General features: G+C 72.8%; 50 protein-coding genes. 15 read left to right on the top strand and 35 right to left on the bottom strand.

The features are described from left to right. Positions 1-161: 161 nt before the first annotated feature. The 10 genes from tatC to ACIPAE_RS15820 form a co-directional block, all read right to left on the bottom strand. The gene (gene tatC / locus ACIPAE_RS15865) at positions 162-1,106 is read right to left on the bottom strand and encodes a twin-arginine translocase subunit TatC (protein ID WP_329371283.1); all 945 of its coding nucleotides are present in this window, start codon (positions 1,104-1,106) and stop codon (positions 162-164) included. Positions 1,107-1,218: 112 nt separating this feature from the next. Next, entirely contained in the window at positions 1,219-1,497 is a 279-nt protein-coding gene (tatA, locus tag ACIPAE_RS15860; protein WP_328461935.1) for a Sec-independent protein translocase subunit TatA, read from the bottom strand. 212 nt (positions 1,498-1,709) lie between these two features. Next, a complete protein-coding gene (locus ACIPAE_RS15855; RefSeq protein WP_328461937.1) occupies positions 1,710-1,913 on the bottom strand; it encodes a hypothetical protein in 204 nt (67 codons plus the stop codon). A 57-nt stretch (positions 1,914-1,970) separates the two neighbouring features. Then, positions 1,971-2,201, bottom strand: coding sequence for a hypothetical protein (locus ACIPAE_RS15850; protein WP_402445912.1), 231 nt, complete (start codon positions 2,199-2,201; stop codon positions 1,971-1,973). Positions 2,202-2,286: 85 nt separating this feature from the next. Then, positions 2,287-3,243 carry a WYL domain-containing protein gene (locus ACIPAE_RS15845; protein ID WP_328461941.1) on the bottom strand — a complete coding sequence of 319 codons (957 nt, stop codon included), beginning with the start codon at positions 3,241-3,243 and terminating at the stop codon, positions 2,287-2,289. Between the two features lie 77 nt (positions 3,244-3,320). Further along, positions 3,321-4,262 carry a WYL domain-containing protein gene (locus tag ACIPAE_RS15840; protein WP_329371279.1) on the bottom strand — a complete coding sequence of 314 codons (942 nt, stop codon included), beginning with the start codon at positions 4,260-4,262 and terminating at the stop codon, positions 3,321-3,323. Positions 4,263-4,508: 246 nt separating this feature from the next. After that, positions 4,509-4,880 (bottom strand): FKBP-type peptidyl-prolyl cis-trans isomerase, encoded by a 372-nt coding sequence (locus ACIPAE_RS15835; protein ID WP_328461945.1) that lies wholly within the window; start codon positions 4,878-4,880, stop codon positions 4,509-4,511. A gap of 49 nt (positions 4,881-4,929) precedes the next feature. Next, positions 4,930-5,955 (bottom strand): FKBP-type peptidyl-prolyl cis-trans isomerase, encoded by a 1,026-nt coding sequence (locus ACIPAE_RS15830; RefSeq protein WP_329371277.1) that lies wholly within the window; start codon positions 5,953-5,955, stop codon positions 4,930-4,932. A 188-nt stretch (positions 5,956-6,143) separates the two neighbouring features. Continuing rightward, entirely contained in the window at positions 6,144-7,505 is a 1,362-nt protein-coding gene (pafA, locus tag ACIPAE_RS15825) for a Pup--protein ligase (RefSeq protein WP_328461949.1), read from the bottom strand. A gap of 9 nt (positions 7,506-7,514) precedes the next feature. Beyond that, positions 7,515-8,771, bottom strand: coding sequence for an MFS transporter (locus ACIPAE_RS15820; protein WP_402445548.1), 1,257 nt, complete (start codon positions 8,769-8,771; stop codon positions 7,515-7,517). 50 nt (positions 8,772-8,821) lie between these two features. Between ACIPAE_RS15820 and ACIPAE_RS15815 the strand changes: the two genes are divergently transcribed. Next, the gene (locus tag ACIPAE_RS15815; RefSeq protein WP_402445546.1) at positions 8,822-9,892 is read left to right on the top strand and encodes a LacI family DNA-binding transcriptional regulator; all 1,071 of its coding nucleotides are present in this window, start codon (positions 8,822-8,824) and stop codon (positions 9,890-9,892) included. Positions 9,893-10,011: 119 nt separating this feature from the next. Here the strand turns inward: ACIPAE_RS15815 and prcA are convergent, their stop codons facing one another. The 5 genes from prcA to arc all read right to left on the bottom strand — a co-directional run bounded on the left by prcA (position 10,012) and on the right by arc (position 15,518). Continuing rightward, complete coding sequence (gene prcA, locus ACIPAE_RS15810) at positions 10,012-10,761, bottom strand: proteasome subunit alpha (RefSeq protein ID WP_329371272.1); 750 nt, start codon at positions 10,759-10,761, stop codon at positions 10,012-10,014. Positions 10,762-10,842: 81 nt separating this feature from the next. Then, positions 10,843-11,688 carry a proteasome subunit beta gene (gene prcB, locus ACIPAE_RS15805; RefSeq protein ID WP_329371270.1) on the bottom strand — a complete coding sequence of 282 codons (846 nt, stop codon included), beginning with the start codon at positions 11,686-11,688 and terminating at the stop codon, positions 10,843-10,845. 107 nt (positions 11,689-11,795) lie between these two features. Next, positions 11,796-12,014, bottom strand: coding sequence for a ubiquitin-like protein Pup (locus ACIPAE_RS15800; protein WP_328461957.1), 219 nt, complete (start codon positions 12,012-12,014; stop codon positions 11,796-11,798). A 132-nt stretch (positions 12,015-12,146) separates the two neighbouring features. Next, on the bottom strand, positions 12,147-13,658 hold the full coding sequence (gene dop / locus ACIPAE_RS15795) for a depupylase/deamidase Dop (RefSeq protein ID WP_328461958.1): 1,512 nt from the start codon (positions 13,656-13,658) through the stop codon (positions 12,147-12,149). A gap of 93 nt (positions 13,659-13,751) precedes the next feature. Further along, complete coding sequence (gene arc / locus ACIPAE_RS15790; RefSeq protein WP_328461959.1) at positions 13,752-15,518, bottom strand: proteasome ATPase; 1,767 nt, start codon at positions 15,516-15,518, stop codon at positions 13,752-13,754. A gap of 251 nt (positions 15,519-15,769) precedes the next feature. Here arc and ACIPAE_RS15785 point away from each other — a divergent pair, with 251 nt between their 5' ends. Continuing rightward, the gene (locus ACIPAE_RS15785) at positions 15,770-16,072 is read left to right on the top strand and encodes a ferredoxin (protein ID WP_328461960.1); all 303 of its coding nucleotides are present in this window, start codon (positions 15,770-15,772) and stop codon (positions 16,070-16,072) included. A gap of 48 nt (positions 16,073-16,120) precedes the next feature. Here ACIPAE_RS15785 and ACIPAE_RS15780 read toward each other — a convergent pair whose 3' ends face one another. The 3 genes from ACIPAE_RS15780 to ACIPAE_RS15770 form a co-directional block, all read right to left on the bottom strand. After that, positions 16,121-16,702 (bottom strand): hypothetical protein, encoded by a 582-nt coding sequence (locus ACIPAE_RS15780; RefSeq protein WP_329371266.1) that lies wholly within the window; start codon positions 16,700-16,702, stop codon positions 16,121-16,123. A 218-nt stretch (positions 16,703-16,920) separates the two neighbouring features. Further along, positions 16,921-17,844, bottom strand: a complete 924-nt coding sequence (locus ACIPAE_RS15775; RefSeq protein ID WP_329371264.1) for a tRNA (adenine-N1)-methyltransferase — start codon at positions 17,842-17,844, stop codon at positions 16,921-16,923. Between the two features lie 127 nt (positions 17,845-17,971). Continuing rightward, positions 17,972-19,192: a site-2 protease family protein gene (locus ACIPAE_RS15770; RefSeq protein WP_329371263.1), complete on the bottom strand. Its 1,221-nt coding sequence runs from the start codon at positions 19,190-19,192 to the stop codon at positions 17,972-17,974. Between the two features lie 133 nt (positions 19,193-19,325). On the opposite strand from ACIPAE_RS15770, the gene ACIPAE_RS15765 reads away from it, so the two are divergent. Beyond that, positions 19,326-20,393 (top strand): RecB family exonuclease, encoded by a 1,068-nt coding sequence (locus ACIPAE_RS15765; protein ID WP_402445540.1) that lies wholly within the window; start codon positions 19,326-19,328, stop codon positions 20,391-20,393. 13 nt (positions 20,394-20,406) lie between these two features. Beyond that, the gene (locus ACIPAE_RS15760; RefSeq protein ID WP_328461965.1) at positions 20,407-21,078 is read left to right on the top strand and encodes a response regulator transcription factor; all 672 of its coding nucleotides are present in this window, start codon (positions 20,407-20,409) and stop codon (positions 21,076-21,078) included. A gap of 121 nt (positions 21,079-21,199) precedes the next feature. Here the strand turns inward: ACIPAE_RS15760 and ACIPAE_RS15755 are convergent, their stop codons facing one another. From ACIPAE_RS15755 to metH, 3 genes are all read right to left on the bottom strand, one after another. Beyond that, positions 21,200-22,795 carry an ABC transporter substrate-binding protein gene (locus ACIPAE_RS15755; protein WP_402445538.1) on the bottom strand — a complete coding sequence of 532 codons (1,596 nt, stop codon included), beginning with the start codon at positions 22,793-22,795 and terminating at the stop codon, positions 21,200-21,202. Positions 22,796-23,005: 210 nt separating this feature from the next. Beyond that, complete coding sequence (locus ACIPAE_RS15750; RefSeq protein ID WP_366414396.1) at positions 23,006-23,710, bottom strand: HAD family phosphatase; 705 nt, start codon at positions 23,708-23,710, stop codon at positions 23,006-23,008. A 142-nt stretch (positions 23,711-23,852) separates the two neighbouring features. Continuing rightward, entirely contained in the window at positions 23,853-27,383 is a 3,531-nt protein-coding gene (metH, locus tag ACIPAE_RS15745; protein WP_329371256.1) for a methionine synthase, read from the bottom strand. 308 nt (positions 27,384-27,691) lie between these two features. On the opposite strand from metH, the gene ACIPAE_RS15740 reads away from it, so the two are divergent. The 4 genes from ACIPAE_RS15740 (at position 27,692) to ACIPAE_RS15725 (ending at position 32,922) form a co-directional block, all read left to right on the top strand. Next, the gene (locus ACIPAE_RS15740) at positions 27,692-28,456 is read left to right on the top strand and encodes an IclR family transcriptional regulator (protein WP_329371254.1); all 765 of its coding nucleotides are present in this window, start codon (positions 27,692-27,694) and stop codon (positions 28,454-28,456) included. Between the two features lie 196 nt (positions 28,457-28,652). After that, complete coding sequence (locus tag ACIPAE_RS15735) at positions 28,653-29,519, top strand: MIP/aquaporin family protein (protein ID WP_402445535.1); 867 nt, start codon at positions 28,653-28,655, stop codon at positions 29,517-29,519. A gap of 266 nt (positions 29,520-29,785) precedes the next feature. Further along, positions 29,786-31,300, top strand: coding sequence for a glycerol kinase GlpK (glpK, locus tag ACIPAE_RS15730; RefSeq protein ID WP_329374418.1), 1,515 nt, complete (start codon positions 29,786-29,788; stop codon positions 31,298-31,300). Between the two features lie 8 nt (positions 31,301-31,308). After that, positions 31,309-32,922, top strand: a complete 1,614-nt coding sequence (locus ACIPAE_RS15725; protein WP_328461971.1) for a glycerol-3-phosphate dehydrogenase/oxidase — start codon at positions 31,309-31,311, stop codon at positions 32,920-32,922. Positions 32,923-32,937: 15 nt separating this feature from the next. Here the strand turns inward: ACIPAE_RS15725 and ACIPAE_RS15720 are convergent, their stop codons facing one another. Both ACIPAE_RS15720 and ACIPAE_RS15715 read right to left on the bottom strand, forming a co-directional pair. Continuing rightward, entirely contained in the window at positions 32,938-33,726 is a 789-nt protein-coding gene (locus tag ACIPAE_RS15720; protein WP_402445532.1) for a hypothetical protein, read from the bottom strand. Continuing rightward, entirely contained in the window at positions 33,723-34,319 is a 597-nt protein-coding gene (locus ACIPAE_RS15715; RefSeq protein WP_366414400.1) for a TIGR03086 family metal-binding protein, read from the bottom strand. Before ACIPAE_RS15715 ends, ACIPAE_RS15720 begins: the two co-directional genes overlap by 4 nt. Positions 34,320-34,398: 79 nt before the next feature. Between ACIPAE_RS15715 and ACIPAE_RS15710 the strand changes: the two genes are divergently transcribed. Next, positions 34,399-35,193, top strand: coding sequence for a helix-turn-helix domain-containing protein (locus tag ACIPAE_RS15710; protein WP_366414401.1), 795 nt, complete (start codon positions 34,399-34,401; stop codon positions 35,191-35,193). Between the two features lie 118 nt (positions 35,194-35,311). Further along, complete coding sequence (locus ACIPAE_RS15705) at positions 35,312-35,983, top strand: FadR/GntR family transcriptional regulator (protein ID WP_329371244.1); 672 nt, start codon at positions 35,312-35,314, stop codon at positions 35,981-35,983. A gap of 361 nt (positions 35,984-36,344) precedes the next feature. Here ACIPAE_RS15705 and ACIPAE_RS15700 read toward each other — a convergent pair whose 3' ends face one another. The 7 genes from ACIPAE_RS15700 to ACIPAE_RS15670 all read right to left on the bottom strand — a co-directional run bounded on the left by ACIPAE_RS15700 (position 36,345) and on the right by ACIPAE_RS15670 (position 44,214). Then, positions 36,345-37,184 carry an amidohydrolase family protein gene (locus tag ACIPAE_RS15700; protein WP_402445529.1) on the bottom strand — a complete coding sequence of 280 codons (840 nt, stop codon included), beginning with the start codon at positions 37,182-37,184 and terminating at the stop codon, positions 36,345-36,347. A gap of 8 nt (positions 37,185-37,192) precedes the next feature. Next, positions 37,193-38,170 carry an aldo/keto reductase gene (locus ACIPAE_RS15695; RefSeq protein ID WP_402445527.1) on the bottom strand — a complete coding sequence of 326 codons (978 nt, stop codon included), beginning with the start codon at positions 38,168-38,170 and terminating at the stop codon, positions 37,193-37,195. 120 nt (positions 38,171-38,290) lie between these two features. After that, the gene (locus ACIPAE_RS15690) at positions 38,291-39,328 is read right to left on the bottom strand and encodes an ABC transporter permease (RefSeq protein WP_328461978.1); all 1,038 of its coding nucleotides are present in this window, start codon (positions 39,326-39,328) and stop codon (positions 38,291-38,293) included. After that, entirely contained in the window at positions 39,325-40,899 is a 1,575-nt protein-coding gene (locus ACIPAE_RS15685) for a sugar ABC transporter ATP-binding protein (protein WP_402445525.1), read from the bottom strand. Before ACIPAE_RS15685 ends, ACIPAE_RS15690 begins: the two co-directional genes overlap by 4 nt. 3 nt (positions 40,900-40,902) lie before the next feature. Then, on the bottom strand, positions 40,903-41,943 hold the full coding sequence (locus ACIPAE_RS15680) for a sugar ABC transporter substrate-binding protein (protein WP_328461980.1): 1,041 nt from the start codon (positions 41,941-41,943) through the stop codon (positions 40,903-40,905). A gap of 145 nt (positions 41,944-42,088) precedes the next feature. Further along, complete coding sequence (locus tag ACIPAE_RS15675) at positions 42,089-42,901, bottom strand: SDR family oxidoreductase (RefSeq protein WP_329371235.1); 813 nt, start codon at positions 42,899-42,901, stop codon at positions 42,089-42,091. Next, complete coding sequence (locus ACIPAE_RS15670) at positions 42,898-44,214, bottom strand: L-fuconate dehydratase (RefSeq protein WP_329371233.1); 1,317 nt, start codon at positions 44,212-44,214, stop codon at positions 42,898-42,900. The genes ACIPAE_RS15675 and ACIPAE_RS15670 overlap by 4 nt, the downstream gene beginning before the upstream one ends. 154 nt (positions 44,215-44,368) lie before the next feature. On the opposite strand from ACIPAE_RS15670, the gene ACIPAE_RS15665 reads away from it, so the two are divergent. Further along, positions 44,369-45,391 carry a hypothetical protein gene (locus ACIPAE_RS15665; protein ID WP_329371231.1) on the top strand — a complete coding sequence of 341 codons (1,023 nt, stop codon included), beginning with the start codon at positions 44,369-44,371 and terminating at the stop codon, positions 45,389-45,391. Between the two features lie 92 nt (positions 45,392-45,483). Beyond that, positions 45,484-46,464 carry a PAC2 family protein gene (locus tag ACIPAE_RS15660; RefSeq protein ID WP_402445521.1) on the top strand — a complete coding sequence of 327 codons (981 nt, stop codon included), beginning with the start codon at positions 45,484-45,486 and terminating at the stop codon, positions 46,462-46,464. An 82-nt stretch (positions 46,465-46,546) separates the two neighbouring features. On the opposite strand, the gene mshC is transcribed toward ACIPAE_RS15660, so the two are convergent. The 4 genes from mshC to ACIPAE_RS15640 all read right to left on the bottom strand — a co-directional run bounded on the left by mshC (position 46,547) and on the right by ACIPAE_RS15640 (position 50,311). Next, complete coding sequence (gene mshC, locus ACIPAE_RS15655) at positions 46,547-47,776, bottom strand: cysteine--1-D-myo-inosityl 2-amino-2-deoxy-alpha-D-glucopyranoside ligase (RefSeq protein ID WP_402445519.1); 1,230 nt, start codon at positions 47,774-47,776, stop codon at positions 46,547-46,549. Between the two features lie 103 nt (positions 47,777-47,879). After that, positions 47,880-48,860 carry an SCO1664 family protein gene (locus ACIPAE_RS15650; protein WP_402445516.1) on the bottom strand — a complete coding sequence of 327 codons (981 nt, stop codon included), beginning with the start codon at positions 48,858-48,860 and terminating at the stop codon, positions 47,880-47,882. Continuing rightward, positions 48,824-49,414, bottom strand: coding sequence for a DUF3090 domain-containing protein (locus ACIPAE_RS15645; RefSeq protein ID WP_329371223.1), 591 nt, complete (start codon positions 49,412-49,414; stop codon positions 48,824-48,826). The genes ACIPAE_RS15650 and ACIPAE_RS15645 overlap by 37 nt, the downstream gene beginning before the upstream one ends. Positions 49,415-49,552: 138 nt before the next feature. Then, on the bottom strand, positions 49,553-50,311 hold the full coding sequence (locus ACIPAE_RS15640) for a histidine phosphatase family protein (protein ID WP_402445514.1): 759 nt from the start codon (positions 50,309-50,311) through the stop codon (positions 49,553-49,555). A gap of 457 nt (positions 50,312-50,768) precedes the next feature. Here ACIPAE_RS15640 and ACIPAE_RS15635 point away from each other — a divergent pair, with 457 nt between their 5' ends. Further along, positions 50,769-51,356 carry a hypothetical protein gene (locus tag ACIPAE_RS15635; RefSeq protein ID WP_329371219.1) on the top strand — a complete coding sequence of 196 codons (588 nt, stop codon included), beginning with the start codon at positions 50,769-50,771 and terminating at the stop codon, positions 51,354-51,356. Positions 51,357-51,494: 138 nt separating this feature from the next. On the opposite strand, the gene ACIPAE_RS15630 is transcribed toward ACIPAE_RS15635, so the two are convergent. Continuing rightward, a complete protein-coding gene (locus ACIPAE_RS15630; protein WP_329371217.1) occupies positions 51,495-52,550 on the bottom strand; it encodes an LLM class F420-dependent oxidoreductase in 1,056 nt (351 codons plus the stop codon). A 133-nt stretch (positions 52,551-52,683) separates the two neighbouring features. Here ACIPAE_RS15630 and ACIPAE_RS15625 point away from each other — a divergent pair, with 133 nt between their 5' ends. After that, positions 52,684-53,664 (top strand): aldo/keto reductase, encoded by a 981-nt coding sequence (locus tag ACIPAE_RS15625; RefSeq protein WP_329371215.1) that lies wholly within the window; start codon positions 52,684-52,686, stop codon positions 53,662-53,664. A gap of 337 nt (positions 53,665-54,001) precedes the next feature. Further along, a complete protein-coding gene (locus ACIPAE_RS15620) occupies positions 54,002-56,149 on the top strand; it encodes a helix-hairpin-helix domain-containing protein (RefSeq protein ID WP_402445908.1) in 2,148 nt (715 codons plus the stop codon). The last annotated feature ends 151 nt before the right edge of the window (positions 56,150-56,300 follow it).

Genomic DNA, 56,300 nt, shown 5'->3' with positions numbered 1-56,300 from the left:
CACGGTGCCCTACGGCCCCCGGTTCCGCGGCGGTGCGCTGCGAAGCAGCCGCACCTGCTCAGGGGCGCGGGGAACCGCGCGACCGGCCCGCCACCGGGCGCACCCGGCAGCGGACCGGAACCGTCACGGCGGGGAACCGCACCCGCGGCAGAGGAATCCGCTCAGGTCGCGTCGTCGTAGTCGTCGTCTGCGGTCCGCCGCTCGGCATCCGCGTCGAACGCCTGCGCATCGACCTGCTCGGGCACGTAGTCGAGGCCGGAAGCCTCATCGGGGTCGAGCCCGAAGTCGGGGTCGGCCGCGCGGCGTCGGTCACGGCGCCGGTCGTTGAAGAAGCAGACACCCATCGCCAGGAAGTACAGCAGCACGATCGGCGCGGCCAGCAGCGACATGGTCAGCGGGTCGCCCGTCGGCGTGGCGACCGCGGCGAAGACGGTGATGCCGATGACCATCCCGCGCCACCAGCCCAGCATCCGGCGCCCGGTCACTATCCCGGTGAAGTTCAGCAGCACCAGCACGAGTGGTAGCTCGAAGGCGAGGCCGAACACGACGATCATCCGGGCCACCAGGTCCAGGAAGTCGTCGAGCGGCAGCAGGTTGGTGGTGTCGCTCGGCACGAAGCCGATCATGATCCGCGCGGTCTGCGGCAGGATCGCGTAGGCGAGCACCGCACCCGCCAGGAACAGCGGCACACCGGCGGCGACGAAGCCCAGCGTGTAGCGCTTCTCGCTCTTGTGCAGGCCGGGCGCGAGGAACGCCCACAGCTGGTAGAGCCACACCGGGGAGGAGACGACCACGCCGGCCATCAGCGAGACCTTCAGCGCGATCGAGAAACCGCCCAGCAGACCGCTGACGGTCATCTGCGCGCACGCCTCGGTGTGCTCCTTCTGCTGCGACGCGGGCATCGCGCCGTTCACGCAGCGCACACCGGCCGGAATGCGGTGCTGGAGCAGCTCGATGATGTGCTTGTAGAACACCGCTGCCACGATCGTGACAACGAGGATCGCCAAGACCGACTTGAACAGCCTGTTGCGCAGCTCACGCAGATGGTCCGCGAGGGGCATCCGGCCCTCGGGGTCCTTGGTCTGCTTGCGGGCAGTCTTGAGCACCCACGTCCTCGTCTCGTGCGGCAGCCGTCACCGGCGCGACCGGTCCCGGCTTGGTCCTTCACCTGTCGCCGGCCGCCGCAGGGGACGGCCGGACGCGGTAATCGGTCTCGGATCAGCTCTGGCTGGTGGTGCGCTCCGGCTCGCTCACCGGGCGGGCGCTGGCGGTGTCGCCCGGGGCGGACTGGATGGTACGAGCGGCGGTCTGCGGCGCGGCGGGCTCCTCGGCCGAGGACGACGCGTGGTCGTTCTTCATCGCCTTGGCCTCGCTCTTGAGGATGCGGGCGGACTTGCCGACCGAACGCGCCAGGTCCGGAAGCTTCTTCGCACCGAACAGGACGACGATGACGGCGACGATGAGGAGGATTTCCAGGGGCTTGAGGTTGCCGAGCATAAGAGGTCTACCTTCTCACCTTGGCGGCGTGGTCCGTGCGTCCGCGGTGCGGAGCCGGGCGGGTGCCCGGAGCCGTGCCGCGCAGTGATCGTAGCGCGCGGCGGTGAACGGCGGAGAGAGCACCGTCGTCCATCCGGCTGCGGCCCGAGCCGCGCGTCGTTCGCGGGCCGCCCGGGCCAGAGTACCCTCACCTGCCGGAATCGCGGCAGGGCTCAGGGCCGCGAGATCTCTCCGGTCCGTTCGGCCAACGGCCGGGCCGCCCGCCGCAACCGCTCGCTCGCCGCGGTCAGCGCCTCGGTGCTGGCGGCGACCTGGTGGGCGAGCGCCTGGACGGCCGCGAAGACGCGTACCGCCAGCACCCCCAGTACCAGGAGCCCCGCGGTCGACAGGCCGACGTAGAGAAAAAGCCACCACATGGGCCGCGAGCCTATCGGTGGACGGCCCGGCCGGGTGCGATCGCCCCGCGCGGGGCCTCAGCGGCCGGTCAGCCGCATCGTGGGGACCCCGCCGCCGGTGAGCAGCTCGATGATCCGCTCCCCCGCCGGCTTGCGGACCGCCTCGCCACACTCGGGGCAGATGAAGGAGTAGAAGGTGGTGCGGGACGAGGCGCCGATGGCCAGCCGCAGGGCCGCGGCGTCCAGCTCGAAGCTGCTGCGGCAGTGCGTGCAGTTCGCGCGGAACAGGACGGCGGGCACGGCGGGCACCGCGGACGCCGACGGCGGTTGCGACGGCGACTGCGGGCCGTTCTGCGGCGGGCACTCCACCGGGGCCGTACCGCCGCTCGTCCCCTCACTCACCGTAGGCGGCCAGGGCCCGCACCGCCGCTTCGCGGGCGCCGTCGGCGAGGTCGGGCGGGGAGACGATCCGGCCGTCGCGGCCCAGCCGCAGCGCGAGCCGCCGCAGCGAACCGGGGTCGGGCGTGCGCAGGGTGATCCGCAGACCGCCGTCGGGCAGCTCCTCGGCACTGTCGTGCGGGTAGTACTCCGCGACCCAGCGGCCGCCGGGCCCCACCTCGACCACCACCTCGGGGTCGTCGCCGGCCGGCTGCACCAGCCCCTGCGACAGGTCGCGCGGCTCCATCCGCGGCGGGTCGGACGGCTCGTCGAGCAGCCGGATCTCGGCGACCCGGTCCAGCCGGAAGGTGCGGCGGTCCTCCGACAGCCGGCACCAGCCCTCCACGTAGGTGTGGCCGACCGCGAAGAGCCGGATCGGGTCCACCTCGCGGTCGGTGAGGGTGTCGCGGGCCGGCGAGTAGTAGCGCATCCACAGCCGGCGGCGCTCGGTCAGCGCGCGGTCCACGGTGGCGAACACGCTGCCCTCCGACTCGAACGTCACCGACAGACGCCCGCTCGCCCCGGCCGCCTCACCGGCCGCCGTCTCCAGCTTCGCGGCGGCCCGCTGCAACGCCTGCCGGTCGCCCTCGCGCAGCCCCGGCAGGTTCGCCACCGCCCGGGCGGCGACCAGCAGCGCGGTCGCCTCGTCGGCTGCCAGCCGCAGCGGCTGCGCCACGTCGTCGGCGGTGCCCGGGTTGTGCCACCAGATCCGCTCGCCGTCGGTGTCGATGTCCAGCAGGTCGCCGCCCCTGAAGCTGGTGCCGCACAGCGGCAGCACGTTCAGGTCGCCGATCAGCTCGGCCTCGCTGACCCCGAAGGCCCGCGCCACCTCGCTCACCCGCGCCCCGGGCCGCTCGCGCAGATACGTCACCAGGGACAGCATCCTGCGGGTCTGGTCGATCGCGTTGCTCATCGGTCACTCCCCCACTGGCTCACAGGTCGCTCGGGCCGGGTCCGCACAGGGCCCCGAAGGGATGTCTCGGCCATCGCCTAGCCCTTCGCCACCGCGCGCAGCCGGTCCACCAGGTCCGCGCGCAGTTCGTCGGGGGCCACCACGACCACGTCGGGGCCGAACTCCGCGAGCCAGGCGTCCAGGCCATGCCCGTACGGGACTTCCAGCTCGTCCCAGTCCGCGTCGACCGGGGTGGTGGCGACCGCGCGGGCGCGCAGCGGGTAGCCGCTGTCCCGGCGCAGCCTGATCCGCGCGGTGGCGGCGGTGGCGCCCTCACCGGCCCAACGGGCCACGGTCTCACGGACGTCGATGTGGTCGGGCACCTCGGCGGTGAACGCCCCGCGCACCTTGACCCGGCCGGAGATCCGCGACAGCCGGAAGACCCGGACGTCGCCGCGGTCGCGGTCGTGGCCGGCCAGGTACCAGTGGCCGCGCCAGCACTCCAGCGCCCACGGCTCGACCAGCCGCGGCTCGGGCCGTACCGCGTTCGCCTTGCGGTAGTCGAAGGCGACCGCCTTGCGCTCACGGGTGGCGACCATCAGTGCCTCGAAGGCCGGCTCCGGGGCCGGAATCCGCGGCTCCAGCGCGCTGGTGGCGTCCTCGTACGGCACACCGGCCGCGCGCAGCTTCTGCAGCGCCCCGCTGGCGGCCTCGGCGAGCCGTGCCTGCTGCCAGACCTTCGCGGCCAGCGCGAGCGCGGCGGCCTCCTCCGGGTCCAGGGCGATGTCCGGCAGCCGGTTGCGGTCGCTGCGGGCGAGGTACCCGAAGTCGCCGTCGATGCTCTCCACGGTGTCGATGACCAGGCCGAGTTCGCGCAGGTCGTCCTTGTCGCGCTCGAACATCCGGTTGAACGACTCGTCCGAGGTGACCTCGTGGTACGCCTCGATCGACGCGCGCAGCTCACGCTTGCTGACCGGGCGCCGGGTGTTCATCAGGCACAGCGCAAGGTTCATCAACCGCTCAGCCTTGGCAATCGCCATCTGCAAGCCCTCCGTTTGCGCCCTCGCCGCTGACCGTACCGCTCCTGGGCGTCGACCCAAAACCGCGGCCCCCGCCGGGTGGGCGGGGGCCGCGGTCACGGGCAGCGCCCTGGGTTCACACGTGAACGTGTCCAGGTCGCCCCGGTGCGCGAGCCGAAGGGCGCGCCGGTGTCGGAAGGAAGAACACGCGCGGGCCCCGACGAAGGCGGGGCCGAGCATGATCGACCGTCGACACCGAGAGGGGGGTCAGACGGCGACCAGGTCGCAGACGAAGATCAGGGTCTCACCCGGGCGGATCGCGGCGCCGGCGCCGCGGTCGCCGTAGGCGAGGTGCGAGGGGATGGTCAGCTGGCGGCGGCCGCCGACCTTCATGCCCTGCACGCCCTGGTCCCAGCCGGCGATGACCTGGCCGACACCGAGCTGGAACTGAAGCGGCGTACCGCGGTTCCAGCTCGCGTCGAACTCCTCGCCGGTGGAGAACGCCACGCCGACGTAGTGGACGGAGACGGTGTCGCCGGCCTTCGCGACCGGGCCGTCGCCCTCCCAGATGTCCTTGACCTCCAGGTCGGCCGGCGGCTCGCCGCCCGGGAAGTCGATCTCGGGCTTGTCGATGCTCACTGCGGTGCTCCTTGTGCTGTTGCGGGCAACCTGGACAGTCTTGCAGACCTCACAGGATGGCCAGCACGTCGAGCGTGAACACCAGCGTCGCGTTCTTCGGGATGCCGCTGCCCGAGGGCGGGTTGGCACCGTAGGCGAGCGAGCCCGGCGTCACCAGCAGCACCCGGCTGCCGGCCTTCTTCCCGACCAGGCCCTGCTGCCAGCCCTGGATGAGCTGGCTCAGCTCGAAGGCCGCCAGCTCGCCGCGGCTGTAGCTGGAGTCGAACTCCTTGCCGGTGCTCCACACCTTGCCCTGGTACTGCGCCAGCACCGCGTCGGTGGACTTGATCACCGGGCCGTCGCCTTCGAGGATGTACTCGGAGACGAGCTTGGTGGGGGCCTTGACGCCCTTCGGGATGGTCAGCGACGGGATCTTGCCGTCGGTGTTGGTGCCGGACTTCGGCAGGTCCGCATTGGTCTGCGGCACCACCTTCCCGGTCGACGAGCTCTTCCCGTTGAAGCGGTTGAGCACGTCGATGACGAACACCAGCGTGTCGGTGCCCTTGATGCCGGCCTGCGAGTTGCCGCTGCTGCCGTAGCCCAGCGACGGCGGGATCGCCATCTCCACCCGGCTCTTCACCTGCTGGCCGACCAGGCCCTGGTCCCAGCCCGGGATGAGCTTTCCCTGGCCGATCACGTTGGTGTACGGGCTCTTGCCGAAGGAGGTGTCGAAGACCTTCGCGGTGTTCCAGATCTGGCCCAGGTAGTTGACCTGGACGTAGTCGCCGCTGACGATCTTCGGCCCGTCGCCCTTGATCACCGTCTTGACGGCGAGCTTGGTGGAGGGGGTGCCGGTGCCCTTGGCGATGGTCGGCTTCTGGTCGAAGGCCGTGCCCGCGGTGATCGCCGGCACCGGGCCGGAGACGATCTCCGCCTTCGGGGTCGCGGAGGTGGTCGGCGACGTGGGCGGCGTCGTCGAGGACGTCGTCGAGGGCGTCGAACTGGACTTCGCCGACCCGCTCTTGCTGTCTTTGCCGCAGCCGGCGGCGGTGAGCATGAGCGCGGGGACTGCGAGCAGTGCTGAGCGTCGGCGCACGGAGTTCCTCGTTACTGTCGTCGGGGTGGGGGGCGTGCTGGGGACTGACGGGTGGATCATGGGGGGAACACAAGTACAGCCCCATACCCTACGGCGTGCGACAGGCCCCGTACGAGATACGCACGGGGCCTGTGTGGATGCTGTGGTGGATACGCCCGGTCACCTCACACCGGTCGCATCCTTCCGGGTCACATCCCGGCGATCAGCTTCTCCACCCGGTCGTCCACCGACCGGAACGGGTCCTTGCACAGCACGGTGCGCTGCGCCTGGTCGTTCAGCTTCAGGTGCACCCAGTCGACGGTGAAGTCGCGGCGCTGCTCCTGGGCGCGCCGGATGAAGTCACCGCGCAGCCGGGCCCGGGTGGTCTGCGGCGGCACCGACTTGGCCTCGAAGATCTTCAGGTCGCTGCAGATCCGCTTGGCCTGGCCCTTCCGCTCCAGCAGGTAGTACAACCCGCGGCGGCGGTGGATGTCGTGGTAGGCGAGGTCTATCTGCGCGACCCGCGGGTGGGACATGGTGATGTTGTCGCGGTTCCGGTAGCGCTCGATGAGCTGGTACTTCATCACCCAGTCGATCTCGGTGCCGATCTTCGACAGGTCGCCGCTGCCGATCGACTCCAGGGCGCGGCCCCACAGCTCCAGGACCTGGTCGATGACACCGCTGCGGATGCCGCGGCGCTCGCAGAACTCGACGGCCTTGGAGTAGTACTCCTGCTGGATGTCGAGCGCGGACGCCTCCCGGCCGGAGGCGAGCCGGACCTTGCGGCGGCCGGTGATGTCGTGGCTGACCTCGCGGATGGCCCGGATCGGGTTCTCCAGCGTCAGATCGCGCATCACGGTGCCGGCCTCGATCATCCGCAGCACCAGGTCGGTGGCGCCGACCTTGAGCAGCATCGTGGTCTCCGACATGTTGGAGTCCCCGACGATGACGTGCAGCCGGCGGTACCGCTCGGCGTCGGCGTGCGGCTCGTCACGGGTGTTGATGATCGGACGGGACCGGGTGGTCGCCGAGCTGACGCCCTCCCAGATGTGCTCGGCGCGCTGGCTCACGCAGAAGACCGCGCCGCGCGGGGTCTGCAGCACCTTGCCCGCGCCGCACAGCAACTGACGGGTGACGAGGAACGGAATGAGGATGTCCGCCAGCCGGGAGAATTCGCCGTGCCGGGCGACCAGGTAATTCTCGTGGCAACCGTAGGAGTTGCCGGCCGAGTCGGTGTTGTTCTTGAACAGGTAGACATCACCCGCGATGCCCTCCTCGTGCAGGCGCCGCTCGGCGTCCACCAGAAGGCCCTCAAGGATGCGTTCACCGGCTTTGTCGTGCGTGACGAGTTCGGTGACGTTGTCACACTCGGGAGTGGCGTACTCCGGGTGCGAGCCGACGTCGAGATAGAGGCGGGCCCCATTGCGGAGGAAAACATTGCTGCTGCGGCCCCATGACACGACACGGCGGAAGAGGTACCGCGCCACCTCGTCAGGGGACAGACGCCGCTGTCCCCTGAACGTGCATGTGACGCCGTACTCGTTCTCCAGCCCGAAAATGCGGCGGTCCATGTCTGAACATTACGCCTGATGCGACGTGCTGAAACGGGGATCGGGGCCACGGTTTGGATCTTTTTCCGCAACACCCCGATCGGTTTCGACCTCCCGCACCGTCAGGATTCGCCCGGTCGACAGCAGTACGCCCAGCGCCACGGCACCGCACACCGCGCAAACACCGAATCCCGCGGAGGTTCCGACGTGTTGCGCGACCACCCCGGCGACCGCCGTGCCGAGCGCCGCGCCGACCCCCATCGCGGTCACCACCCAGGAGAACGCCTCCGTCACCGTGCCAGGCGGGGCGTGGCGGTCGACCACCAGGAAGCCGCACGCGAGGGTGGGCGCCAGGAAGAGCCCGGCCAGCGCGGCGAGCGGCAGCATCCAGCCCAGCGCGGGGACCAGCAGCAGCGGCGGGTAGCAGGCCGCCAGGCCCACCGCGAGCAGCCGCAGCCGCCGCTCGGGGGCGCCGTCGAACGACCGCCCGCCGTAGACGAGCCCGCCGACCAGCGCGCCGGCCCCGTTGGCGGCCAGCAGGTACGCCGCGGCGGAACCGCCGCCGTGATCGTCCCCGTAGGCGACCGCGGCCAGCGAGAAGGCGCCCAGGGCGATGCCGACGAAGAAGCAGGACCCCAGCAGCGCCAGCAGTCCGGGTGAGCGCAGCGCGCCCAGCCAGTGCGGCTCGCGGGCCTGGGCACGCCACTGCCGGGACGGCCCCGAGGTGACGACGATCAGGGTGCCCGCCACGCCGAGCAGCCCGGCGAGCACCAGCGCGGCGGCCTGCGAGGCGACCGCGACCGCTGCGGTGACCAGCAGCGGGCCGAGCGTGAACAGCACCTCCTGGGCCGCCGCGTCCAGCGCGTAGGCCCGCTGCACCTGCTCCTCGCGGTCCAGCACCATCGGCCACAGCGCCCGCAGGCCGCCTTCCAGCGGCGGCGTGGCGACCCCGGCGAGCAGCACCGCGGCGATCGCCACCGGCAGCGGGCGCGGTCCGTTGACGGCCAGCAGCGCGAAACCGGCCGCGGCCAGCAGCGCCGCCGAGGCCATCACCCGCGGCTGCCCCCGGCGGTCCACCGCCCGTCCGAGCAGCGGCTGCCCGAGGGCCACCGCGAGCCCGTAGAGCGCGGACAGGGTGCCGGCCAGGCCGTAGCCCGCGCCGTGCGCGCGCAGGAACAGCACGATCGCCAGCGCGGACATCCCGTTGGGCAGCCGTCCCAGCAGGGTCCCGCCGAGCAGCCGTACCGCGTGCCGGGCCCGCAGCAGGTCGGCGTAACCGCTCGCCATTGCCCCTCCCCCAGTCAAGTGTTACGTATAACGTCAGCGTCATACGTACCATGACGGCAGCTCACGGGTCCAGGCCGTGGGACCGGTTCCGGAAGGTGGCGGGCGGTGTGGCCGGAAGCGATCGACCCACCTCACGGGATGTGGCGCGGGTGGCCGGCGTGTCGCAGGCGACGGTGTCGCTGGTGCTCGGCGGGAAGTGGCGCGGGCGGGTCTCGGAGCGCACCGCGCTGGCGGTGCGCGCGGCGGCCGGCGAGCTGGACTACCGGCCGAACCTGGCCGCGCGCAGCCTGCGGCTCGGCCGGACCAGGACCGCGCTGCTGGTGGTGCCCGCGCTCACCCACGAGTACTTCGCCCGGGTCTACGCGGGCGCGGCGCGGGTCGCCGACGCGCACGGCTTCGGGGTGGTGCTCTACCCGTCACCCGAGGGGGTCGGCCCGGCCCGCGACCCGTTCGGCTCCGCGCGCGCCGCGATCGACGGGGTGATCGCCTCCTCCATGGCGGCGGACGCGCTCGCCGGGATCGCCGACGGCGGGCTGCCGCTGGTGATGCTGGACAGCGGGCCCGGTACGGAGGGAGGTCCACCGACCGTGGATCTCGCCGTCGCGGACGGCATCCGCCAGGTGGTACGCCACCTGGTCGGCCTCGGCCACCGCCGGATCACCCATCTCGCCGCCGACGTGGACACCTGGACGTTCCGGGTCCGCGCGCAGACGGTCCGCGAGGAGCTGGGCGGGGTGGACGGCGCGCGCCTGGCGACCGAGCGGTGCGGGCTGGATGTCCGCTCCGCGCGTGAGGCCGCGGTGCGCGCTCTCACGGCTTCCGGCGAGCGCCCCACCGCTCTCCTGTGCGACGGCGACGTTCTCGCCGCGGGCGCCTGCAAGGCCGCCCGCGGGCTCGGGTTGAGGGTGCCGGACGACGTGTCCGTTTCCGGCTTCGACGATCTGGAGCTGGCGACCGCGCTCGACCCGGAGCTCACCTCCGTCCGGCTTCCCGCGGAGGATGTGGGCGCCCGTGGAATGTCGGCGTTGCTGGCGGCGCTCGACGGGCGGCCGGTCGCCCCGGTCGAGCTCCCGGTCCAGCTTGTGGTCCGCGGTTCCACGGGGCTCCCGCCGGCGCCGTAGGGGTCCGCCGCCGGACCCGAGCACAGCACCGTCGTGGCGGGTCGCACACCTCCCCGCGCCCCCTGGAGTGGCCTCTCCTCCCGGAGGAGCCGCGCGAATTCAGGGGCGCGGGGAACGCCCTACTCCTCGTCGTCGGAGGGCTCGTCCGTTTTCGTGGTGGACGCGCTTTCGGTGTCGAGCAGGCGGGACAGTTGGCGGCCCAGAATCCGCTTGAACTTCCGCTGCTGCGGCCGGGTCCGGTCCAGCACCGCGACTTCGAGCTGCTCGGCGGTGAGCTGCCGGTCGCTGCCGCCGTTGGAGTCCCGCCCGAGCGACTCGACGGCCAGCGCCAGCGCCTCCGCGAGGGTCATCCCGTCACGGTGCCGCTGGTCGAGGTAGCTGCCGATCTGGTCGGAGTTCCCGCCGACGGCGACCGCGCCGTGCTCGTCGACGATGGAACCGTCGTGCGGCAGGCGGTAGATCTGGTCGTCCTCGGGAGCGGCACCCACCTCCGCGACGATCAGCTCCACTTCGTACGGCTTCTCGCCGACGCTGGAGAAGATGGTGCCGAGGGTCTGCGCGTAGACGTTGGCGAGGCCGCGGGCGGTGACGTCGTTCCGGTCGTAGGTGTAGCCGCGCAGGTCGGCGTAGCGGACGCCGCCGATCCGGAGGTTCTCGAACTCGTTGTACTTGCCGACGGCGGCGAAGGCGATCCGGTCGTAGATCTCGCTGACCTTGTGCAGCGCCCGGGACGGGTTCTCGGCGACGAAGACGATGCCGTCGGTGTACTGGAGGACCACGACACTGCGGCCGCGCGCGATGCCCTTGCGGGCGTACTCCGCGCGGTCCGCCATTGCCTGCTGGGGCGAAACGTAAAACGGCGTGGACACCGGCTCAACCGTGCCTTTCTGCTGTCGTCGGCGCTGCGTGGTGGGTCAAGGGGCGCGGGGGGCGCGGCGGGTGAACGGGCGTCACAGCACCTCGGCCTGCGGGCCGTCGGGGTGTTCGAGCCGGCCGTCGAGCACCGAGCGGGCGATCGCGGCGACGTCGGACTCGTCGAGCCGGCGGAAGCCGTCCTCGGTGATGACGGTGACGATCGGGTAGATCCGCCTGGTCAGGTCGGGGCCGCCGGTGGCCGAGTCGTCGTCGGCCGCGTCGTACAGCGCCTGGATGACGGCGGTGACGGTCTGCTGCTCGGTCAGGTCCTTGCGGTAGAGCTTCTTCAGGGCGCCGCGGGCGAAGACCGAACCGGAGCCGGTGGAGGCGAAGTTCGCCTCCTCGCTGCGGCCGCCGGTGACGTCGTAGGAGAAGATCCGGCCCTTGGCGCGGTCCGTGTCGTAGCCGGCGAAGAGCGGGACCACGGCGAGGCCCTGCAGGGCCATCGCGAGGTTGCCGCGGATCATGGTGGACAGGCGGTTGGCCTTGCCCTCCAGGGAGAGGGTGGCGCCCTCGATCTTCTCGTAGTGCTCCAGCTCCAGCTGGAAGAGCTTGACCATCTCGACCGCGAGGCCGGCGGTGCCGGCGATGCCGACCGCGGAGAACTCGTCGGCCGGGAAGACCTTCTCGATGTCCCGCTGGGCGATGACGTTGCCCATGGTGGCGCGGCGGTCACCGGCGAGCACGACGCCGGAGTCGAAGACGGCGGCCACGATGGTGGTGCCGTGCGGCAGTTCGACCGCTCCCTTGACCGCCGGCAGCGCGCGGTTCCCCGGCAGCAGCTCGGGCGAGTGCTCGCCCAGGAAGTCGAGGAACGACGACGAGCCGGGCGTCAGGAAGGCAGCCGGCAGATGCCCGGGCTTACGAGTGTTGGCTTCCACGCGATTCCTTCCACACGATCATGGTGTTTGCTACGGACCCTACCCATGGGCCCGGCGTCCATCCGCCCCGCGGTCCGGGGGACGCGGGGCGGACGGACGGCGAGCGGCTACTCGCCGCCCTTCTGGACGAAGGAGCGCACGAAGTCCTCGGCGTTCTCCTCCAGGACGTCGTCGATCTCGTCGAGAACCGAGTCCACGTCGTCCGAAAGCTTCTCCTGGCGTTCCTTGAGGTCGTCGGCGGCCTTGGCGTCCTCCTGGACCTCCTCGACCTCGTCCGTGGAACGCGTAGCCCGCTGCTGTCCGCCGTCGGTGTCCTTGGTAGCCATGTCCCTCACCCCGCTCGGTTGCGTGCGTACAAGATCAGACCCTACAAGGAGGGTCCGACTGCGGCCCTCGAATACGACAACGTCCGAGTGCTACGGACTTGATTCCCGGTTCTGGACCGTTTCAGCCGCGGATCATCCCCCGGACAGGATGCGGACCAGTTCCTCGGCCGTACGACAGCGGTCGAGCAGCTCTTTCACGTGGTTGCGGGTGCCCCGCAGCGGTTCGAGGGTGGGGACGCGCTGCAAGGAGTCATGGCCCGGCAGGTCGAAGATCACCGAGTCCCAGGACGCGGCGGCCACGTCGTCGGCGTACTGCTCCAGGCAGCGGCCTCGGAAGTAGGCCCTGGTGTCCTCCGGCGGCCGCTGTACGGCCCGCAGGACCTCCTCCTCGGTCAGCAGCCTCTTGATCCGCCCGCGGGCCGCCAGGCGGTTGTACAGACCCTTGTCGGGACGTACGTCGGCGTACTGGAGGTCGACCAGGTGCAGGCGGGCGGCGTCCCAGTCCAGGTTGTCGCGGCGCCGGTAGCCCTCCAGCAGCTCCAGCTTGGCCACCCAGTCCAGCTCGCCGGCCAGGCTCATCGGGTCGCTCTCCAGGCGGCCCAGGACGTCCTCCCAGCGGGCGAGCACGTCCCTGGTCTGCTCGTCGGCGTCGCTGCCGTAGCGCTCCTCGACGTACTTGCGGGCGAGGTCGAAGTACTCCATCTGAAGTTGTACAGCGGTCAACTTCCGGCCGTTGCGGAGCGTGACGAGCCGTTGCAGCCCGGGGTCGTGGGAGACCTCGTGCAGGGTCCGCACCGGCTGGTCCACCGCGAGGTCCACCTTGATGAACCCCTCCTCGATCATGGACAGCACCAGCGAGGTGGTGCCCAGCTTGAGGTAGGTGGAGATCTCCGACAGGTTGGCGTCGCCGATGATGACGTGCAGCCGGCGGTACTTCTCCGCGTCGGAGTGCGGCTCGTCGCGGGTGTTGATGATGGGGCGCTTGAGGGTGGTCTCCAGGCCGACCTCGACCTCGAAGTAGTCCGCGCGCTGGCTGAGCTGGAACCCGTCGTCGTGGCCGTCCTGGCCGATGCCGACCCGGCCCGCGCCGGTGACCACCTGCCGGGAGACGAAGAACGGCGTCAGGTGCCGGACGATGTCCGAGAACGGGGTCTCCCGGCGCATCAGGTAGTTCTCGTGGGTGCCGTAGGAGGCGCCCTTGTTGTCGGTGTTGTTCTTGTAGAGCAGGATCTGCTGGGCACCGGGCAGCTGCGCGGCGCGCACCGCCGCCTCGGCCATGATCCGCTCGCCGGCCTTGTCCCACAGCACCGCGTCGCGCGGATTGGTGATCTCCGGCGAGGAGTACTCCGGATGGGCGTGGTCGACGTAGAGCCGGGCGCCGTTGGTGAGGATCACGTTGGCGAGGCCGATGTCCTCGTCGGTGAGCTGGGTGGAGTCAGCCGCCTCCCGGGCGAGGTCGAAGCCGCGGGCGTCCCGCAGCGGGTTCTCCTCCTCGAAGTCCCAGCGGGCGCGCCGCGCCCGGTGCATCGCCGCCGCGTAGGCGTTGACGATCTGGGACGAGGTGAGCATGGCATTGGCGTTGGGGTGGCCGGGGACGGAGATGCCGTACTCCGTCTCGATGCCCATTACTCGCCGTACGGTCATGCGGCCCTCCTTGCCCTGCTCCGGCCCATCCGAGCCGAAAACACACCGGCTGCGGGTACCCGCTGGTCGGGACCCGCAGCCGGAGGGTAGTGCTTACAGATACTGTCCGGTGTTCGCCACGGTGTCGATGGAGCGTCCGGTGTCCGCCCCCTGCTTTCCGGTCACCAGGGTGCGGATGAAGACGATCCGCTCGCCCTTCTTACCGGAGATCCGCGCCCAGTCGTCGGGGTTGGTGGTGTTCGGCAGGTCCTCGTTCTCCTTGAACTCGTCGACACAGGCGGCGAGCAGGTGGTTGACGCGGAGCCCGCGCTGGTCGTGGTCGAGGAAGTCCTTGATGGCCATCTTCTTCGCCCGGTCCACGATGTTCTGGATCATCGCCCCGGAGTTGAAGTCCTTGAAGTACAGGACCTCCTTGTCACCGTTGGCATAGGTGACCTCCAGGAAGCGGTTCTCCTCGGTCTCGGAGTACATCCGCTCGACCACCGACTGGATCATGGCGTCCACGGTGCCGGCCGGGGACTGGCCGTGCTCGGCGAGGTCGTCGGAGTGCAGCGGGAGGGTGTCGAGAAGGTACTTGGTGAAGATGTCCTTGGCCGCCTCGGCGTCCGGACGCTCGATCTTGATCTTCACATCCAGGCGGCCGGGCCGCAGGATGGCGGGGTCGATCATGTCCTCGCGGTTGGAGGCGCCGATCACGATGACGTTCTCCAGTCCCTCGACGCCGTCGATCTCGGCGAGGAGCTGGGGGACGATGGTGTTCTCCACGTCGGAGCTGACACCGGAGCCGCGGGTGCGGAAGAGGGACTCCATCTCGTCGAAGAAGACGATGACGGGGGTGCCCTCGGACGCCTTCTCCCGGGCCCGCTGGAAGACCAGGCGGATCTGCCGCTCGGTCTCGCCCACGTACTTGTTGAGCAGCTCGGGACCCTTGATGTTCAGGAAGTAGCTCTTGCCCTGCGGCTGGCCGGTGACCTCGGCGACCTTCTTGGCCAGCGAGTTGGCGACCGCCTTGGCGATGAGCGTCTTGCCGCAGCCGGGCGGGCCGTACAGCAGCACACCCTTGGGCGGCCGCAGTTCGTACTCCTTGAAGAGGTCGGCGTGCAGGTAGGGCAGTTCGACCGCGTCGCGGATCTGCTCGATCTGGTTGCCGAGGCCGCCGATCTGCCGGTAGTCGATGTCGGGGACCTCTTCGAGGACCAGCTCCTCGACCTCGCTCTTGGGCACGCGTTCGTAGACGTATCCCGAGCGGGGTTCGAGCAGCAGCGCGTCGCCGGTGCGCAGGGTGCCGTCGAGCAGCGGCTCGGCGAGCCGGACCACACGCTCCTCGTCGGTGTGCCCGATCACCAGGGCGCGCTCGCCGTCCTCAAGGATCTCCTTGAGCGTGACGATGTCGCCGACCAGCTCGAACTCCATCGCCTCGACCACGTTCAGCGCCTCGTTGAGCATCAGCTCCTGGCCGCGCTTGACGTCGTCGAGTTCGACGGACGGGCTGACGTTGACCCGCAGTTTGCGGCCGCCGGTGAAGATGTCGGCGGTGCCGTCCTCATTGGCCTGGAGGAACACTCCGAAGCCGGCCGGCGGCTGCGCGAGCCGGTCGACCTCCTCCTTGAGGGCCACGATCTGGTCGCGGGCCTCGCGGAGCGTGTTCGCAAGCCGTTCGTTCTGTGCGGAGACGCCGGCCAGGTTGGTCTGCAGCTCGACGATCCTCTCCTCGAGAATCCTCGTGTGCCGCGGAGAGTCGGCGAGCTTGCGTCGCAGGACGGCGATCTCCTGCTCAAGAAAGGCGACCTGGCTCATGGGGTCTTCCGAACCACGAGCGGGTCGGCCGCCACGGTTGAATTCGTCGTCGTGGGCCGCCACGGTCCTCACCTCCTCCAAGGGGAGCTGGACGTTCCCAGACCCTACCTGGGCTGGTAGGGGTTGAAACCCCTAGATCACAAAGACGATCGCGGTGTGTCCGATCTTCACCCTTGCGTACGTCCCTTCGCCACTGAGATACCCGCCGATCTCCATCCGAAAGCCGCCGGTTGTATCGTCGTTTCGGTCAACAGCCGCCGAGGGCTGTTGCTTCCCCGATGATTCCCGAACGACGAACGGCAGGGATGGGTTCCGTGAGCGACAGCCAGGGCCAGGGCACAGCCGAGGCACTTGAGGTCTGGATCGACCAGGACCTGTGTACGGGCGACGGGATCTGCGTCCAGTACGCGCCCGAGGTTTTCGAGTTGGACATCGACGGCCTGGCGTACGTCAAGGGTTCGGACGACGAGCTGCTCCAGTCCCCTGGTGCCACCGTACCCGTACCGCTGCCGCTGCTGACGGATGTCGTGGACTCGGCCAAGGAGTGCCCGGGCGAGTGCATCCACGTGCGGCGGGCCGCCGACCAGGTCGAGGTGTACGGCCCGGCGGCGGACTGAGCGAGGGGGCCGGCCCCGGGCGGGGCCGGCCGGTGGGCCAGGGCGCCGTCAGATGGCGTTGGAGGCCGGGCCGGGCAGCGCCACGTAGCGGCCGTCGCGCCACTCCCAGGTGTAGGTGCGCTTCAGGTCGGGGCAGCAGCGCGGGGTGTCGTCGCTGGAGAAGCCGAGCACGGTGGCCTTGACGCTGTCGCCGTCGAGCCGGAAGTCGGAGATCTGCCGGTCGTCCTTGGGGTTGACCAGCGTGACCGCGATCTTGGGGGCGCCGCCCGGGTGGGCGGGCGCGGACAGGACGTACACGCCGCTGGGCGGGGTGCCGGTGTCGGAGTGGCAGCGGACCACCACGGCGGTCTCGGGGCGCCCGTCGCCGTCGAAGTCGGCGCTGACCTGCGAGATCACCTCGGCCTTGGCGCCGGGGGCGCAGGTCAGCGGGTAGGTCGCGGCGTGCGGGTCGGGGGCCGGCACCGGCGGCCCGGACGGCGCCGGCGGTCTGGCGTCGGCCTTGGGGCTGGCGTCGGCGGGCTGCACCACGGCCACGGCCGCGACCAGGGCGCCCAGGGCCGCGGCGGTGGTGATCCAGTGCACGGCGCGGCTGTGCGTGTGCGGGAGGGCCGGACCTGCGGAGGGCTGCACTCGCCTGACTCCTGGGGGGTTCTGGTCTGCGGGGGTGGCCAGCATGGTGCCACACGTCACATCGGCGCGGAACGGCGGGGTGCCGGGGTGGTCCGGTGGGGATGCCGGTGGGGGTTCTGACGGGGGCGGGCCGGAGCGGCCGGAAACGTCGCGCGCCGCCGCCGGTGTCCGGAAGGACAAACCAGCGGCGGCGCGGTGAAGTTGGCCGAAAACGGGTCTCAGCTCTCGGCTTCGGCTGTCCCGTTCCCGCTGCCGCTGCCGCTGCCCGGCCCGGTGTAGTCCTCGCCGTAGGCGCCCTTGGCGGGGCGGCGGCGGCGCAGCGGCGGCTCGACGCCGTCGGCGAGGCGGCGGGCGGTGAGCAGGAAGCCGGTGTGGCCGATCATCCGGTGGTCCGGGCGCACCGCGAGTCCCTCGACGTGCCAGGTGCGCACCATCGACTCCCAGGCGGCCGGCTCGTTGAACGTGCCGTGCTCGCGGATCGCCTCCACGGTGCGGGCGAGCTGGGTGGTGGTGGCCACGTAGGCGCACAGGATGCCGCCGGGCACCAGCGCCTTGGCGACGGGCTCCAGGCACTCCCAGGGCGCGAGCATGTCGAGGATGACCCGGTCGACGTCGGTGTCGGAGAGGTGGTCCTGGAGGTCGCCGACGGTGAGCTGCCAGGCCGGGTGCGGCCCGCCGAAGTAGCGCTCGACGTTCTGGGTGGCGATCTCGGCGAAGTCCGCCCGGCGCTCGTAGCTGTGCAGCATGCCGTGGTCGCCGATGGCGCGGAGCAGGAAGCTGCTCAGCGAGCCGGAGCCGACGCCTGCCTCGACCACCCGGGCCCCGGGGAAGATGTCGGCCATCGCCAGGATCTGCCCCGCGTCCTTGGGGTAGACCACGGCGGCGCCGCGGGGCATGGACAGGACGTAGTCGGGGAGCAGGGGGCGCAGCGCGAGGTAGGCGACGTTTCCCGTGGTCCGCACCACACTGCCCTCGGGGGCACCGATCAGCTCGTCGTGCGGGAAAGCGCCCTTGTGGGTGTGGAACTGCTTTCCGGCTTCGAGCGTGAACGTGTAGTGGCGTCCCTTGGGGTCGGTGAGCTGGACCTGGTCCCCGACTCTGAAAGGCCCGCGCCTGCGGGCTGCACCAGTCGGTTCGGACATAGGACCACCCTAGTCGCTGGCCGGGGCCCCTTCGGACGGGCCCGGGGCCCGCCGGCGAACCGGGCGACCGATCAGGCCGCGCGGGTCGAGCAGCGCGGGTCGAGCAGCGCGGGTCGAGCCCGGCGGCTCAGGCCGCCCGGGACATGGCGGCCACGAAGGCGCGTTCCACGTCGGCGGTGGACAGCACGCCGTAGATCTCTCCGGTGGGCTCGACCACGAGGTACTCGGTGGAGGGGGTGGCCCGCAGGGTGTCGAGGAGTTCCTCGCCGGTGAGGTCGGCGGAGACCCGCATCCCGGGCCGCAGGTCGTTGGACAGGCCGCTGACCGCGACCCAGGGGCGCCGGTGCTCGGGCACCGAGATGATCGCCGACTCCCGGACGAGCGCGGTCGGGTCGCCCTTGCCGTCCACCACGACCAGGGCGCGGGCGCCAGCTTCGTTGGCGCGGCGCAGCGCCTCGGACAGCGGGGTGTCGGAGGAGACCGGGACGGCCCGCCGGGTGAGCGTGCGGGCCCGCAGGTCCGGCAGGCGCTCGCGCAGCCGGGCCATGCGCAGCCCGTTGCCGGCGCCGGTCCACATGATCGCGGCGAGGATCGCGGCGAGCAGCGCGTCGGTGAGGGAGTCCGCGCCGCTCTCGCCGTTGCCCCGGGCGTAGGAGAGCATCGGCAGCCCGATCAGGACGGCCAGGGCCAGCACCCGGCCGGCCCAGGCGGCGGCGACGGTGCCCTTCATCGGGTTGCCGCTGAACTTCCAGACCACGGCCCGCAGCATGCGGCCGCCGTCCAGCGGCAGCCCGGGCAGGAAGTTGAAGATCGCCACGATCAGGTTGCTGATCATCAGCCCGGCGAGCAGCACCCCGGGCACGGTGCCGCGCTCGACGAGCTGCATCCCGCCGAAGAAGACGCCGGCGAGCACCAGCGACAGCAGCGGCCCGACGAAGGCGAGCATGAACTCGCGGCCGGGGGTGTCGGAGTCCTTCTCGATCTCGGAGACGCCGCCGAAGAACTGGAGCTGGATGCGGCGCACCGGCAGGTCGAAGCGGATCGCGGCCACGGTGTGGGCCAGTTCGTGCACCAGCACCGAGGCGTAGAAGGCGACCGCGAAGAAGAGCGACACGAGGTAGCGGACCCGGCCGAGTTCGGGCAGCACGGTGTCGAGCTGCCCGCCGAAGACCCAGGTGATCAGGGCGGCGACCAGGAACCAGCTCGGGGCGACGTAGATCGGGACGCCGAGGAACCGGCCCATCAGGATGCCGCCGCCGGGCTCCCTCGGCTGCTTGTCGGTGCCGTCGTCGCCACCTCGGCCCGGGGTGCGGGTGTTCTGGGACGGCGGACGGCCGCTCTCGCTCACTGGTTCCCCTTCTGAAAACAGACCCCCGTGCCGATCATGCGGCACGAGGGGCATCGCCCCCATGGTATTGCCCAGCCGATCGGCGCACACCGGCGCGTGTCCGTGTCGGTGCCAGGCCGTAAGGTCGTCTGCCATGGGGACCCCCGCCGACAGCACCCGAACTCCCGACAGCGCGTCACCCGGCCCCGTCCCGCCCGAGGGCGCGCCGCCCGAACCCGCGCCCGGGCTGGTCCCGGCCGGGCGGACCTCCCCGGAGGCCGGGCCGAGCCGGCCGGAGGGCGGGCCGGTGCCCCCGGAGAGCGGGCCGGTGCCGCCGGAGGGCGGGCCCCGCGGGGGCCTGCCGCCGCGCCCGCCGGTGTCGCTCTCGCCGTCGCGGGCCGCGGACTTCATGCGCTGCCCGCTGCTGTACCGGCTGCGGGTGATCGACCGGCTGCCGGAGAAGCCGAGCGAGGCGGCGACCCGCGGCACCGTCGTCCACGCGGTGCTGGAGCGGCTGTTCGACGCCCCGGCGGTGGAGCGCACACCCGAGCGGGCCCGGGCGATGGTGCCCGGCGAGTGGCAGCGGCTGCTGGCGGCCCGTCCCGAGCTGGCCGGGCTGTTCACCGCGGCCGAGGGCGCGCTCGACGCGGCGGCGCTGTCGGCCTGGCTGGAGAGTGCCGAGCGGCTGGTGGAGCGCTGGTTCACCCTGGAGGACCCGACCCGCCTTGAGCCCGCCGAGCGCGAGCTGTACGTGGAGACGGTGCTGGAGTCCGGCCTGACCCTGCGCGGCTACGTCGACCGGCTGGACGTGGCACCGGCCACCGGGGACCTGCGGGTGGTGGACTACAAGACCGGCAAGGCCCCCCGCCCCGAGTACGCCGACGAGCCGCTCTTCCAGATGCGCTTCTACGCCCTGGTGCTGTGGCGGCTGCGCGGGGTGGTGCCGCGCCGGCTCCAGCTGGTCTACCTCGGCAGCGGCGACGTACGGACCTACGACCCGTCGGAGGCCGACCTGCTGCGCACCGAGCGGCGGTTGCTGTCGCTGTGGGAGGCGATCCAGGAGGCGACGGCCAGCGGTGACTGGCGGCCGCGGCGGACCCCGCTGTGCGGCTGGTGCGACCACCAGGCGCTGTGCCCGGAGTTCGGCGGGACTCCCCCGCCGTACCCGCTGGCGCGCATCGCCGGGACCGGGCCCGCCGTGGGCGAGAATGGTCCGGTCTAGCGAAGGAGTACTCGTGGCGATCCGCGTCCTGTTGGTGGACGACCAGCCCCTGTTGCGCACCGGCTTCCGGATGATCCTGGAGGCCGAGCCGGACCTGGCCGTGGTCGGTGAGGCCGGTGACGGCCAGCAGGCGCTGGACCAGGTGCGGGCGTTGCAGCCCGACGTGGTGCTGATGGACATCCGCATGCCCCGGATGGACGGCGTCGAGGCGACCCGCCAGATCACCGGCCCGGACCGGTCGGGCCCGGCGAAGGTGCTGGTGCTGACCACCTTCGACCTGGACGAGTACGTGGTGGAGGCGCTGCGCGCCGGGGCCAGCGGCTTCCTGCTCAAGGACGCGCCGGCCGCTGAACTGGTGCAGGCGATCCGGGTGGTGGCCGCCGGCGAGGCGATGCTCGCGCCGAGCATCACCCGGCGGCTGCTGGACAAGTACGCCGGCCGGCTGCCGTCGGGCGAGGAGTCGGTGCCGCAGCCGCTGCACGCGCTGACCGAGCGCGAGGTCGAGGTGCTCAAGCTGGTCGCCCGCGGCCTGTCGAACGCGGAGATCGCCGCGGAGCTGTTCGTCAGCGAGACCACGGTGAAGACCCACGTCGGCCATGTGCTCACCAAGCTGGGCCTGCGCGACCGGGTGCAGGCGGCGGTGTACGCGTACGAGAGCGGCCTGGTGCGCCCCGGCGCGAGCTGAGGCCCCGCCCGGCGCGCCCGGGTCCCGGTACACCCGCGGGCAGCCACCCGCACACGCGAACGCCCCCGCGCGGCCCTTCCGGGCTCGTCGCGGGGGCGTTCGCCGTGGGGCGGGTGCGCGGTCAGCCGGAGGCGCCGCGGCCCAGCTCCCAGAACTGCGTGGTGGTCGAGGCGTTGAGCGCCCACTCCGCGCCGGTGATGTCGTTGCGGGCGGCGATGTACTGGTTCGCCTGCCACAGCGGGAGCATCGGCACCTGCTCCGCGACCAGCTTCTGCGCCGCGCCGAACGCGTCGGTGGTGGCGCTGCGCTGGGCCTGGCTGCGGGTCTCCGGCAGGATCGTGTTCCGGATCTCCGTCAGGTTGTACGGCAGCGGGATGAACGTCTCCTTGTCGAAGAACGGGGCGATGTAGTTGTCCGGGTCCGGGAAGTCCGGCAGCCAGCTCAGCGCGAAGACCTGGTACTTGCCCTCGCCGGCGGCCTTCAGGAAGGCGTTCCACTGCTCGGCCTCGACGTGGACGTCGAAGAGCCCGGACACGTCGAGCTGCTTCGCGATCGCCTCGGCCTCGGCCTTGTTCATGGTGCCGCCGTTGTCGCGGCGGAAGTTGATGGTCAGCGGCACCTTGCTGGTGATGCCGGCGTCCCTGAGCGTCTTCTGCGCGTTCTTGACGCTGGGCTCGCCGTAGGTGTCGTAGAACGAGTTGACGTGCGTGGTGATGCCCTGCGGGACCACCGAGTACAGCGGCACCGCGGTGCGCTGGTAGACGTCGCGGGTGATCGCCTGCCGGTCGATGAGCTGGGCCATCGCCTGGCGGACCGCGACCTTCTTCAGCGACGGCGCGTCGGTGTTGAGGAAGAGGTAGCGGGCCTCGCCGCCGGAGGACTGGGTGAGCTTGAAGTCCGGGTCCGGGTTGCTCTGCAGAGCCTGGATCTGGTCCGGCGACAGCTGCCGGCTCATCACGTCCAGCTGGCCGGACTTGATCGCGTCCTCCATCTTGTTGGAGTCCGCGAACATCTTGAGGGTGACGGCGCTGTTGTGCATCTTCAGCGTGCCGTCGTAGTGCGAGTTCTTGGAGAACACCGCCTGCTTGCCCGCGGTCCAGGAGTCCAGCTTGTACGGGCCGGAGCCGACCAGCCGCCAGCCGGTGTACGGCTTCTTCGCCGGGTAGACCGTGCTGTCGACGATCGCGGCGGCCGGGGTGGCGAGCTTCGCCGGGAACGTCGCGTCGGGATGCTTGAGGTGGAAGACCACCGTCTGCGGGTCGGGCGCGTCCACGCTCTTGACGTCGGATATGAGCGACGACGGGCCGTCGGACCAGTGGATCTTCTGCATACGGTCGACGGAGAACTTCACGTCGGTGGAGGTGAGGGAACGGCCGGTGGAGAACTTCTCGCCGTCCCGCATCGTGCACTGGTACGTCAGACCCGAAGTGCCCGCGTAGTGGCACTCCTTGGCGGCGTCGGGGGTCGGCGTGGTGCTGCCGCGCTGGTAGGTCAGCAGCATCTGGAAGGTGTTGTAGAACACGTTCCAGGTCGCGCTGTCGTACGACGTCGCCGGGTCGAGCGGCGCCGGGTTGTCCTTGGTCAGCTCGATGCTGTCGGTGGTACCGACGACGATGGGTTTGCCACTGCCGCCGCTGCCGCCGGAACTGCCGCACCCGGTGATCGCGGGTGCCAACGCGCCGAGCAGGGCCGGCAGCACCAGAAGCTTGCGGTTCATCGTTGGTCGTTCTCCTCTTGCGCATGTGCCGGGGGCTCGTGACGCGCCCATAAGGCCCAACAAGGCCGCCCGCGCACCCGGATCGCAGGTGTACGGGCTGGAGGCAGCGCGGGGCACGCTGGGGCGACGATACCGAGGTTGCCGGTGATCAGCACCAACGGGTGGCCAAAGTTGGCGGTCCCGACGAGCGGAACCGCCCCGGCGGCACACTCAGTGAAGGGACGTGCGCAAGGAGCGCAGAAAAGGGACGGTGAGGTCCTCCAGCGACCGGACCACGGTCCGTCCCGGCGCGGGCGGGATCGGCACCACCGACGGCACCGCGACCACCCGGCAGCCGGCCGCCTCCGCGGACGCGACACCGGTGAGGGTGTCCTCGACGACCACGCAGTGCGCGGGGTCGGTACCGAGCCGGGCGGCGGCGGCCAGATACGGGTCCGGGTGCGGCTTGGTGCGGCCGATCTCGTCGCCGGCCAGCGTGAAGGCGAAGTGCTCGGGGCCGAGCGAGCGCAGCATGACGTCGATGGTGCGGCGGTGCGAGGCGGACACCAGCGCGGTGGGCACGGCGTGCGCGACCAGGTCGGTCAGCAGCCGGCGGGCACCGGGCATCAGCGGCGCGCCCTGAGCGACCAGGTGCTCGAAGCGGCTGTTGATGGCGGTCATCAGCTCGGCCGCCGGAGCGGTGGCGCCGGTGACGTCGATCAGGTGGCCCACGCTGCGGGCCATCGGGCCCCCGACCACCACCGCGCGGTGCGCCTCGTCCAGCACGTGGCCGAGGTCCGCGAAGACCTCGGACTCCGCCGCCCACCACAGGCCCTCGGTGTCCACCAGGGTGCCGTCCAGGTCCAGGAGCACGGCCCAGGGGCCGCCGGGCCCCTTCGCCGCACGGGTGTCGGCGACCGGGATGCTGCTCGTCATAGGCCCCACTCCTCGGTTCTGGGGGACACAGAGGCCGGTCGCCGCACCCCGCTGAACAGCGCGGGGAGGCGACCGGCCTCTGCCGGACCCACCAGTGTACGTCGGGCCGTTGCGGACCGCTGAACGACAGGCGAACCGCTGGTCAGCGGGCGTTGAAGTACTTCGCCTCGGGGTGGTGGATGATGATCGCGTCGGTGGACTGCTCGGGGTGGAGCTGGAACTCCTCGGAGAGCTTGACGCCGATCCGCTCCGGCTCCAGCAGGTCGGCGATCTTCGCCCGGTCCTCCAGGTCGGGGCAGGCGCCGTAGCCCAGCGAGAAGCGGGCGCCGCGGTACTTCAGGTCGAACATGTCGGTGACGGCGGAGGGGTCCTCGCCGGCGTAGCCGAGTTCGGCCCTGACCCGGGCGTGCCAGTACTCGGCGAGCGCCTCGGCGAGCTGCACGGACAGGCCGTGCAGCTCCAGGTAGTCGCGGTAGGAGTCGGCGGCGAACAGCTCGTTGGCGGCCTCGGAGACGCGGTTGCCGACGGTGACCACCTGGAAGCCGACCACGTCGGTCTCGCCGGAGTCCTCGGGGCGGAAGAAGTCGGCCAGGCACAGCCGCCGGCCGCGCCGCTGGCGCGGGAAGGTGAAGCGGGTGCGCTCGGTGCCGTCCTCGTGCAGCACGATGAGGTCGTCGCCCTTGGAGACGCACGGGAAGTAGCCGTAGGTGACGGCTGCCTCCAGCAGGTGCTCGGACTGGAGTTTGGTGAGCAGGCCGCGCAGCCGGGGGCGGCCCTCGGACTCGACCAGTTCCTCGTAGCTCGGGCCGTCCGCGCGGGACTGCTTCAGGCCCCACTGGCCCTTGAAGAGGGCGCCCTCGTCCAGCCAGGAGGAGTAGTCGGCGAGCTGGATGCCCTTGACCACCCGGCTGCCCCAGAACGGCGGGGCCGGCACCGGGTTGTCGACGGCGACGTCGGAGCGGACCTGGCCCAGGTTGGGCTCTTCCGGCTGCTCGGGCTGCTCCCGCTTGGGCACCCGGCGGGCCTTCAGCTCCGGCAGCGCCGCGCCGGGCACCCCGCGCTTGACGCCGATCAGCGCGTCCATCAGCCGCAGCCCCTCGAAGGCGTCGCGGGCGTAGCGGACCTCGCCGGCGTAGATCTCGTGCAGGTCCTGCTCGACGTAGGCGCGGGTGAGGGCGGCGCCGCCGAGGATCACCGGGTACTTCGCCGACAGGCCGCGCTGGTTGAGCTCCTCCAGGTTCTCCTTCATGATCACGGTGGACTTCACCAGCAGCCCGGACATCCCGATCACGTCGGCGCGGTTCTCCTGGGCCGCCTCCAGGATCGAGGAGACCGGCTGCTTGATGCCCAGGTTGACCACGTTGTAGCCGTTGTTGGACAGGATGATGTCGACCAGGTTCTTGCCGATGTCGTGCACGTCGCCGCGGACGGTGGCCAGCACGATCGTGCCCTTGCCGGCCTCCTCGCCGTCGGCCACCTTCTCCATGTGCGGTTCCAGGTAGGCGACCGCGGTCTTCATCACCTCGGCGGACTGGAGCACGAACGGCAGCTGCATCTGGCCGGAGCCGAACAGCTCGCCGACCACCTTCATGCCGGCCAGCAGCGTGTCGTTGACGATGTCCAGGGCGGAGCGCTCGGCCAGTGCCTCGTCCAGGTCCGCGGACAGGCCGTTCTTCTCGCCGTCGATGATCCGGCGCTGGAGCCGCTCGTCCAGCGGCAGCGCCATCAGCTCCTCGGCGCGGCCGGCCTTCAGCGACTTGGAGTCGACGCCCTCGAAGAGCTCCATCAGCTTCTGCAGCGGGTCGTACCCCTCGGCGCGCTTGTCGTAGACCAGGTCGTACGCGGCCTGGCGCTGCTCCTCGGGGATGCGGGCGATCGGCAGGATCTTGGCGGCGTGCACGATCGCGGAGTCGAGCCCGGCCTTGACGCACTCGTCGAGGAAGACCGAGTTCAGCGCGGTGCGGGCGGCCGGGTTGAGGCCGAAGGAGATGTTGGACAGGCCGAGCGTGGTCTGCACGTCGGGGTGGCGGCGCTTGAGTTCGCGGATCGCCTCGATGGTGGCGATGCCGTCCTTGCGGGACTCCTCCTGGCCGGTGCAGATGGTGAAGGTCAGGCAGTCGATGAGGATGTCGGACTCGCGGATGCCCCAGTTGCCGGTGAGGTCGTCGATCAGCCGCTCGGCGATCGCGACCTTCTTCTCGACGGTACGCGCCTGCCCCTCCTCGTCGATGGTCAGCGCGATCAGGGCGGCGCCGTGCTCGGCGGCGAGCGCGGTGACGCGGGCGAAGCGGGACTCGGGGCCGTCGCCGTCCTCGTAGTTGACCGAGTTGAGCACCGCGCGGCCGCCGAGCTTCTCCAGCCCGGCCCGCAGCACGTCCACCTCGGTGGAGTCCAGCACGATCGGCAGGGTGGAGGCGGTGGCGAACCGGCCGGCGATCTCGGCCATGTCGGCGACGCCGTCCCGGCCGACGTAGTCCACGCACAGGTCGAGCAGGTGGGCGCCCTCGCGGATCTGGTCGCGGGCCATCTCCACGCAGTCCTCCCAGCGGCCCTCCAGCATCGCCTCGCGGAACTTCTTGGAGCCGTTGGCGTTGGTCCGCTCGCCGATCGCCAGGTACGAGGTGTCCTGGCGGAACGGCACGGTCTGGTAGAGGGAGGCGGCGCCCGGCTCGGGACGCGGGTCGCGCGGCGCGATGTCGTGGCCGCCGATCCGGTCCACCAGCTGGCGCAGGTGCTCGGGGGTGGTGCCGCAGCAGCCGCCGACCAGGGACAGGCCGTACTCGCGGGCGAACGTCTCGTGCGCGTCGGCGAGTTCGGACGGGGACAGCGGGTAGTGCGCGCCGTCCTTGGTCAGCACCGGCAGGCCCGCGTTGGGCATGCAGGTCAGCGGGATGCGGGAGTGGCGGGCGAGGTAGCGCAGGTGCTCGCTCATCTCGGCCGGGCCGGTGGAGCAGTTCAGGCCGATCAGGTCGATGCCGAGCGGTTCGAGCGCGGTCAGGGCGGCGCCGATCTCGGAGCCGAGCAGCATGGTGCCGGTGGTCTCGACGGCCACCGAGCAGATCAGCGGGACGTTGGCGCCGGCGGCGGCCATCGCGCGGCGCGAGCCGACCAGCGCGGCCTTCACCTGGAGCAGGTCCTGCATGGTCTCCACGACCAGCGCGTCGGCGCCGCCGGCGATCAGGCCGGCCGCGTTGGCCTGGTAGCCGTCGCGCAGGGTGGCGTAGTCGGTGTGGCCGAGGGTGGGCAGCTTGGTGCCGGGGCCGATCGAGCCGAGCACGAAGCGGCGGCGGCCGTCGGCGGCGAAGCCGTCGGCGACCTCGCGGGCCAGCCGGGCGCCGGCCTCGGACAGCTCCTCGATCCGCTCGGGGATGTCGTACTCGGTCATCGCCGAGTGGTTGGCGCCGAAGGTGTTGGTCTCGACGCAGTCGACTCCGGCCTCGAAGTACGCCTCGTGGACGGAGCGGACGATGTCCGGGCGGGTGACGTTGAGGATCTCGTTGCAGCCTTCGAGCTGCTGGAAGTCGTCCAGCGTCGGGTCCTGCGCCTGGAGCATCGTGCCCATCGCGCCGTCGGCGACGACGATGCGGGAGGCCAGCGCCTCACGGAAGGCGGTGACCCGGGCCGCGTCGTACGCGGACGAGGCGTGGCTGGACGAGGGGGACGGCAAAGCCATGGACTGCTCCCTGGAGTGCGACGGCTGTCGGCTATGCGCTGGCCGCGCGGGCGGGCCGGGAAAGGCCGCGCCCGCACGGCACGCACTCCGCCAGCGTAGCGGGCGCGGCCGGAACGGCTCGGCCGATTCCAGAGAGCGGACGGGTGGCGCTGGTGAGGTGCCCACCCCGCTCTGCCATGATGAAGAATGATGAAGGTCGACATTGTCGACCCGGAGCTTCGTCGACCGTGCCCGCCCCGGCCGCATCCGGCCGCCGGCGGGCACCGGTCGGCGACCCGCGCCGTCCCGTACTTCTTGGAGCGCCCGCCATGCCAGGTCCCATCCAGTCACTGGAACGCGCCGCGGCGATCCTGCGGCTGCTGGCGGGCGGTGAGCGGCGGCTGGGGCTGTCGGACGTGGCGTCCTCGCTCGGCCTGGCCAAGGGCACCGCGCACGGCATCCTGCGCACCCTCCAGCAGGAGGGCTTCGTCGAGCAGGACCCGGTGTCGGGGAAGTACCAGCTCGGCGCGGAGCTGCTGCGGCTGGGCAACAGCTTCCTGGACGTGCACGAGCTGCGGGCCCGCGCCCTGGTGTGGACCGACGACCTGGCCAGGTCGAGCGGCGAGGCCGCGTACCTGGGGGTGCTGCACCAGCAGGGCGTGCTGATCGTGCACCACGTCTTCCGGCCGGACGACAGCCGCCAAGTGCTGGAGGTCGGCGCCATGCAGCCGCTGCACAGCACCGCGCTCGGCAAGGTGCTGGCGGCGTACGACCCGGTCGCGCACAGCGAGGCGGCCGAGGGCGAGCGGGCCGCGCTGACCGGGCGGACGGTGACGTCCGCCGCGGACTTCGAGGCGGTGCTCGACCTGACCCGGGCCCGGGGGTGGGCCGCGGACCTGGAGGAGACCTGGGACGGCGTGGCGTCGGTCGCCGCGCCGGTGCACGACCGGCGGCGGATGCCGGTCGGCGCGGTGGGCATCACCGGCGCGGTGGAGCGGGTCTGCGACGACAGCGGGATCAGGCCGCGGCTGGTCGCGGCGGTACGGGACTGCGCGCGGGCGGTCTCCCGCGACCTGGGCGCGGGGCGGTTCTGATCCACCCGCGACCCGGGTGCGGGGCGGTGTCCGGTCACCCCGCCCGGCCCTCCTGGCGGCACGGCGGGCGTCTGCTCCGTCACAGCACTCTTGACCTGGTCAGCGCGGAGGGCGAGACTTTCGACCTGCGGTCGACAATGTCGAACAACGGACGGAAGTCGGATCGCGGCTCAGGGACTGGGACAAAGGAGTCGACGTGTCCAACGGCCACATAGTCATCGGCGAGCTCTTCGGTACCGCCGTTCTGATCCTGCTCGGCGGCGGCGTCTGCGCCGCGGTGACGCTCAAGAGATCCAAGGCCAAGGACGCCGGCTGGGTGGCGATCTCCTTCGGCTGGGGCCTCGCGGTGCTGGGCGGCGCCTACATCGCCAACGGCTACTCGGGCGGCCAGCTCAACCCGGCCGTCACCTTGGGCATCGCCATCAAGACCGGCGACTGGAGCACCATGCCCTACTACCTGATCGGCGAGTTCGGCGGTGCGATCATCGGCGCGGTGCTGGTCTGGGCGGCCTACCTCGGGCAGTTCCACGCTCATCTGACCGACCCCGCGGTGGTGGGCGCGCCGGCCGCCCCGGCCGAGGGCGGGGCCGGCGACGCGGCCGGCACCGCGCACGCGACCGCGGTGGACACCGCGTCCGCGCCGAAGGCCGACCCGGCCGGGCCCACCACCGGCAACCAGGCGCAGCCCGGCGGCCCGGTGCTCGGCATCTTCTCCACCGGCCCGGAGATCCGCAATCCGGTGCAGAACCTGCTCACCGAGATCATCGCCACCGCGGTGCTGGTGCTGTTCATCCTCACCCAGGGCATGACCAAGGGCCTGGCCCTCAACGGCACGGGCATCCTGCTCACCGCGCTGCTCGTGGTCGGCATCGGCCTGTCGCTCGGCGGCCCCACCGGGTACGCGATCAACCCGGCCCGCGACCTCGGCCCGCGGATCGTGCACGCGCTGCTGCCGCTGCCCAACAAGGGCGGATCGGACTGGGGATACGCGTGGATTCCGGTGGTCGGCCCGCTTGTCGGCGCCGCGATCGCGGGCGGGCTGTACAGGCTGGCCTTCATGTAGCGCGGACCCGCGTCCGTACGGTGCGACCCGCGCCGTACGGACGTACCGCGGCCGCCGTACCGACCCGCACCACCCGCCGCGCACCGCGCACCGCGTGCCGGCCCTCGCCCACCGCCTCGCCAAGACCCGCCCGCACAGGACGCCAGACCCAGCAGGAGCTCACCGTGACCGACACCCCGACCGGCACCGACACCGCCGCCGGCACCGCCTCCGCCACCCAGGCCGCCGGCGGCTCCGCCGGCTCCTCCCACGGCTCCGGGCCGTTCATCGCGGCCATCGACCAGGGCACCACGTCCAGCCGCTGCATCGTCTTCGACCGGGACGGCCGGATCGTCGCCGTCGACCAGAAGGAACACGAGCAGATCTTCCCCAAGCCGGGCTGGGTGGAGCACGACGCCGCCGAGATCTGGACCAACGTCCAGGAGGTGGTGGCCGGCGCCATCCGCAAGGCCGCCCAGGACATCCCCGGCTTCCAGCCCGCCGACGTCAAGGCGATCGGCATCACCAACCAGCGCGAGACCACGCTGCTGTGGGACCGGCACACCGGCGAGCCGGTGCACAACGCGCTGGTCTGGCAGGACACCCGCACCGACACGCTCTGCCGCGAACTGGGCCGGGACGTCGGCCAGGACCGGTTCCGCGCCACCACCGGGCTGCCGCTCGCGTCGTACTTCGCCGGCCCCAAGATCCGCTGGCTGCTGGACCACGTGGACGGCCTGCGGGAGCGGGCCGAGGCCGGCGACATCCTCTTCGGCACCATGGACTCCTGGGTGATCTGGAACCTCACCGGCGGAGCGAACGGCGGAGTGCACGTCACGGACGTCACCAACGCCTCCCGCACGCTGCTGATGGACCTGCGCACCCTCGACTGGGACCAGGACATCCTCGACGCGATCGGCGTGCCGGCCGCGGTGCTGCCCCGGATCGGCTCCTCCTCCGAGGTCTACGGCACCGCGGACATCGGCGGCCTGTCGGACGTCCCGGTGGCCTCCGCGCTCGGCGACCAGCAGGCCGCGCTCTTCGGCCAGACCTGCTTCTCGCCGGGCGAGGCCAAGTCCACCTACGGCACCGGCACGTTCATGCTGCTCAACACCGGCGAGACCCCGGTCGACTCCCGCAACGGCCTGATCACCACGGTCGGCTACCGGATCGGCGACGCCGCCCCGGTCTACGCGCTGGAGGGGTCGATCGCGGTCACCGGCGCCCTGGTGCAGTGGATGCGCGACCAGATGGGCCTGATCAGCACGGCGGCCGAGATCGAGACGCTGGCGCTGACCGTCGAGGACAACGGCGGCGCCTACTTCGTGCCGGCCTTCTCCGGGCTGTTCGCGCCCTACTGGCAGGACGACGCCCGCGGGGTGATCGCCGGGCTGACCCGCTACGTCACCAAGGCGCACATCGCCCGCGCCGTCCTGGAGGCGACCGCCTGGCAGACCCGCGAGATCGCCGACGCGATGACCAAGGACTCCGGCGTCGAGCTGGCGGCCCTGAAGGTCGACGGCGGCATGACCTCCAACAACCTGCTCATGCAGACCCTCGCCGACGTGCTGGCCGCACCCGTGGTGCGCCCCATGGTCGCCGAGACCACCTGCCTGGGCGCGGCCTACGCCGCCGGCCTCGCGGTCGGCTTCTGGCCGGACACCGACGCGCTGCGCGCCAACTGGAAGCGGGCAGCGGAGTGGACGCCCCGGATGGCCGACGCCGACCGGGACCGCGAGTACCACAACTGGCGCAAGGCCGTGACCCGGACCATGGGCTGGATCGAAGAAGAGGAGCACTGAGAAACGCCATGACCACCCTGCAACGCGTCCCCGCCCTGGGGACGCACCCGACCGCCGGCGCGAACCCCGGGCGGGCCCAGACCCGCGACCTGCTCGGGCACGCCACGTACGACCTGCTGGTGATCGGCGGCGGCATCCTCGGCATCACCACCGCCTGGCACGCCGCCCAGTCGGGACTGCGGGTGGCGATGGTGGACGCCGGCGACTTCGCCGGCGCCACCTCCTCCGCCTCCTCCAAGCTGCTGCACGGCGGCCTGCGCTACCTCCAGACCGGAGCGGTGCGGCTGGTCGCCGAGAACCACGTCGAACGGCGCGCGGTCTCCCGGGACGTGGCGCCGCACCTGGCCAACCCGCTCACCTTCTACCTGCCGGTGTACAAGGGCGGTCCGCACGGCGCGGCCAAGCTCGGCGCGGGCGTGTTCGCGTACTCCGCGCTGTCCGCCTTCCGCGACGGCGTCGGGCACGTCATCAGCCCGGCCAGGGCCGCCCGCGACGTGCCCGAACTGCGCACCGACGACCTGCGCGCGGTCGCGGTCTACGAGGACGGGCAGATGAACGACGCCCGGATGGCGCTGATGACGGTGCGGGCCGCGGTCGGCGCGGGCGCGACCGTGCTCAACCACGCCGAGGTCACCGGGCTGCGCTTCACCCGCGGCCGGGTGACCGGCGCGGATCTGCGCGACCGCACCGACGGCACCGAGTTCGGCGTGGACGCGCGGCTGGTGCTCAACGCGACCGGCCCGTGGGTGGACCACCTGCGGCGGATGGAGGACGCGGCCGCGGACCCGTCGATCCGGCTGTCCAAGGGCGCCCACCTGGTGCTGAAGCGGACCTCGCCGTGGCGGGCCGCACTGGCCACGCCGATCGACAAGTACCGGATCACCTTCGCGCTGCCGTGGGAGGGCATGCTGCTGCTCGGCACGACCGACGAGGCGTACGAAGGTGATCCGGGCGAGGTGGCGGTCACCGAGGCCGACATCGCCCAGATCCTGGACGAGGCGGCCTTCTCGGTCCGGGACCGGCAGCTCACCCGGGACCTGATCACGTACTCCTTCGCCGGGCTGCGGGTGCTGCCCGGCGGCCCCGGCGACACCGCGAAGGCGAAGCGGGAGACGGTGGTCACCGAGGGCCGCGGCGGCATGCTGTCGGTCGCGGGCGGCAAGTGGACGACCTTCCGGCACATCGGCCGCACGGTGCTGGCGAAGCTCGCGGAACTGCCCGGGCACCCGCTCGCCGACGACATGGAGCCGCTGGACCGGCTGCCCAGGCACGCCCCGCTGCCCGGGTTCGCCAGCCCCGGCGCGGTCGCGCACCGGCTGGTCGTGGACGGCATCGCGCCCGGCCCGCGGATGGCCGGCGACACCGCGGGCCACCTCGCCGGGCACTACGGCTCGCTCGCCTTCGACATCGCCCGCCTCGCCAACGAGGACCCGGCGCTGGCGACGCGCATCCACCCGGACGCCCCGGAGATCTGGGCGCAGGTGGTCTACGCCCGCGACCACGAGTGGGCGTACGACGTGGACGACGTGCTGCGCCGCCGGACCACCCTCACCATCCGCGGCCTGGACACCCCGGAGGTACGAGCAGGGGTCGAGCGCATCCTGCGGGCGCGCAGGGACTGAGCGCGCGGCCCTCGTTCAGCCGTTGGCGGGCGGGAGCGCGGGCCCGGGGGTCAGCAGCGCGTCGAGTTCCGCCAGGAGGGCGGCGGGGCGCGGGTGGCCGATCCGCTCCAGCAGGGTCAGCCAGCGCTCCCGGCCCTCCCGCCACAGGTCGGCGAGGGTGCCGGCGGCGACCGCGTCGACCGTACGGCGCGGCAGTTCGGCCTCGGCGGCGCGGGACGGGGTGAGCCAGTGCGCGGTGCTGTGCTCGGCGAGGCGGGCCATCCACAGCAGGTGGCGGGCGGCGTGCGCGAGGGCGTCCTGGGCGCGCAGCCGCTCGCCGCGGGCGGTGACGTGGGCGGCGAGCACCATCCAGTTCGCGAACCGCCCGCACAGGTCGGCGATCTCGTCGGCCCCGGCGGGCAGTACCGCCTGCTCGGGCAGCCCGGCGAGCACCGGGGTCAGCGCCCCGTCGCGGTCCACCACGACCATCGCGTCGACCGCCGCGCCCCGGGCCGGCCACTCCCCCACCGACGCGATGTCCTCGGTGCTGGCGAAGTGGAACTCGCCGCGCACCGGCCCGGGGAAGAGCGCCACATGGGTGCCGAACTCGTTGCGCAGCACGAGGTGGACCGGGGCGACCTCGGCGCACCAGGCCGCGGGGTCGAGGGCGGCGCGCGCCTTCGGGTCGAGGAACAGCCAGAACTCGACGTCGCTGTGCGGGTCGCCCTCGCCCGCCGCGAAGGAGCCGTACATCAGGGCCGCGCGGATGGTCTCGTCGGCGCGGCACAGCGCCCGCACCCGGTCGATCAGTTCGTACTGGATCACGCGCGCCAGTATGGGTCCCGGCCGGATGCCGCGACAGCGATTTCCAGCGCGGTGGCGCCGGGCCGGGGCGTGGCCGGCTCGGCGAACCCCTTGTACTGGCGGTACATGTCGGCGAACTCCCCGACCACGTCGCGCAGCAGCCGCGCGGTGGCGTCGCCGGCGCGGTAGTCCTGGCCGGTGGCCCTGGCGAGGTCCCAGCCGTGCAGGGCGAGTTCGAGGAAGAGCATGCGCGCGGTGGCGTCGGCCGGCATGGCCGCCTCGCCCATCGGGATCTCGCCCTCCCACGCGGCGGGTTCGGCCCACGCGGCCACCGCGCGGTCGAGCTGCCGCGCGTACGCCGCGGCCCACTCCGGTTCCGCGGTGAAGTCGCGGGTGGCCAGGTCGTCGGGGTGCGGCTCGCGGCGTGCGCGCAGCTCCATGCCGAGGCCGGTGTACGCGACGAGGTGGTTGGCCAGGGCGCGGGTGTCGTACTCGGGGCAGGGTGTGGGGCCGGTGAGCTGCCCGGGCGTGACCGCCGCGGTGATCCGGGCGGCCTCGGCGGCGGCGTCGGCGAGCCGCGGGTGGACGGTGCGGTGCGAGTCGATGGCATTCATGGCTCCGACGCTAGGACGCGGCGCGCGGCCGGTCTTGAACAAACGCGACAGGCGGTCCGCGGCTTCCTAGGCTGGGGCCATGAGCAGGCACGGGATGGGGCGCGGGGTGCTGCGGCCGGCGACGGCCGCAGCCCACCTCACGGTCCCGCTGCACCCGCCGGCCGCCGCCCTCGCGCCGTACGTCGAGTACTACTGGAACCCGCGCTGGGACCTGCGCGGCCGGCCCGACCATGTGCAGGACGTGCTCGCGCACCCGAACGTGCACCTGGTCTTCGAGGAGCCGGTGCCGCTGGTGTACGGGGTGCAGCGGGCGCTGTACCGGCGGGTGCTGCACGGGCGGGGGCAGGCGTTCGGGGTGCGGTTCCGGGCGGGGGCCTTCCGGCCGTTCGCCCGGGGGCCGGTGGCGGAGCTGGTGGACCGCTCGGTGCCCGCCGCCGAGTACTTCGGGGCCGAGGCGCGGGCGCTGGGCCGGGAGGTGCTGGCGATGGAGGACCTGGACGCGATGTCCGCGGCGGTGGACCGCTTCCTGCTCGGGTTCTTGCCCGCGGTGCCCGATCCCCGGGTCGCCCGGGCGGGCGCGCTCGTGGAGCGCCTCACCGCCGACCCCGGCACCCTGCGGGTGGACGCGGTGGCCCGCGAGTCGGGACTGCCGGTGCGGCGCCTCCAGCGGCTGTTCGCCGAATACGTCGGAGCGTCGCCGAAGTGGGTACTGCGCCGGGCCCGGCTGCACGAAGCCGCCGCACGGGCCGACGAGGGCACCCGCATCGACTGGCCGGCGCTCGCCGCCGAGCTCGGCTACGCGGACCAGTCGCACTTCATCCGCGACTTCACCGCTGCCACCGGAGTACCGCCGACGCACTACGCCGGGCGGTGATCCGCGGAACTGGTGGGGGCGACCGTTAGGACGGGGCGGGGTTGTGGCTCATAATGGAGATACATCGGAGGTCTGGCACGGCGTGGTGCCAGGGGATGTGGAACTGGGGAGGGCCCGGATGGCGGTCACGGATGAGGCGATCGAGAAGATCAAGGACATGATCGTCTCGGGGGCGCTGCGGCCGGGAGACCGGTTGCCCAAGGAGAGCGAGCTCGCGGCCGAGTTGGGCCTGTCCCGCAACTCCCTGCGCGAGGCGGTGCGCGCGCTGTCGCTGATCCGCATCCTCGACGTGCGCCAGGGCGACGGCACCTACGTCACCAGCCTCGACCCCCAGCTGCTGCTGGAGGCGCTGAGCTTCGTGGTGGACTTCCACCGGGACGACACGGTGCTGGAGTTCCTCGCGGTGCGGCGCATCCTCGAACCGGCGGCCACCGCGATGGCGGCGGTACGGATCACCCCGGAGGCCCTCGACGTGCTGGAGGGCAAGCTGGACGCCCTCGGCCCCACCCCGTCCGTGGAGCAACTGGTCGCCTCGGACCTGGACTTCCACCGCGGCATCGTGCAGGGCTCCGGCAACTCCGTGCTCTGTTCGCTGCTCGACGGGCTCTCCGGTCCGACCACCCGCGCCCGGGTCTGGCGCGGGCTCACCCAGGAGGACGCGGTCAGCCGCACGCTCCACGAGCACCGGGCGATCCTGGCGGCGCTGCGCGACCGCGACGCCGAGGCGGCGCGGTCCTGGGCGACGGTCCACGTCGCCAGCGTCGAGCAGTGGCTTCGCTCCACCCTGTGAAAGCGGTGCCCCTGATGTGGTGGGGGGGGGGGGGGGGGGGGGGGGGGCGCCCGCGGGGGGCGGGGGGGGGGGGGGGGGGCCGCCCGGCCCCCCGCCCCCCCCCCCCGCCCGGCCCCCCCCCCCCCCCCCCCCCCCCCCCCCCCCCCCCCCCCCCCCCCCCCCCCCGCCGCCGCGGGCGGGCCCCCCCCCCCCCCCCCCCCCCCCGGGGCGCGGGGGGGGGCGCCCCCCCCCCCCCCCCCCCCCCCCCCACCACATCAGGGGCGCGTGGGGGCAGCTCTCTGCGAAGCCAGGGGGAGAACCGCGCGACCGGCCACCGCGGACCGCGAGGTCCCCAACGGCGAGGACAGGGCACCCCGGAGGGTCAGGCCAACCCGTACGCACGGATGGCGTTGCCGCCCAGCACCGCCTCGCGTTCCTCCGGGGCCAGGGAGGCCGTAGCCTGCTCCGCGAGCGCGAACACGTCGGAGTAGCGGCCGGCGAGGGTGCACACGGGCCAGTCGGAGCCGAACAGCACCCGGTCGGAGCCGAAGGCCGCCAGCACGTGCCGGGCGTAGGGCAGGACGTCCTGGGGCCGCCAGGATTCCCAGTCGGCCTCGGTGATCAGCCCGGACAGCTTGCACATCGCGTTGGGGTGGTCGGCGATGCCGGCGATCTGCTCGGCCCACGGCTCCCACTCCCCCGCCGCGATCGGCGGCTTGCCGGCGTGGTCCAGCACGAAGCGCACCTCGGGCAGTTCCTCGACGGCGGCGAGCGCCGCGGGCAGTTCGCGCGGGGTGACGAGCAGGTCGTAGGCGAGACCGGCGGCGCCCAGGGCGCGCAGCCCGGCGCGGATGTCGGGCCGGTCCAGCCACTGCGGGTCGGCCTCGTCCTGGATCTGGTGGCGGATGCCGACCAGCGGTCCGGCCGCGGCGAGTTCGGTGAGCACCGCGGGCAGCCCGTCGGGGTCGGCGAGGTCGGCCCAGCCGACCACCCCGGCGATCCGGCCGTGCGAACCGCGGGCGATGGCGAGCAGTTCGCGGGTCTCGTCGAGCGAGGAGCTGGACTGCACGACGACGGTCGCGGCGATGTCGTGGGCGTCGAGCAGCGGCGCCAACTCGGGCAGCGCGAAGGTGCGGTTGATGGGTTCGAGGGCGTCGCCCTTCAGCCAGGGCTGCGGGCGGCGGCCGAGGTCCCACAGGTGGTGGTGCGCGTCGATTCGCATGGGTGCGCTCACTTCCCCGTCAGCGGCAGGGGCACGTCCGCGTCGAGCAGTCCCCGCTCGACGAGCGCGTGCCACAGGTCGTCGGGGATCGCGTGGTCGAACAGGGCCGCGTTGTCCCGGACTTCGGCCTCGTTGGCCGCGCCGACCACCGCGCAGACCACCGAGGGGTGCGCGAAGGGGTAGCGCAGTGCGGCCGCCCGCAGCGGCACCCCGAACTCCGCGCAGACCCGCTGGATGTGCTGGGCCCGCTCGATCAGGCCGGTCGGCGCGGCCTCGTAGTTGTAGTGGGCGCCGGGCCTGGGGTCGGCGAGCAGACCGGAGTTGTAGACGCCGCCGACCACCACCTGGGTGCCGCGCCGCTCGCAGACCGGCAGCAGGTCGTCGTACGCGGTGCGCTCCAGCAGTGTCCAACGGCCCGCGCACAGCACCACGTCGACGTCGAGGTCGGCGACGAGGCCGGCCATCACCCCGCTGTAGTTCATGCCGAAGCCGATCGCCTTGACCACGCCCTGGTCGCGCAGGGCGGCGAGCGCCGGGAAGCCGCTGGTGCGGACCTCGCGCAGGTGGTCCTCGACGTCGTGCAGGTAGACGATGTCCACGCTGTCCACGCCGAGGCGCTTCAGCGAGCCCTCCAGGGTGGCGTTGATGCCGTCCGCGGTGAAGTCCCACTCCCGGGCCCGGGCGGGGCTGTCGACGTAGCCCTGCTCGTCCGGGGACTCGCCGGGGCCGAGGTCGCGCAGCCGCCGGCCGACCTTGGTCGACAGCAGGTACGACGCCCGGTCCCGCCCGGCCAGCGCCCGGCCCAGCCGCTCCTCGGAGCGGCCCATGCCGTAGTGCGGCGCGGTGTCGAGGTAGGTCACGTCCCCGCCGAAGGTGTCGAACGCCGCCGCGACCGTGGCCTCGGCCTGCTCGTCGGTGATCGCGGTGTAGAGGTTGGCCAGCGGGGCGCAGCCGAGGCCGAGCCGGGGCAGTGCCGGTACGGGCATGGGGTGGGTCTCTCCTTGCGGTGTGCGTCGGTACGGTGCCGGGGCCGGGCGGGGCGGCCGGAAGCGGCCGGGGGCGGCCTGCCCCCGGCCGACTGCTGACTGCTGACTGCTGACTGCGGGCTAGTCCTCCTGTTCCCCGCTCGCGAACCGGGAGATGATCAGGGCGACGATGATGATCGCACCGTAGAGGAACTGGTTCCACAGCGGCGGCACCCCGCCGAGCGTCATCACGTTCACCACGAGTTGGAGGGCGACCACTCCGGTGAGGGCGCCGAAGAGGGTGCCGCGACCGCCGTTGAGGCTGATCCCGCCGATCACGGTGGCCGCGAAGACCTGGAAGATCCAGTTCTGGCCCTGGGTGGAGGAGATCGCGCCGTAGTGGCCGACGTAGAGGATGCCGGCGAAGGCGGCGAGCAGCGAGGCGATGGCCAGCACCGACCAGGTGATCAGGTCGACCCGGATGCCGGCCGCGCGGGCGGCCTCCTTGTTGCCGCCGATGGCGTACAGCGCGCGGCCGTGCCGCAGGTAGCCGAGGGCGAGCCCGCCGGCCACGAACAGCACCAGGCAGATCCAGATCGCCGCGGGGGCGCCGAGCCAGGACGCGCCGCCCAGGTACGAGAAGGACTTGGGCACCTCGACGATGGACTTGCCCTGGGAGATGCCGACTTGCAGCCCGCGCAGCATGGTGAGCATGCCGAGGGTGGCGATGAAGCCGTTGACTCTCAGTTTGAGGATCATGAAGCCGTTGAACCCGCCGACCACGACGCCGACCAGCAGGCAGATCGGGATCGAGGTCCAACCGGGCAGCAACCCGATGCCGTGGTAGGTCGCCGAGCCGGTCCTGGGCATCACCAGCCACATGGCGATCACCGGGGCCACCCCGATGGTGGACTCCAGCGACAGGTCCATCCGGCCGAGGATCAGGATCATCGCCTCGCCGAGCACCAGCAGGCTCAGCTCGCTGCACTGCTGGAGGACGCCGATCAGGTTGTCGGAGGTCAGGAAGGTGGGCGAGACGATGAATCCGACCACGCCCACGATGAAGATCACCGGGATCAGGGACAGGTCGCGGTAGTTGGCGACCCTGAGCCGCGCCACGGCCCGCTTCGGCTGGTCCGGGGCGGCCGCTTCCGCGGTCAACTGGCTCACGTCACTCATTCCTCGGTCTCCTCGTGGCTGCCCGCGGGCAGCCCTTCCATCGCCGAGACCAGGTCCCGGTCGCTCCATCCGCTGCCGAACTCGGCGATCACCCGCCCGTGGAAGAGCGCGATCACCCGGTCGCAGACCCGCAGGTCGTCCAGTTCGTCGGAGACGATGACGGCCGCGTCGCCGCGGTCGGCGACCCCCCGCACCACGCCGAGCAGCGCGTCCTTGGACTTCACGTCGACGCCGGCGGTGGGCCGGATCGCCACCAGCACCCGCGGCTCGCGGGCCATCGCGCGGGCGATGACGACCTTCTGCTGGTTGCCGCCGGACAGGTCGGAGACCGGCTGGGCCGGCCCCGAGGTCTTGATGTCCAGCGAGTTGATCATGCGCTGGGCGAAGGCCCTGGTCCGGCCGGGCAACACCGTTCCGTACGGACCGAGTTGGTCGGTCACCGACAGCGTGGCGTTCTCCGCGACGCTGCGGTTCAGGACCAGGCCCTGGCGGTGCCGGTCCTCCGGTACGTAGCCGATGCCGGCGCCCAGCGCGTGCGGGACGCTGCCGGGCTTGACCGGCTTGCCGCCGACCAGGGTGCGGCCCGTGGTGGCCTTGCGCAGCCCGACCAGGGTCTCGCCGAGCGCGGTGTTGCCGCTCGCGGTGGCCCCGGCCAGGCCCAGCACCTCGCCCGGGCGGACCGCGAAGTCGACCGGCTCGAAGGCGTCCGCCAGGGACAGCCCGTCGGCCCGCAGCACGGCGCCGTCACCGTCACCGCCACCTTCGCCGCCGCGGCCGTCCCTGCCGGAGACGGCCCCGGACGGTGCCGACTTCGCGTGCCAGGACGCCGCGTTGCCGCCGGGCGCCTCCCCGGTCATCGCCTCCACCAGCGCGTCCTTGCCGAGCTCCGCGACCGGCGCGGTCAGCACGTGCCGCGCGTCGCGGTAGACGGTGACCGTGGTGCACAGGTCGTAGACCTCTTGCAGGTGGTGCGAGATGAAGAGGAACGCCACGCCCTGCCGCTGGAGTTCGCGCAGCTTGGTGAAGAGCCGGTCGATGCCGGCCGCGTCGAGCTGCGCGGTGGGCTCGTCGAGGATGATGAAGCGGGCGCCGAAGGACAGCGCCCGGGCGATCTCCACGAACTGGCCCTGCTCCACGGTGAGATCGCCGGCCCGCGCGTTGGGATCGACGTCGACGCCGTACTCGCCCAGCAGGTCGCGGGCCCGGGTGCGCAGCGCCGACCACCTGATCCGCCCGCCGCCGAAGCGGTTGAGGAACAGGTTCTCCGCGACGGTCAGGTCCGGGACCACCATGGACTTCTGGTAGACGCACGCCACCTTCGCCTGCCAGCCGGCGGTGTCGCCGGCCGCGGGTGCCGGCTCGCCCTGGAACCGGACCTGGCCGGCGTCCGGGTGCTGAAGCCCGGTCAGCACGGACACGAGGGTGGACTTCCCGGCGCCGTTGCGGCCGACGAGCGCGTGCGAGTCGCCGGCCGCGACGGTGATGCCCACCTGGTCGAGGGCCACGGTGGCCCCGAACCGTTTGACGATGCCCTCCGCGTGGACCGCGGCGGGCGGTACGGCCTCGGCCATGGGTCAGCTCTTCCCGAGCTGGTTGGCCCACAGGCTGGGGTCGTCCACGTTGGCCTTGGTCACCAGCGGCGCCGGCAGCTGGTCCTCCAGGCCGTTCGGGATCTTGATGATGTTCGAGCCGTGGTCGGTCGGGCCGGGCTTGAAGGTCTTGCCCGCCATGGCCGCCTTCGCGTAGTACAGCGCGTACTTGGCGTAGGTGTCGGCGGGCTGGGAGATCGTCGCGTCGATCTGGCCGGCCTTGATCGCCTTGAACTCCTCCGGGATGCCGTCGTTGGAGATGATGGTGATGTGGCCCGCGGTACCGGCCGGCTTGAGCAGGCCCTTCTGCTTCAGCAGCGCGAGGGTGGGCTGCAGGAAGACGCCGCCGGCCTGCATGTAGAGGCCGTTGAGGTCCGGGTTGGAGGCCAGCGTGGTCTGCAGCTTGGCCGACGCGGTCGCGCCGTCCCAGTTGGTGACGAGCGGGATCACCTTGATGCCGGGGAAGTTGGTCTTCATGCAGGAGGCGAACGCCTCCGAGCGGTCCCGGCCGTTGATGGAGGACAGGTCGCCCTCGAACTCGGCCACCTTGCCCTTGCCCTTGAGCTGCGCGCCCAGGTACTTGCAGGCGTTCGTGCCGTACGCCTTGTTGTCGGCGCGCACCACCATGTACACCTGCCCCTTGTCCGGGCGGGTGTCGACGCTGATCACCGGTATCTTCTTCTTCGCCATCTGGTCGAGGGTGGAGGCGATCGCACCGGTGTCCTGCGGGGCCATCACGATCGCCTTGGCGCCCTCGTTGGCGAAGCTCTGCACGTTGGCGACGAGCTTGCCGATGTCGTTCTGCGAGTTGGTACGCGGCAGCGCGGAGACCGCGCCGGCCTTGATGTCCTTCTCGATGTAGCCGTTGTACGAGTTCCAGAAGTCGCTGTCCGAGCGCGGCAGGTCGATACCCACCTTGCCCGAACTTCCTCCTGCCTTGCTTTCGCTGCCTCTGTTGCAGCCCGCGAGCGCGGTGACCGCGAGCAGCGCGGCACAGGCGGCCACGGTCGTCGTGCGCAGTCTCATCGTCGAGTCCTGCCCTTCCGGGTGTGGGTGATGTCGGCTCTGCGAAGGGTGGAGCGGGCGGAGCTGGTGGAGCGGGTGGAGCGGATCGTGCGGGTCATGCGGATCGTGCGGGGTCGAGCGGGTCGTGCGAGTGGTGCTGGTGGCGCTAGTCGGCCGCCGGGCGCAGCCGCAGCCCCTGCATGCCGCCGTCCACGGCGAGGGAGGCTCCGGTGACGCTCGCCGCCGCCGGGCTCGCCAGGTAGACGATCGCGGCGGCGACCTCGTCGGCGCTGACCAGCCGGCCCATCGGCTGCCGGGCGTTGAGAGCGGCCCGCTCGGCGCCCGGGTCGTCGGCCTGGTCGAGCAGCCGGCCGACCCACGGGGTGTCCGCGGTGCCGGGGTTGACGCAGTTGACCCGTACGCCCTCGCGCACGTGGTCGGCGGCCATCGCCAGGGTCAGCGAGAGCACGGCGCCCTTGCTGGCGCTGTACAGGGCCCGTTGGGGCAGGCCCGCGGTGGCCGCGATGGAGCAGGTGTGGGTGATCGAGGCGCTGCCGGGCCGCGCCACGGCGGCCTTGCGCAGGTGCGGCAGCGCGGCGCGCGCGGCCCGCACCAGGCCGAGGACGTTGATGTCCATGACCCGCTGCCACTCGTCGTCGGCGTTGTCCTCGACGGTGCCGACGGCGCCGATCCCGGCGTTGCCGACGAGGATGTGCAGGCTGCCCAGCTCCCCCACCGCCTCGGCCACCGCCGCCTGGACCGCCTGGTCGGAGCTGACGTCGGCACGGACCGGGACGGTGCCCTCGGGCGCGCCGGAGGGGTCGCGGTCCAGGACGGCGACCCGCGCGCCGCGGGCGGTCAGCAGCCGGGCGGTGGCGGCCCCGATGCCGGAGGCACCGCCGGTGACCAGGGCGGTCAGCCCGGCCAGGTCCTGCGGGTGGAGGGCGGTCGCGGTCTCGTGGGAGGGGGTGTCGGTCATCGGGCGAGCTCCTGTCGGGCCACCCAGACCGGGCCGTCCGGGTAGCGGTAGTCGGTGAGGGTCTCGGGGACCATGCGGGCGGAGAAGCCGGGGGCGGTGGGCGCCTGGTACCGGCCGTTCTCCATCACCACCGGGTCGGTGAAGTGCTCGTGCAGGTGGGGAACGTACTCGATGATGCGGTCGTCCCAACTGCCGGAGACGGCGACGTAGTCGAACATCGAGAGGTGCTGGACGAGTTCGCACAGGCCGACCCCGCCGGCGTGCGGGCAGACCGGCACGCCGAACTTGGCGGCGAGCAGCAGGATCGCCACGTTCTCGTTGACGCCGGCCACCCGGGCCGCGTCGATCTGCACGAAGTCCACGGCGCCGGCCTGGAGCAGCTGCTTGAACACCACCCGGTTGGCGACGTGTTCGCCGGTGGCGACCCGGATCGGCTGGCCGGCCCGCACGGCGGCGTGCGCGAGCACGTCGTCGGGGCTGGTCGGCTCCTCGATCCAGTACGGCTCGAACGGCGCGAGCGCCCGCATCCAGTCGACGGCCTCGGCCACGTCCCAGCGCTGGTTGGCGTCGACCGCGATCCGGATGCCGGGGCCGACCGCCTCCCGGGCCAGCCGCATCCGCCGCAGGTCGTCGTCGAGGTCGGCGCCGACCTTCAGCTTGATCTGGGTGAAGCCGGCCGCCACCGCCTCCTTCGCCAGCCGGGTCAGCTTCTCGTCGGAGTAGCCGAGCCAACCGGGCTCCGTGGTGTAGGCGGGGTAGCCGCGGCGGCGCAGCTCCTCGGCCCGCGCGGCGCGGCCGGGTTCGGCGCGGCGGAGGATCTCCAGCGCCTCGTCCCTGGTCAGCGCGTCGCTCAGATACCGGAAGTCGACCAGGTCGACGATCTCCTCCGGGGTCATCCCGGCCAGCAACTCCCAGACCGGGCGGCCGGCCTGGCGGGCGGCCAGGTCCCAGGCGGCGTTGACGACCGCGCCGGCCGCCATGTGCATCACGCCCTTCTCCGGGCCGAGCCAGCGCAGTTGCGAGTCGTGGGTGAGCAGCCGGTAGAAGGCGCCGAGATCGCCGGTGACACTGTCCACCGTGCGCCCGACCACATAGGGTCGGAGCGTCGCGATCGCCGCGGCGACGACGTCGTTGCCGCGCCCGATCGTGAAGCACAGGCCGTATCCCGCCAGGCCCCCGGGCGCGTCGGTACGGAGTACCACGTAAGCGGCGGAGTAGTCGGGGTCGGGGTTCATGGCGTCCGAGCCGTCGAGCTGCTCCGAGGTCGGAAAGCGGATGTCGTACACGTCGACCTCGGTGATGGTCGGACTCATGCACACTCCCGTCGCGAGACATCGGATCTTTTTTCGATGATCCGATGTATAGCCGTGCGCGGTGGGGTTCGTCCAGGGGGGAGCGCGAATTTTGTCGATTACAGATCGGATGTCTCAACGCGCGCGGCCGCTGGCGTCGTGGCTGGTGAGACGCATGCCGACCCGGCGTACGGCGCTGCGGTGGCTCCGACGTGCGGTGATCGGCGGCACCGCGCTGGCCGTACTGGCGATGCTCGGCGCGGGCGGCGCGCTGCGGGCGCAGTACGCCGGCGACCCGTCCGCCGCCGGCCGCACCCGCGGCAACGACGCGGTCTGGCTCGGCCACGCCTGGGTGGACGGCACCCGCACACCGGCCGAACTCGCCCTGCTGCGCGACCGGGTGCGCGGCAGCGGCATCCACGACCTGTACGTCCACACCGGTCCGCTCTCGGCCGACGGGAGCCTCGACCCGGCCCTGTACCCCACCGCGGCCGCGTTCCTCGCCGACGTGCGCCGCGAACTGCCCGGCGTACGCGTCCAGGCGTGGCTCGGCGACACCGTCGCCCACGGCGGCACGCCCGGGCTGCGTCTGGACGACAGCGCGGTCCGCGCCCGTATCCGCGACTCGGCGCGGCAGGTGCTCGACGCCGGCTTCGCGGGCGTCCACCTCGACCTGGAGCCGGTGCCGTCCGGCGACGGCGGCTTTCTGCGCACCCTCGACACGGTGCGCGCGCTCACCGTCGCCCGCGGCGTGCCGCTGTCCGCCGCGGTGCCCCAGATCGACCCGCTGCCCGGCCTGCACACCGTCTCCCACCTGCCGTTCAGCCACCCGAAGTGGTGGTCCCAGCGGTACTTCGGGCAGGTCGCCGGGCGGGTCGACCAGATCGCGGTGATGGCCTACGACACCGCGCTGCCCGCCTCGTCCCTGTTCGGCGGCTACATCGCGCAGCAGACCTCCCTCGCGTTGCAGGTCACCCCGAAGGCCACCAACCTCCTGATCGGGCTGCCCGGTTACCACACCGAGGCCATCGGCCACCACGGCTACGCCGAGACCGTCCCGGCCGCGGTGCGCGGCGCCCGGGTGGCGCTCGCCCGCACCGACCGCGACCGCGCCGCCTTCGGCCTCGCGCTGTACGTCGACTTCGCCGCCGACCCCGCCGACTGGGCGGCGTACCGGGCCGGCTGGGGCACGCCGTGACGAGCAGCGGTCACGGCGCGGGCTGCGGCGCACCGTCCGTTACGCCGTAGGCTGGTTCCCGCACGCAGGAGTACGCCGGAAGGAGAAGCTGGGTGATCGAGCTGGAGGGTGTTCCCGAGCTGATCGATCCGGTCATGGTGGCCGCGTTCGAGGGCTGGAACGACGCCGGGGACGCGGCCTCCACCGCGGTCGACCACCTCGACCGGGAGTTCAAGGGCGAGGTCTTCGCCGCGCTCGACGCCGAGGACTACTACGACTTCCAGGTCAACCGGCCCACGGTCTGGATGGACGGCGGCACCCGCAAGATCACCTGGCCGACCACCCGGCTGTCGGTGGTCCGCATCCAGTCGCCCAAGCCGCGCGACCTGGTGCTGGTGCGCGGGATCGAGCCCAGCATGCGGTGGCGCTCGTTCTGCAACGAGATCCTGGGCTTCGCGCACGAACTCGGCGTCGAGATGGTCGTCATCCTCGGCGCGCTGCTCGGCGACACCCCGCACACCCGTCCGGTCCCGGTCTCCGGCGTCACCTCCGACGCCGAACTGGCCACCACCATGAACCTGGAGGAGTCCCGGTACGAAGGCCCCACCGGCATCGTCGGCATCCTCCAGGAGGCGTGCACGCACGCCGGCATCCCCGCGGTGAGCCTGTGGGCCGCGGTGCCGCACTACGTCTCCCAGCCGCCCAACCCCAAGGCCACGCTGGCGCTGCTCAACCGCCTGGAGGACCTGCTCGACCTGCGCATCCCGCAGGGCGAGCTCCCCGAGGACGCCCGCGCCTGGCAGGTCGGCGTCGACCAGCTGGCCTCGGAGGACAGCGAGGTCGCGGAGTACGTCCAGACGCTGGAGGAGGCGCGGGACACCGCGGAGCTGCCGGAGGCGTCCGGCGAGGCCATCGCGAAGGAGTTCGAGCGGTATCTGAGGCGGCGGGACCCCGGGGACTACGCGTCCAGCGAGGGCACGGACGGCGTCCCCCACTTCCGCGGCAAACCCGCGCCCCGGGAGGACCCGAACCCCTCGTCCTCCCCCTCGGACGAGGTCGAGGACGACGGCGACGGCGAGGACGACAGCGAGTAAGGGGCAGACGCCGGGCAAGAGGGGCCGCGCCCCCTGGGGGTGACCGCCTTCCCCGAAGGCGGTCACCCCCGCGCACGCGGTCCTAGAGGGCCACGCCCAGCAGCGCGTCCACCGTACGGGAGACGAGCCCGGGTGCGCCCGGGTCCGTGCCGCCCTCCGATGCCTGGGTGACCGCCCAGGCGTCGACGGCGGCGAGCGCGCGCGGCGCGTCGAGGTCGTCCGCGAGAGCGGCTCGCACCTCGTCGAGCAGCGCGTCGGCGGACGGCCCGTCGGGGCGGGAGACGGCCTCGCGCCAGCGGCCGAGGCGGGCCACGGCGTCGGCGAGGACGTCGTCGGTCCACTCCCAGTCCGCCCGGTAGTGGTGCGCGAGGAGCGCCAGCCGGATCGCGGCGGGGTCGACGCCGGCCCGGCGCAGCGCGGAGACGAAGACGAGGTTGCCCTTGGACTTGGACATCTTCTCGCCGTCCAGGGCGACCATCCCGGCGTGCACGTACGCCTTGGCGTACGGGTACTCCCCGGTGAGCACCTGGGCGTGCGACGCGCCCATCTCGTGGTGCGGGAAGGCGAGATCGGAGCCGCCGCCCTGGACGTCGAAGCCCATCCCGAGGTGGTCCAGCGCGATCGCGACGCACTCGATGTGCCAGCCGGGGCGCCCGCGCCCGAGGGACGCGCCGTCCCAGCTCGGCTCGCCGTCCCGCTCGGCACGCCACAGCATCGGGTCGAGCGGGTTCTTCTTGCCCGGCCGCTCCGGGTCGCCGCCGCGCTCGGCGGCGAGCAGCCGCATCGCGGCGGCGTCGAGCCCGGACACCGCGCCGAAGTGCGGGTCGCACTCGACCGAGAAGTACACGTCGCCGTCCACGTCGTACGCGGCGCCGGTCTCCCGCAGCCGCTCGATCAGCGGCACGATGCCGGGTATGGCCTCGACGGCTCCGATGTAGTGGGCCGGGGGCAGCAGCCGCAGCGCGGTCATGTCCTCGCGGAACAGCGCGGTCTCGCGCTCGGCGAGCGCGGTCCAGTCGTCACCGGTGTCCGCCGCGCGCTCCAGCAGCGGGTCGTCCACGTCCGTGACGTTCTGCACGTACTCGACCTGGCGCTTCGTGTCGAGCCACACCCGCTGCACGAGGTCGAACGCGTTGTAGGTCGCCGCGTGCCCCATGTGGGTGGCGTCGTACGGGGTGATCCCGCAGACATAGAGGCGGGCGACCGGACCGGGCTCGATGGGGACGAGTCCACCGGTCGACGTGTCGTGCAGACGAAGAGGGCGTCCGGTGCCCGGAAGGGCGGGGACGTCGGAAGCTGGCCAGGCATGCATGAGACGAGGGTAACCGGGCCGGTGGTCGACCACTTCCGCTGGGATGGGTGCCTTTCCGCACGGCCGTACCGGGCGGGACCGCGCACCCCCGGGTGGGGAGTCGTCAGACCGGCGGCCAGGGGATCGAGGGCCAGTCGCCGGACGGGGCCGGGTGGACGCCGGTTTCCAGCAGCCGGTCGACCCGGGAGCGCAGCGCGGCCGTCTCCGCGGGGGTGATCAGGGTGCCCAGCCGCTCGCCGAGGGCGCCGGAGAGGTCCGCGGCGAGCCGGGTGAGGACCGCGACCGCCTCGGCCGGCAGGGGCTCGCCCGCCCATCCCCACAGCAGCGTCCGCAACTTGTCGTCGGTGTGGAAGGTCACGCCGTGGTCGATGCCGTAGAGCCGCCCGTCGGCGGCGGGCAGGAGGTGGCCGCCCTTGCGGTCGGCGTTGTTCACCACCGCGTCGAGGACGGCCAGCCGGCGCAGGCGTATGTCGTCGGCGTGCACGAGCAGCGCGGTGCCGCCGCCTTCGAGTCGGGCCTCGACGACGGCCTTCCAGCCCGGCGCCGGCTCGGTGTCCTCGGTCAGCGCGAGCAGCGCGCCCGGCCCGTCCTGGCCGTCGTCGTCATCGCCGTCGGCCCCGTCCTCGCCGTCGCCGTCCTCGCCGCTGCCGTCCTCGTTCCCGCCGTCGGCCGCGGACTCGATCCACAGCTGCACCATGCCCTCGCCGTACGGCCCGTCGCGCAGCACCGTGGGCGGGACCAGGCCCCAGCCGGTGGCCTCGGAGACGAGGTAGGTGGCGACCTCGCGCTGGGCGAGGGTGCCGTCGGGGAAGTCCCACAGCGGCCGCTCACCGCGGACCGGCTTGTAGACGCAGGCGACGGTGCGGCCCTGGTGCGTGCTCTCGCAGAGCAGCACGGCGTTGGAGGCGTCACGGATCTGGCCGCGTACGGCCAGTTCGCCGTGGCGCAGCGCCTCGATGTCGCGTGGATCGACCCCGGTGCCGGTGTCCGTACCCGGGGCGGCGGTCGCGTCCGCGCCCACGGCGGCCCGCGGGTCCGTGCCGGTGCTCAGGCCGACCTCCGGTACCCGTTCTGGCGCGGGCATACGTGTCCTTCCGGGTCCAGGGGGAGGCTGCACAGCGGGCAGGGCGGGCGGCCGGCGGAGACCACGTCGAGCGCGCGCTTGGCGAAGGAACGGGCCTGGGCGCCGGTCAGCAGCACCCGCAGCAGCGGCGGGCCGTTCTCGTCGTCCTGGAGCAGTTCCTCCTCGGCGGCCTCCAGGTCCTCCTCGTCCTCGCCGGCCAGTTCGACCAGGGCCTGCGCCTCGATGACCATCCGCTCGTGGGCGCCGTCCCATGCCAGCGCCATGGTGCCGACCCGGAACTCCTCGTCCACCGGCACCTCCAGCGGAGCGGCGTCCAGCATCTCGGTCGGCGCGACGGCGGGGACCGAGGCGTTTCCACCGGTCCTGCGCACCACCTCGTCGAGGAGTTCGTCGATCCGCTCGGCGAGCGCGGCCACCTGCGTCTTCTCCAGGGCCACGCTCGTGGTCCGGCCCAACGCGGTGGCCTGGAGGAAGAACGTCCGCTGTCCGGGCTGACCGACGGTCCCGGCGACGAAGCGTTCCGGGTGTTCGTAGAAGAAGACCTGGCGGGGCACGTCCTGCTCCGTTTGCTCGGCTTGATCGACTGTGCTGGTGCTTGACTGCTGCTCGGCTGCTGTGACGGCTGTGCCGCGCCGCGCGTGCGGCGTGTCAGGGCACGGGCCACCGGGCATCCACCCTACTGCGGAAGCCGATCACGAGGTGCCGGTCGAACCGCCGACCACGGCGTCCCCCGGGTCCAGCCGGCCCTTGGAGCGGGCGGCGTCGGCCGAGCCTGCGCCGGGCGCGCTGTCCGCGGCGCCCTCGGCCGGCGGCGGGGGGATCAGCGCGGTGAGGTCGCCGGTGTCGCCGAGCCGCAGCAGGAACGGGCGGTGCGGGGTGTAGCGGACGACGGTGACCGAGCAGGGATCGGCGTTGATCCGCTGGAAGAGGTCGAGGTGCGTGCCGAGGGCGTCGGCGACCAGCGCCTTGATGACGTCGCCGTGCGAGCAGACCAGGTACAGCGCGTCCGCGCCGTGCTCGGCCTCGATCCGCGCGTTCCAGTCGCGTACGGCGTCGACCGCGCGGGCCTGCATCGCGCGCAGCGACTCGCCCTCGGCGCCGGGGAAGACGGCGGCGGAGGGGTGCCGCTGGACGGTGGCCCACAGCGGCTCCTCCGCCAACTCGCGGATCTTCCGCCCGGTCCAGTCGCCGTAGTGGCACTCGCCGACCCGGTCGTCGGTGTGCAGGGGCAGTTCGGGCCGGGTGGCGAGCAGCGGTCCGACCGTCTCCTGGCAGCGCTGCAGCGGGCTGCTCACCACGGCGGCCAGCGGGAGGGCGGCGAGCCGGGCGGCGAGCGCGGTGGCCTGGGCACGGCCGGTGTCGTCGAGGGCGACGCCGGGGCTCCAGCCGGCCAGCACTCCGTCGGTGTTGGCGGTCGAACGGCCATGCCGGACGAGGATCACGGTGGGCATGTCCGCCACCGTAACCCCTTCCGGGGACGCGCGTTGTGCTGGGTGACGGCCGTGGCGGGGAAGATCCCCCCGAGCCCCCACCACGGCCGCGAACGTCACCGGCCGGTCCACGTGCCGGGCCGGAGGCCGCGCGGCGAGCGGGCGAGCGGGCGGCCGGGCCGCGGAAGGGCGGGAAGGCCCCGGGAGGCGGCCGCACCTGCCGGGTCCCGCTTTCCGAGCGCGTTTGCTCACCGCTTCCGGCGTTTTGCTCGTACCTGACGGCCCGTTGTCTCCGCTTTACATGCAGGGCGAGAGCCGTGCGTCCGGCGGCCGCTTACGGTTTGCTTGTCCTTGCGGTCAGGTCCCGGCCTGTCACTCCCCGTGGGTAGGGTGCAGCAGGGGTCGAGTCGAGACGGCCCGACGTGTCGGGACCGCGAAGCAGGTGGAGATGTTCAGCAAGGCGACGAGGAGCCGCCCGATGACCGAGCCGGGCGTGGGTACCGCGGGAGCGGACTGGTCTCCTTACGCCCGGCTGCAGGACGCGGCGGGGGCGTACTTCCTGCACCCGGACATCGCGATGGACGCGATCACGGGGGTGCTCGGCCGGCGCCGGGTGCGGGGTTTCACGCTGGAGCGCGTGGTGGACCTCACCGAGGCCGGCGCGTCGGTGTGGCAGGAGGCGGCGGTCTGCGACGGGCGGCGGCTGATCCTGTGGCACAGCGAGGAGTTGGCCGACGCGAACGCGCCCGGCGGGACCGTGCTGGACTCCTCCGTGCAAGTGCTCCCGCTGGACGCGATCGGCCACGTCGGCATGCGCACGCTCGTCGGGCGCGACGAGCGCGGGCGCCGCATCGACCGCGGGGTCTACCTGGTCCTCGCCACCGTGATGCCCCACGAACTCACCGCGGCCCAGGCCGATCCGGACTCTCCGCTGCCGGTGGCCTCCGCGAAGATCCGGCCCGAGTCCTTCCGCTTCAGCAAGTCCCTCGACGACGGCGGCCCCGGCCAGATAGCCCGCCTCATCGACTTCGGCCGCCTCCTGGGCCGCCTCGTCCCGGCGGGGTGACGGCAACGGAGAGCGGCAACCGGCAAGGGGCGCGTGGGGGCACCTCCCAGGCGAAGCTCCGGGGGGACGACCGCGCGACCAGCCCACCACCGACAGGTGGTCCGGGCACTTCCGCAACCATGCCCCCCGGGCGGTCCGTTACCCCAGCCCCGCCAGCGAAAGAGCCTCGATCCCCGCCCGCAACCCCGCGACCCGCTCGTCGAGGCTGAACCCGGAAGGCGCCAGCGAGAGCGTGGTCACGCCCGCGGCGGCGTACTCCTTCATGCGGTCCGCGATCCGCTCCACCGGCCCCAACAGGCAAGTGGAGTCGATGAGTTCCTGCGGCACCGCCGCCGCGGCGGCGTCCTTCTCCCCGGCCAGGTACTTGTCCTGGATGTCCGCGGCCTGCCGCTCGTACCCCATGCGCTGAGCCAGCTGGTTGTAGAAGTTCTGCTTGCGGCTCCCCATCCCGCCGACGTACAGCGCGGTGTACGGCCGGAAGGTGTCCGCGAGCTTCGGCAGATCCGCCACGGAGCCGAGCGCCAGCGGCAGCGTCGGGCACACGTCGAAGCCGTCCATCGTCAGCCCGGCCTTCTCCCGGCCGGCCCGCAGCGGGCGGATCGCGGTGTCCTCCAGGTGCGCGGCGGACGGGAAGATCAGCAGCGCGCCGTCGGCGATCTCGCCGGTCTGCTCCAGGTTCTTCGGGCCGATCGCCGCGATGTACAGCGGGATGTGCTCGCGCTGCGGGTGCACGGTCAGCCGCAGCGCCTTCCCGGGGCCGCCGGGCAGCGGCAGCGTCCAGTGCTCGCCCTCGTACGACAGCCGCTCGCGGGACATCGCCTTGCGGACGATCTCGACGTACTCGCGGGTGCGGGCCAGCGGCTTGTCGAACTTGACGCCGTACCAGCCCTCGGAGACCTGCGGCCCGGAGACGCCGAGGCCCAGCCGGAACCGGCCGCCGGTCAGGGAGTCCAGGGTGGCGGCGGTCATCGCGGTCATCGCCGGGGTGCGGGCCGGGATCTGGAGGATCGCCGAGCCCACGTCGATCCGCTCGGTCTGCGCGGCCACCCACGACAGCACGCTCGGCGCGTCGGAGCCGTACGCCTCGGCGGCCCAGCAGACGGAGTAGCCGAGGCGGTCGGCCTCCTGGGCGACGGCGAGGTTGTCCGCGTCCATGCCGGCGCCCCAGTAGCCGAGGTTGATCCCGAGCCGCATACCGCTCCCCTTAGTACGTACTGGCCAGTAACGTCGTTGTCCCCCCGGACTTTAGCGCCTTGTCCGGCCGAACGCGCCTGTCGGGTACGTCACTGCTCCCCATTTGGAGGGCCGGGCGCTAGCCTCAGCGGTCATGGAGCACAGGCATCTCGGCCGCACCGGCCTGCGCGTGTCCCGGCTCGGACTCGGCACGCTCACCTGGGGGCGCGACACGGGCGAGCGGGACGCCGCCGACCAGCTCAAGTCCTTCTGGGAGGCGGGCGGCTCGCTGGTCGACACCGCGGACGTGTACGCGGACGGAGGCGCGGAGTACCTGCTCGGGCGGCTGATCGAGGACCTGGTGCCGCGCTCCGACCTGGTGATCGCCACGAAGGCGGGCAGCGTGCCCGACCCCGACCGGCGCTTCGACACCTCCCGCGGGCACCTGCTCGCCGCCCTCGACGCCTCGCTCCAGCGGCTCGGCACGGACCACGTCGACCTGTGGCAGGTGCACGCGTACGACCCGGGCACGCCGATGGAGGAGACGCTCCAGGCCCTGGACATCGCGGTCAGCAGCGGCCGGGCCCGCTATGTCGGGGTCTCCAACTTCTGCGGCTGGCAGCTCGCCAAGGCCGCGTCCTGGCAGCTCGCCACGCCCGGCCGCACCCCGCTGGCCAGCACGCAGATGGAGTACTCGCTGCTCCAGCGCGGCGTCGAACGCGAGGTGCTGCCCGCGGCGGTCGACCTCGGCGTGGGCCTGCTTCCGTCGTCGCCGCTCGGGCGCGGGGTGCTCACCGGGAAGTACCGGCACGGCGTCCCCGCGGACTCGCGCGGCGGCTCCTCCGGCATGGCCGCCTTCGTCGCGCCGTACCTCGACGACACCGCCCGCCTGATCGTGGACGCGCTGGCCATAGCGGCCGACGGCCTGGCCGTGTCGCCGCTGCAGGTCGCGCTCGCCTGGGTGCGGGACCGGCCGGGCGTCACCGCGCCCATCCTCGGCGCGCGCAACGCCGCGCAGCTCGGCGCCGCTCTGTCGGTGGAGGGCCTTACGCTGCCGGAAGAGATCTGCTCGGCCCTTGACGACGTCTCGGCGCCGTTGCACCGCTACCCGGACCACGACTGGACCACTCTCTGAGTCCTGCGAGTCGCGGCCGTTCCGCTCCACGGAGGCTTCCAGCGTGACCACCCCCACCCCGCCCGACGACTCCACCGCTCCCGCCGCGCAGGCCGCCGCTCCGACGGCCGCCGGGACTCCCGCGGCCCTCGCGGACGGCGGCGCCGTGCCCGCCGCGCGCCCCGGCCCGGCCGGGAAGCCGGATCTGGCGAGCCTGGCGGCGGCGATGCGGTCCATCGAGCGCGGCGACAACCCGGCGGCGCCCGCCCCGCGCGGCGACGCGGCCGAGGCCCGCCGCAAGCGCCGCGAGGCGATGGCGGAGGAGGCGGCCCGGCTCCAGGCCCTGGAAGCGGCCGAGATGGTGGGCGGGACCACGCCGGGCGCGACCGCGGAGCAGGGCGAGGCGGCGTCCGAGGGCGGGTCCGGCGACGGGCCGGCCGAGCCGGCGGACGCGGGGGGCGAGGGCGAGGCGGGAGACGCGCCGGAGCCGACCGACGGGCCGGAGCCCGGCGACGCGCCCGAGCCCGGCGACGCCGATCTGCCCTCCACCGCGGCGGGTACGACCGGCGAGACGGGCGCCGAACCCGGCAACGGCCCGGCCGGGCAGGTGACTTCGGCGCAAGGCGGGCCCGCCGGAGTGCGTCCGGCCCGCGCGGAACGCCCGGCCGCGGCGCCCGCGAGCGCCGCCCGGGCACCGCTCGACGCCGCCGCCGTGGACGCGGCCCGGCAGGTGCTCGCGGGCGGCGGGGCGCCCGGGGAACTGGCCGAGCCGGTCGTACGGGCGCTGGGCGAGGGCGCGGCCGCACTGGTGCGGGAGGACCCGTGGGGGGTGCTCGGTCTGCCGGGGGTGCGGGTCGGGGTGGAGCAGGTGGACGCGTTCGCCCGGGCGGTGCTGGGCGGGGCGGTCGGCCCGGGCGACGAGCGGCGGGTGCGGGCGCTGGTGGGCCACGTACTGGACCGGGCCGCCGAGCAGGGCCACACCGCTCTCGACGGGGACGCGCTGCGGACCGCCCTGGCGCGCTACTCCGTACCCGACCCGGACACCGCGATCGCCGCCGCCGTCGAGGAGGGCCGGGTGCTGGTCTTCCGCGCGGAACCCGAAGGCGCGGCCGGGGCCCCGGAGGACGACGAGGACGCCGAACCGGCGCCCGTACCCCTGCTGTTCGGCCTGGACCGGTACGCCCTGGCCGAGGAGAGCCTCGCGGACGGCTGTGTGCGGCTGCTGCGCTCCTTCGAGGGCGCCCCGGGCGGCGCGGGTGCCGCGGCCGGCGCCGAAGGCGCAGAGGACGGCTCAGGGGACGCCGCGGGGGGTTCGGCGGGCGGGTCGGCGCGGAGTTCGGCGCCCGACTGGGAGGCCGCCGCGGCTGCCGCCCCTTCCCCCTCCGCCGCCGAGCTGATCCGCGCGGCCGCCGGCAGCGGGCTGGTGCTGCACACCGGCGGCGAGGCGGCCCGGGCCGAACCCGCCGCGCTGGTCGCGGCCGCCCGTGCGGCGGGCCTGCGGGCGTACGCCGCCGCCTACACCGACAGCGGCAGGCGGCGGCTGGCCGCCGTCCCCGGGATCGGCGAGGACGGCGCGCTGACCGTCGCGGGCCTGCTGGCGGGCGGCCGGGCCGCCGACGGCAGCCTCCCGCTCGACCTGCTCGCGGTGCTGGACGCGCCCCAACTGTCCGTCGAGGAGGCCGCCACGCTGGTCGAGGCGGTCCCGGACGGCGCGCGGCTGGTGCTCAGCGGCGACCCGCACGCGCTGTGGTCGGCCGGGCCCGGCCGCGCGTTCGCCGACCTGCTGGCCGCGAAGGCGTGCCCCCGGGTCACCTCGCGCACCCCCGACCCGGGGCCGATCGGCGAGCTGACCTCCTGCGTGGCCATCGGCGAGCTCACCCCGGTCGACGCGCCGGACAAGGAGGTCGTGGTGGTCCCGGTGCGCGCGCCGGGCGAGGCGGTGCACCGCGCGGTGCAGCTGGTCGCGGACTCGGTGCCGCGGGCGTTCGGGGTGCCGCCGGAGCAGACCCAGGTGATCACGCTCGCGCACGGCGGCCCGGTCGGCACCCGCGCGCTCAACGCGGCCCTCAAGGAGCGGCTGAACCCCGGCCCCGGCCGGTTCGGCGGCTTCGACCCGGGCGACCGGGTGGTGCACGTGCCGGCCCCCGGCCGTACGCACCCGGCCACGGTGGTCGGCGCCGAGCCGGACGGGCTGCGGCTCGCGGGCGAGGACGGCCCGGTGCTGGTGCCGCGCGCGGAGGTCGCCGCGACCGTACGGCACGGGTGGGCGGTCACCGGCCACCAGGCGGCCGGCATCCGCTGGCCCGCGGCGGTGGTGGTGGTGCCCGGCGACGCCGGCCCGCTGCTCACCCGCGGCTGGGTCTACACCGCCTTCGGCCGCGGTGAGCGGCACCTGTCGGTCGTGCAGGGCGCGGACCAGGCGCTGGCCGCCGCCGTGGCCGGGCCGGTGGCGAAGGAGCGTACGACCCGGCTGGCGGCGGTGCTGCGGGAGCTGGCGGCGGAGTAGGCGGGGCGGCGGTACGGCTGCGCGAGCCGCGGGGGGGGGCGGGGGGGGGGCCCCCCCCCCCCCCGCCCCCCGGGGGGGGGGGGCCGCCCCCCGCGGCCTCCGAGACCCCGGGGATGTTGTAGCCGGACCCCGCGAGGGGGGGGGGGGGCGG

It is taken from the genome of Streptomyces sp. NPDC087270 (genome assembly GCF_044744625.1).
In the GTDB taxonomy this organism is placed as follows: domain Bacteria; phylum Actinomycetota; class Actinomycetes; order Streptomycetales; family Streptomycetaceae; genus Actinacidiphila.
Note: the sequence above shows the minus strand (reverse complement) of the source record. Positions and strands in the feature narration are given on the sequence as shown.

What these genes read in the sequence shown, in the direction of transcription:
- tatA (WP_328461935.1), bottom strand. Translation starts at nt 1,497, where the DNA reads ATGCTCGGCAACCTCAAGCCCCTGGAAATCCTCCTCATCGTCGCCGTC.
- ACIPAE_RS15855 (WP_328461937.1), bottom strand. Translation starts at nt 1,913, where the DNA reads ATGTGGTGGCTTTTTCTCTACGTCGGCCTGTCGACCGCGGGGCTCCTG.
- ACIPAE_RS15845 (WP_328461941.1), bottom strand. Translation starts at nt 3,243, where the DNA reads ATGAGCAACGCGATCGACCAGACCCGCAGGATGCTGTCCCTGGTGACG.
- ACIPAE_RS15840 (WP_329371279.1), bottom strand. Translation starts at nt 4,262, where the DNA reads ATGGCGATTGCCAAGGCTGAGCGGTTGATGAACCTTGCGCTGTGCCTG.
- pafA (WP_328461949.1), bottom strand. Translation starts at nt 7,505, where the DNA reads ATGGACCGCCGCATTTTCGGGCTGGAGAACGAGTACGGCGTCACATGC.
- ACIPAE_RS15820 (WP_402445548.1), bottom strand. Translation starts at nt 8,771, where the DNA reads ATGGCGAGCGGTTACGCCGACCTGCTGCGGGCCCGGCACGCGGTACGG.
- ACIPAE_RS15815 (WP_402445546.1), top strand. Translation starts at nt 8,822, where the DNA reads ATGACGGCAGCTCACGGGTCCAGGCCGTGGGACCGGTTCCGGAAGGTG.
- ACIPAE_RS15800 (WP_328461957.1), bottom strand. Translation starts at nt 12,014, where the DNA reads ATGGCTACCAAGGACACCGACGGCGGACAGCAGCGGGCTACGCGTTCC.
- dop (WP_328461958.1), bottom strand. Translation starts at nt 13,658, where the DNA reads ATGACCGTACGGCGAGTAATGGGCATCGAGACGGAGTACGGCATCTCC.
- ACIPAE_RS15775 (WP_329371264.1), bottom strand. Translation starts at nt 17,844, where the DNA reads ATGTCCGAACCGACTGGTGCAGCCCGCAGGCGCGGGCCTTTCAGAGTC.
- ACIPAE_RS15765 (WP_402445540.1), top strand. Translation starts at nt 19,326, where the DNA reads ATGGGGACCCCCGCCGACAGCACCCGAACTCCCGACAGCGCGTCACCC.
- ACIPAE_RS15755 (WP_402445538.1), bottom strand. Translation starts at nt 22,795, where the DNA reads ATGAACCGCAAGCTTCTGGTGCTGCCGGCCCTGCTCGGCGCGTTGGCA.
- ACIPAE_RS15750 (WP_366414396.1), bottom strand. Translation starts at nt 23,710, where the DNA reads ATGACGAGCAGCATCCCGGTCGCCGACACCCGTGCGGCGAAGGGGCCC.
- metH (WP_329371256.1), bottom strand. Translation starts at nt 27,383, where the DNA reads ATGGCTTTGCCGTCCCCCTCGTCCAGCCACGCCTCGTCCGCGTACGAC.
- ACIPAE_RS15740 (WP_329371254.1), top strand. Translation starts at nt 27,692, where the DNA reads ATGCCAGGTCCCATCCAGTCACTGGAACGCGCCGCGGCGATCCTGCGG.
- ACIPAE_RS15725 (WP_328461971.1), top strand. Translation starts at nt 31,309, where the DNA reads ATGACCACCCTGCAACGCGTCCCCGCCCTGGGGACGCACCCGACCGCC.
- ACIPAE_RS15715 (WP_366414400.1), bottom strand. Translation starts at nt 34,319, where the DNA reads ATGAATGCCATCGACTCGCACCGCACCGTCCACCCGCGGCTCGCCGAC.
- ACIPAE_RS15710 (WP_366414401.1), top strand. Translation starts at nt 34,399, where the DNA reads ATGAGCAGGCACGGGATGGGGCGCGGGGTGCTGCGGCCGGCGACGGCC.
- ACIPAE_RS15705 (WP_329371244.1), top strand. Translation starts at nt 35,312, where the DNA reads ATGGCGGTCACGGATGAGGCGATCGAGAAGATCAAGGACATGATCGTC.
- ACIPAE_RS15700 (WP_402445529.1), bottom strand. Translation starts at nt 37,184, where the DNA reads ATGCGAATCGACGCGCACCACCACCTGTGGGACCTCGGCCGCCGCCCG.
- ACIPAE_RS15695 (WP_402445527.1), bottom strand. Translation starts at nt 38,170, where the DNA reads ATGCCCGTACCGGCACTGCCCCGGCTCGGCCTCGGCTGCGCCCCGCTG.
- ACIPAE_RS15690 (WP_328461978.1), bottom strand. Translation starts at nt 39,328, where the DNA reads ATGAGTGACGTGAGCCAGTTGACCGCGGAAGCGGCCGCCCCGGACCAG.
- ACIPAE_RS15685 (WP_402445525.1), bottom strand. Translation starts at nt 40,899, where the DNA reads ATGGCCGAGGCCGTACCGCCCGCCGCGGTCCACGCGGAGGGCATCGTC.
- ACIPAE_RS15680 (WP_328461980.1), bottom strand. Translation starts at nt 41,943, where the DNA reads ATGAGACTGCGCACGACGACCGTGGCCGCCTGTGCCGCGCTGCTCGCG.
- ACIPAE_RS15675 (WP_329371235.1), bottom strand. Translation starts at nt 42,901, where the DNA reads ATGACCGACACCCCCTCCCACGAGACCGCGACCGCCCTCCACCCGCAG.
- ACIPAE_RS15670 (WP_329371233.1), bottom strand. Translation starts at nt 44,214, where the DNA reads ATGAGTCCGACCATCACCGAGGTCGACGTGTACGACATCCGCTTTCCG.
- ACIPAE_RS15665 (WP_329371231.1), top strand. Translation starts at nt 44,369, where the DNA reads ATGCCGACCCGGCGTACGGCGCTGCGGTGGCTCCGACGTGCGGTGATC.
- mshC (WP_402445519.1), bottom strand. Translation starts at nt 47,776, where the DNA reads ATGCATGCCTGGCCAGCTTCCGACGTCCCCGCCCTTCCGGGCACCGGA.
- ACIPAE_RS15650 (WP_402445516.1), bottom strand. Translation starts at nt 48,860, where the DNA reads ATGCCCGCGCCAGAACGGGTACCGGAGGTCGGCCTGAGCACCGGCACG.
- ACIPAE_RS15640 (WP_402445514.1), bottom strand. Translation starts at nt 50,311, where the DNA reads ATGCCCACCGTGATCCTCGTCCGGCATGGCCGTTCGACCGCCAACACC.
- ACIPAE_RS15635 (WP_329371219.1), top strand. Translation starts at nt 50,769, where the DNA reads ATGACCGAGCCGGGCGTGGGTACCGCGGGAGCGGACTGGTCTCCTTAC.
- ACIPAE_RS15630 (WP_329371217.1), bottom strand. Translation starts at nt 52,550, where the DNA reads ATGCGGCTCGGGATCAACCTCGGCTACTGGGGCGCCGGCATGGACGCG.
- ACIPAE_RS15625 (WP_329371215.1), top strand. Translation starts at nt 52,684, where the DNA reads ATGGAGCACAGGCATCTCGGCCGCACCGGCCTGCGCGTGTCCCGGCTC.
- ACIPAE_RS15620 (WP_402445908.1), top strand. Translation starts at nt 54,002, where the DNA reads ATGGTGGGCGGGACCACGCCGGGCGCGACCGCGGAGCAGGGCGAGGCG.